This is a genomic window from Vibrio sp. 2132-1 (assembly GCF_033344315.1).
The window spans coordinates 1-57,671 of record NZ_JAWPON010000023.1; the positions used below are offsets into that span (position 1 = coordinate 1).

Below are 57,671 nucleotides of genomic sequence, written 5' to 3' on the forward strand. Positions count from 1 at the left end.
ATCGCACCAATCGCAATGGACGAAGGTCTACGTTTCGCGATCCGTGAAGGTGGCCGTACAGTAGGTGCTGGTGTTGTAGCTAAGATCTTCGACTAATTCATAACGAATTAAACGAAATCTTGCACTGTTCTTCTTTTTGAAGAAAGCGCATCGAAAAGGGAAGCTTAGGCTTCCCTTTTTCATTTCTAGATTACATTTAGTTATAAGTGTTGAAATAAAAGACGTCACTTTTTCGATTTAAAAACAGAGTTTTACCGGCTTTGTTTCTTAACGCTTTTACTCACCCCTCTTAACCCTTTGATCTTTTCCTGCAGCGGTAAAATCGTTATAACCAAATATTCTGAGCGGACACCATAATGCGACTGGTAACAAGAACTATTCTTGTTTATATTGTTTGTCACAGATTAGTTTTATAGGTTTTTTGAGTATGTACGTTTGTCTTTGCCATGGTGTCTCCGACAAAAAAATTAGGAAGTTGGCGATAGATGAAGGCGTAACAGATATTAAAGGAATCAAAAAGTGCACGGCATTGGGCAGCCAATGTGGTAAGTGCATCAGACAGGCCAAGGAAATTTTAGCGGAAACTAGTTACACGGAATTTAAACAAGCCAGCTAATTGCTGTAAGTATGCAGTAATTATTTGCCTTACATTTTGACACCTTCTCATTTGCTTCTACATTTAAATGAAGCCAAAGAGGAGGGTTTTGTCATGAAAGGCGATCCAATCATCATTCAACATCTCAATAAAGTGCTCGGTAACGAGCTCGTCGCTATTAATCAGTATTTTCTTCACGCCAGAATGTATAAAGACTGGGGCTTAAAGCACCTAGCAGACAAGGAATATCACGAATCTATCGATGAGATGAAGCATGCCGATCATCTAATTGAGCGTATTTTGTTCCTTGAAGGCCTACCGAACCTACAAGATTTAGGTAAGTTGATGATTGGTGAAGATACCAAGGAAATGCTCGAGTGTGACTTAAAGCTTGAAATGGCGGCTATTCCAGATTTAAAAGATGCGATTGCCTACGCTGAAGACATTCGAGATTATGTGTCTCGAGATCTCTTCCAAGATATTCTTGAAGATGAAGAAGAACATGTTGATTGGCTAGAGACGCAACTTGGCTTGATTGAAATGTCTGGTATTGAGAATTATCTCCAAGCGCAATACGTGGACGAAGAGTAACGATACTTTCTAATTTTGCATACTCCAATAATAGTAAGAAGAAAGAGCACCTGACTCGAAAATCGGGTGCTTAACCCCGTTATCTGGTCTAATCTCTTTTATTATCGGCTTTTTAAGGATATTGCTCGCAATCTTGCCTATGAAGTTTGATTTCTATCCGATAGAATTTATGCCCCCTTACCTAAAAATAAAAAAGAGAAACGTCCATGTCTGAAGACAACCACCAAGCAGCCACTCCAGAAGAAGAACATCGCCAAAAAGCATTGGATTACCATGCTTATCCAACTCCAGGAAAGATTGCTGTCGAACTGACAAAGCCTGCGGAAACGGCGGGTGATCTTGCCCTTGCATATAGCCCTGGTGTTGCAGAGCCAGTGCGTGAAATCGCACAAAACCCGGATAACGTGTACAAGTACACTGCAAAAGGGAACATGGTTGCTGTTATTTCTAACGGTACCGCTATTCTAGGTCTAGGTAACCTAGGTCCACTTGCATCTAAGCCAGTGATGGAAGGTAAAGCGTTACTGTTTAAGCGTTTTGCAGGTCTTGACTCTATTGATATTGAAGTTAAGCACCGCACGATCGATGAATTTGTTGATACTGTTGCGAGCATTGCAGACACTTTTGGCGGTATCAACCTTGAAGATATTAAAGCACCAGACTGTTTTGAGATTGAAAAGCGTCTGATTGAACGTTGTGATGTACCAGTATTCCACGATGATCAACATGGTACTGCTATTGTAACGGCAGCGGGTATGCTGAATGCAATCGAACTTCAAGGTAAGAAACTTGAAGATTCAACAATTGTTTGTCTTGGCGCTGGCGCTGCCGCTGTAGCGTGTATGGAGCTTCTGATCAAATGCGGCGCAATGCGCGAAAAAATCTACATGCTAGATCGCAAAGGTGTGATTCACACTCGTCGTGATGATCTTAATGAATATAAGCAGCTATTTGCGAACAATACAGATAAGCGCACACTAGAAGACGTGATTGAAGGTGCAGATCTGTTCCTAGGTGTATCTGGTCCAAACCTATTGCCAGCGGAAGCGTTGAAGTTGATGGCAGATAAGCCAATCGTATTCGCATGTTCTAACCCGGATCCTGAAATCAAGCCGGAACTTGCTCACGCAGTTCGTGATGACTTGATCATGGGTACTGGCCGTAGTGATTATCCTAACCAAGTTAACAACGTATTGTGTTTCCCATTCATTTTCCGCGGTGCTCTTGATGTGCGTGCAAGTGAAATCAATGATGAAATGAAACTTGCAGCCGTTGAGGCGATTCGTGAGCTAGCAAAAGAGCCTGTACCTGAAGCCGTATTGAAGGCTGCAGGTGTTGATAAGCTAGAGTTTGGTGCGGACTATATTATTCCAAAACCAATGGATTCACGTTTGCTACCACGTGTTGCAAAAGCGGTTGCTCAGGCGGCGGTTAATTCAGGTGTAGCTCGTATCGAGATGCCTGAAAGCTACATGGCAGAGTAATATATCTTTCAGATGTGATACACAAAAATGGGACGCTATTGCGTCCCATTTTTTATGTCATTCATTTGGCTCGAGGCAAGAGTTATTACCTGAAACCTCTTATCAGGCTTTTTTATTCTTCGTCGAATGACTCAAATTCGATGCCCATTTCCGTCATCAGCGCTTTTACTTCTGTTGGAATATCATCAGGACGGTCTTTACGAAGGTCTTCATCTGTCGGAAGTGGCTGACCTGTGTACGCGTGCAAAAATGCCTCGCATAGCAATTCGCTATTGGTTGCATGGCGTAAGTTATTGATCTGACGGCGAGTACGCTCATCAGTTAGCACCTTTAAAACTTTTAGCGGGATAGAGACGGTAATTTTTTTTACTTGTTCGCTTTTTTTGCCGTGCTCTGCATATGGGCTAATGTATTCGCCATTCCAGTCAGCCATTGCACACCTTCATTTATGTAATCGGTTAAAAATAATTTAGGTGCTGATTTTAGCTGCATTTACCGCCATAAGCAAAGACATATAGACGTCTAGAAGTGTTGACGTCTCATTTTTTGACGAGTAAAGTGAACATAACAGCAAAGGAAGCGTGTTGATCACTTTATGTTACTCATTAGATATAGCGCATTCCTATTTAGAAGTCATTACCCGTGAAAGGATACACCCATGAGCACTCGCAAACCTGCGACCATTGCAGTACGCACTGGTATTGAATCAGACAGCCAATATCATGCTGTCGTTCCACCTATTTATCTTTCCACTAACTATGGTTTTCCTGCTTTTGGTGAAGTGCCCAAGTATGATTACACACGATCTGGTAATCCAAACCGCGGACTGTTGGAAAGTGCGCTATCTGAACTCGAGTCTGGAAAAGGAGCGGTTGTTACTAACTGCGGTACGTCGGCATTAAATTTATGGGTTTCCGCTTTTCTCGGCCCAGATGATCTCATTATTGCTCCTCACGATTGTTATGGTGGTACCTATCGTCTTTTTAATACCCGAGCTAATAAAGGCGATTTTAAGGTTCAGTTTGTCGATCAATCAGACGAACAGGCTTTAGATGCTGCATTGGCACAAAAACCAAAACTCATTTTGCTAGAAACTCCGTCAAACCCTCTGGTTCGCGTAGTGGATATTGCAGCTACTTGTGAAAAAGCGAAACAAGTCGGCGCGTTAGTTGCGGTGGACAATACCTTTTTGACACCCGTGTACCAAAAACCTTTAGAGCTAGGTGCGGATTTTGTTATCCACTCCACAACAAAGTACATCAACGGTCATTCGGACGTAATTGGTGGGGTAATCATCACCAACACAGAAGCGCATGCAGAAGAGCTTGCATGGTGGGGCAATTGTATTGGTGCAACGGGCACACCTTTCGATAGTTACATGACACTGCGAGGTATTCGTACGCTTGGTGCTCGTATGAAAGTACATGAAGAGAGCTCACAGCAGGTACTGGCTTACCTACAGAAACAAGCGTTAGTTAAAACTATCTATCATCCAAGCCTGCCGGAACATCCAGGTCACGACATTGCTAAAAAGCAGCAAACGGGCTTTGGCTCTATGTTGAGTTTTGAGTTTGCTGGTTCGTTTGAGCAGTTAAAGGTGTTTGTGAAAGAGCTCCAACTGTTTTCATTAGCTGAATCATTAGGTGGTGTAGAAAGTTTGATTTGCCACCCGGCATCCATGACTCACCGTGCAATGGGTGAGGAGGCACTGGCGGAGGCTGGGGTCTCTCATCAACTATTGCGTTTGTCTGTCGGTTTGGAAGATGCACAAGACCTCATCACAGATTTAGAACAAGCGTTCGCTAAAGCTACCCAGTAATAGGAGACGATAACAATGACTGTACAACGTCAGCTGCATAAGTTTGGTGGCAGTAGCTTAGCAAACCCAGAATGCTACTTACGCGTTGTGGGTATTCTCAAAGAGTATTCGACAGAAAATGATCTTGTGGTCGTCTCTGCTGCAGGAAAAACCACTAATCGCTTGATTGAGTTTTTGGAAGGGTTAAATAAAGATGGCCGAATTGCGCATGAAGCGCTTCAAAGCTTAAGACAGTTCCAAACTGAGCTAATAGAAAGCTTGTTGGAGAGTGAAGCAAAAGAAGAGCTGTTAGCTTTATTACATGATGAGTTCAGTACTCTCTCGGAGCTGACTGCACCACTCACTAATGCGCAAAAAGCTGCGGTACTGGGACACGGAGAAGTATGGTCTGCTCGCCTATTGGCCGCGTTATTATCTCAACGTTCTATCCCTGCGGTTGCACAAGATGCACGAGCGTTTTTACGTGCAGAAGCGGGAACTCAACCAGAGGTTGATCGCGCTCGTTCATACCCTTTAATTAAAGAGATCCTCGCGCAGCATAACCATAAACGTGTGGTAATTACTGGCTTTATGGCTCAGAACGAGGCAGGAGAAACCATTCTACTTGGTCGTAACGGCTCTGACTATTCTGCAACGGTCATAGGCGCGCTTGCTGAAGTCAGTACTGTCACGATTTGGAGTGATGTTGCTGGTGTTTATAGTGCCGATCCACGTTTGGTGTCTGACGCTTGTTTATTACCGTTACTTCGATTGGATGAAGCCAGTGAACTTGCTCGCTTAGCTGCCCCAGTGCTACACAGTCGTACGCTTCAGCCTGTGGCGCAAAGTACCATGGACCTTAATCTCAAGTGTAGCTATCTGCCAGAGTCGGGTTCTACTCGTATTGAGCGTGTATTGGCATCTGGTCGTGGCGCTAAAATTATTACTTCACTGGATGATGTTTTATTGGTGCAGTTGTCTTTCATGCATGGGCACGACTTCGAAAAAACACAGAGTGATGTATTACAAGCGTTGCAGCGCGCGCAATTAGAGCCACTGGCATTTGAAGCTCAATCCGATCAGCACACGCTACGCTTGGCTTACACCGCAGAAATCGCCGGTGGTGCATTGAAACACTTGCAAGAGCTTGCGGTAGAGGCTGAAATTAAGCTAAAAGAAGGTTACTCGCTCTTAGCTGCGGTAGGTGCAGGCGTTACGAAAAACGCCAATCATTGCTTTGGCTTTTATCAGAAGCTAAAGCACTCTCCGGTAGAATTTATCTCTGAAACAGACTCAGGGCTGAGCCTAGTCGCTGTTTTGCGCCGTACTGATACTGAGGCGTTGGTTCAAACGATTCATAGCCAGTTGTTCCAAGCGCAAAAACGCGTGGCAGTGGCTTTATGTGGCAAGGGTAATATTGGTTCTAGTTGGTTAAATTTATTTGCGACGCAAAAAAGTGAGCTCGAAAAACGTCATGGTATGAGCTTTGATCTTGTCGCGGTTGTGGATAGCCAAACCTATTGGTTCGATGAGCAAGGTATTGAGGCGGCGAGTGTTGCTGAACGATTTGATGATGAAAGCATAGCAAACAATGGGGATTGGCTGGCACGTTTGGGAGCGCTTAAAAGCTACGATGAAGCCGTCGTGCTTGATGTTACCGCGAGTAAAGAGTTGGCTCAGCGCTACGTAGAAATCGCACAGCAAGGCATTCATTTGATTTCCGCTAACAAAGTTGCCGGTTCCGCAGATAGCCAGTACTACCATCAGGTTCAAGATGCATTCGCTAAAATTGGTCGTCATTGGCTATACAACGCAACGGTGGGTGCTGGGTTACCGATAAACCATACCGTGCGAGATCTTCGTGAAAGTGGGGATGAAATCGTCGCTCTATCGGGTATTTTCTCGGGGACGCTATCATGGCTGTTCCAACAGTTTGATGGTTCTGTGCCATTTAATGATTTAGTCGATCTTGCTTGGCAGCAAGGGTTAACCGAACCTGACCCTCGTTCTGATTTAGATGGCTCCGATGTAATGCGTAAGTTAGTCATCTTGGCTCGAGAGTCGGGCCTAGATATAGAACCAGACAGCGTTAAAGTTGAGTCTTTGGTTCCAGAAGAATTAAGAGAACTGAGCTTAGATGATTTCTTCGATAATGGAGCGTTGTTGAGTGAAATACTTCAAGAGCGTCTGACAAAAGCACAGAGAAACGATCAAGTGCTTCGCTATGTGGCGCGTTTAGAAAAAAATGGTAAAGCAACGGTGGGAGTCGAAGCGTTATCTCGTGAGCACGCGCTCGCCAACTTATTGCCATGCGATAACATTTTTGCCATAGAGAGCAAGTGGTACAAAGATAACCCTCTGGTCATTCGAGGACCAGGCGCAGGCAGAGAAGTGACAGCTGGCGCTATTCAATCCGACCTCAACCGATTGGCTGGTTTATTTTAAAGTTGCGATTGACCTAAAACCCTGGAATTAATCCAGGGTTTTTTATTCCCCTATCAGTGCCATACTGAAGTCATAACCCGTGCAAAATGGTGAGATGATGCTCAAGTAGAAACTTGAACTATCTTCATTATTAACGTGAGAAAAATTCATAATTACAAGGTTGACATTAAATCGTATTCAATACATTCTGTAGACATATAGACGTCTAAACGTCGATTTTAAGGATTTGTTTTCGTGGCGGAGTGCCGCAGGGAGAGTAAGATGGGATATACGCACGCAGGCCATATCGACGCCTTGAACCAGAATATTGCTGAGTTATCAGATAACATCAATGTATCGTTTGAGTTTTTTCCGCCAAGCAGCGCTAAGATGGAAGAAACACTTTGGAATTCAGTGCACCGTCTTAAAACGCTTCAACCTAAATTTGTTTCTGTGACTTACGGTGCGAACTCCGGCGAGCGTGACAGAACACACTCCATCATTAAAGAAATTAAAGCAACAACCGGATTGGTTGCCGCTCCCCATCTCACTTGTATTGATGCGACTCGTGAAGAGTTGATTAATATTGCCGATGATTATTGGAACAATGGTATTGAAAATATCGTCGCTTTGCGTGGTGATATTCCTCCAGGTGGCGGTGCGCCTGATATGTATGCCTCGGATTTGGTTGAGCTGCTGAAATCACGCCACGATTTCGATATCTCCGTTGCTGCATTCCCTGAGGTTCACCCTGAAGCTAAAAGCGCTCAGTCTGACTTATTGAACCTAAAACGTAAGGTAGATGCAGGTGCAAACCGTGCTATTACTCAGTTCTTTTTTGACGTTGAGTCTTACCTGCGATTCCGTGACCGTTGTGTCGCAGCAGGAATTGACGTAGAAATTGTGCCAGGAATTTTGCCTGTATCGAACTTTAAGCAAGCTTCTCGCTTTGCGGCACAGAACAATGTGAAAGTACCAGGATGGATGAGCAAACAATTCGATGGCTTGGATGATGATCCGGTGACTCGCCAGCTTGTAGGAGCTAGCCAAGCTATTGATATGGTGCGTGTACTGAGTCGTGAAGGGGTTAAGGATTTTCACTTCTACACACTAAACCGTGCAGAGATGACTTACGCGTTATGCCATACGTTGGGTGTTCGTCCTCGCGCAGTAGTCGGTGCGTAAACCTAGTTTCAAAAAGATAAAAGGCTTGCCAAGTGGCAAGCCTTTTTCGTTTTATCAAAGCAAAAGGAGTTTAACCAATCACTTCAAGTTCAGTTAGAACTTCTTCTGCCCAAGTGATCCAAGTTTCACGTAACAGTAGGTTACGGCGAAGCGTTAGACGTTCTAGGCGAGCTTGTTTATCTAAAGTTGACGGCGTTGCGTAGTAAGCCGCTTCAATTTCTTTGTAGTGAGAAACCAGTTTGCGAGACTCTTCAACTAGCTCGGCGAGTTGGTCACGGAATGGAGCAGCTGGTTGAACGGCACATGCCATCAATTTCGCTGAAAACTCATCACGAACTGTTGGGTGTGCAGTTGGTTGATCAAACCACTCTCCTAAAGCGCTGCGACCAGCGTCTGTAATGGAGTAAACCTTGCGGTCTGGTTTGCCTTCTTGGGGTTCTAATACGCAAGTAACCAGTTCTTTCTCAGCCATTTTGTTGAGTTCACGGTACACCTGTTGGTGGCTTGCTTTCCAGAAGTAACCGATGCTAGCAGAGAATTCTTTAGTGATATCGTAACCGGTTGCGTCGCGAGTGCTAAGAACAGTTAAGATTACGTGTGGTAATGACATGTCTTCAATCCAAATGGTCAATAAACTTGTAAACAAGCTACTTATACTTTCAGCTGCGCTCTTACTGGCACTTGAGTTTTTTAATGTATAAGTAGCACCAACAATGTTGGTCCTGTCACCTTAAAGCCGTTTATCACCTAGAGAGATGGGGAGTCCCATCAAGGCTGGAGCAGGTATGATTGGATTTATGAGCTCTCAGCAGGCAAGTAGTATATAAATAATAAGCATGAAGTGGAATAGTAGGACAAAATTACCCTAAAAAACTAACATAATAATCAATAGTGTTAACTTGTGGTTTTTTATTCTTTTATTTTGGTATTTTTTGGGTCTCTAGTGGTATATTTAACTGCCTTTGTTTTGGTGCGATTATCCTGTGATAAAAAAAAGCTGAGCATTTGCCCAGCTTTCTATTAAAAATGAAACGATTAGCCTGTGTTGCGCATACCTGCAGCAATACCAGCAATCGTCACCATCAACGCTTCTTCCAAGTTTGCAGAAGCTTCTTCGGTTTGACGCGTGCGGTATAGCAGCTCTGCTTGTAGCATATTCAATGGCTCAACGTAGATATTGCGTAAGCGAATAGACTCGAGTCCCCAAGGGTCATGCTGCATCAAGTTTTCATTGTTCTCTACATTCAGTACCGCTTTGATGTCTTCTTGAAGCTGAGCACGAAGCTTTTCACCGAGTGGACGGAGCGACTCATCCACCAATCGCTCATCGTAGTAGCGAGAGATATCAATATTACACTTAGAGTACACCATTTCCAGCATGCCGAGACGAGTTGAGAAAAATGGCCATTCGCGGCACATCTCTTCGAGCAATGCTTGGTGGCCTTTATCGATCGAGTATTGAATCGCTTCACCTGCGCCTAGCCATGCAGGAAGTACCAAACGGTTTTGACTCCATGAGAAGATCCACGGGATTGCACGTAAGCTTTCTACTCCGCCCTTAGGGTTGCGTTTTGCAGGACGAGAACCAAGTGGCAACTTGCCGAGTTCGAGTTCTGGTGTTGCTTGGCGGAAGTAAGGCACGAAATCTGGCTCGCCACGAACCACATTTCGGTAAGACTCACAGCTTACTTCTGATAGCACTTCCATCAAGTCGCGCCATTCTTGTTTTGGCTCCGGTGGCGGTAACAAGTTGGCTTCCAGAATCGCACTTGCATATAGGTTAAAGCTGTTTACTGCGACATCTGGGAGTCCCAGTTTAAAGCGGATCATTTCGCCTTGCTCTGTTACACGTAAACCGCCTTTCAAGCTTTTTGGTGGTTGCGACAAAAGCGCAGCATGCGCAGGTGCGCCACCGCGACCGACTGTGCCCCCACGACCATGGAATAGAGTTAGCTCAACGCCTTCTTCTTCAGCCACTTTAACTAACGATTCCATCGCATGATACTGAGCCCAACCAGCAGACATAACACCTGCATCTTTCGCTGAGTCAGAGTAACCAATCATGACCATCTGGTGGTTTTGGATAAAACCACGGTAAAGGTCAATCCCCATAAGCTGCTTGATGACCGATTCTGCGTTGTTCAAATCGTCTAGCGTTTCGAACAGAGGACACACATCCATGCGGTAAGGGCAACCTGCTTCTTGTAGCAGTAGATGAACGGCTAGTACATCAGAAGCGGTACGTGCCATTGAAATAACGTAAGCGCCAAACGCTTCACGCGGTTGTGCTGCAACAATCTTACAGGTATCCAAAACCTCTTTGACGGGTTCAGACGGTTCCCAATCACGAGGGAGAAGCGGACGTTTAGATGCCAGCTCGTTAGTTAGAAAAGCAATCTTATCTTGCTCACTCCATTGTTCGTAATCACCAATACCTAAGTAGCGAGTTAGTTCAGACAAGACGTTTGAGTGACGCGTGCTCTCTTGGCGGATATCAAGACGTACAAGATGGATACCAAATGCTTTTACGCGGCGTAGTGTATCCAGTAGTGAGCCGTTGGCTATTACACCCATGCCACATTCGTTTAGTGACTGGTAGCAGGCATACAGCGGTTCCCAAAGTTGCTCGACTTTTTGCAGTGGGGCTTTAACGGCCAGTTTTTGACCGTGGATCTTAGCATCGAGAATATCTTTGGTTTCATTGAGCAGAGTGCGTAATTGCTTCAGGATCGCACGGTATGGTTCGTGCTGATCTTCGCCAGCAAGTTCACGGACTTGATCGTTTGAAACTGTCATAGACAGCTCGCTGATCAACTCGTTGATGTCATTGAGATAAAGATCGGCGGCTTTCCAACGAGACAATAGTAAGACTTCACGCGTAACGTTGTGAGTAACAAACGGGTTACCGTCACGGTCACCGCCCATCCAAGAGGAGAAGTGCACTGGGCGAGCATCAATGGGTAAACCTTCTCCAAGGTAAGATTTTAGACGGTCATTCATCTCACGTAGGAAGTCCGGTACTGCTTCCCATAGCGAGTTTTCAACGACCGCAAAGCCCCATTTTGCTTCATCCAACGGAGTTGGGCGTTGTTGTCGAATCACGTCTGAATGCCAGCCTTGGGCAATCAGTTGCTCTAGGCGGCGTTCGGTTTTTCTGCGCTCTTTAGAAGAAAGATCGCTTAGCTCCAACTTTGATAAGCACTCGTTTATCTTGACCAGTTTGTTGATCATCGTGCGGCGCGTAATTTCTGTTGGGTGAGCCGTCAATACCAATTCAATATTTAGATCACGAACCGCTTGGGCAGTGTCCAGTTTGCTCACATCGTTTTGTACCAGTTTAGAAAACAGCGAGTTAATCGCGTCTGGTTCGCAAATGTGCTCTTCACAATGGCGTGAAATCGTGTGGTATTGCTCAGCGATATTGGTGAGGTTTAGAAATTGGTTAAACGCGCGAGTAACGGGCGTTAGCTGCTCATCAGGTAGATGTTTGATTTCTTCGATCAAGCTGTCCCTGTCTGCTTGATTCCCTGCTTGAGCTGATTTGGATAATTTACGAATGGTTTCCACTTTCTCGAAGATTTCTTCGCCATGGGCATCGCGAATGGTGTTACCCAATAAGTGGCCTAACATGCGCACATTACTTTTGAGTGCGGCGTATTTCTCGTTCATTGTCGTCCTGCCTCGTAAAAAAACTACATCCATTGTCCTTGTTAAGACTCCAATCTAGCGAAAAGCACCAGTTATAGTCAAATAAAGCAGACTAAGTTTGCAATTATTCCGCTGTCTCCTGATTTAGAGCAAATTTACGGCAGCCATAGAGTAAGAAGTGAAAATTAATTACAAAATAACAAGTTAAATAAGTGTTAAGACTAGCGCTAAATTGTGAAGATAAAAAGATGCAGCTCAATCGAGCTGCACAGACTTTCGAGCTTAAACGCGTATTAACAGCAGTACTTGACCATCGCCTTTGAAAGCACATCAATTGTGGGGTCGATAAAGTCGAAGGATAGAAACTCATCCGGTTGATGGGCTTGGTCGATTGACCCAGGGCCGAGCACCAAGGTTGGACACAACTGCTGTAGAAATGGTGCTTCAGTACAGTAGTTCACGGTTTCTGAACTAGTTTGGCAAATCTCTTCAACACCACCAATAAATGGGTGGTCATGTTGGCATTCGTAACCCGGAATAGGCTCATGCAATGGAATAATCTCCAGTCTCCCTGGCCATTTCGCTTCGACTTCTTTTAATGCTCCGCGCAACATGTTCTCTAAACCATCAAGGCTAATGCCAGGAAGAGGACGCACGTCGTAATGCAGCTCACAGCAACCACAAATACGGTTAGCGCTGTCACCACCGTGAATGTGTCCAAGGTTTAGGGTAGGGCTTGGAATGGCAAAACCCGGATGGTGATATTCTTTAATCAATTTGTCACGCAGTTGCATCATGGCGAACATGACTTCATGCATGATCTCAATAGCGTTAACGCCAAGCGCTGGGTCCGATGAGTGACCGGACTTGCCTGTTACGCGAATGGCATTTGCCACATGCCCTTTATGACCTCGAATTGGCACAAGGCTGGTGGGTTCACCAATGATGCAGTAATCCGGCTTAAATGGGGCGTTTGCTGTGAAATGTCGCGCGCCCAGCATGGTGGTCTCTTCGTCACAAGTGGCTAATACGTAAAGTGGTTTGCTCTGCTTGCTCCAATCGACTTTCTTCACTGCTTCATAAATAAAGGCGAAAAAGCCTTTCATGTCTGCTGTGCCTAAACCGTAGAAGCGGTTGTCTTTTTCCGTCAGTTTATGCGGATCAAAATTCCATCGCCCTTGATCGAATGGCACGGTATCGCTATGGCCAGCAAGTAAAAGGCCACCTTCACCCTCACCCATACGTGCGATCATATTGTGCTTGCCTGGCTCGACTTCGATCACTTCAACGCTAAAACCCAGATCTTTAAACCAAGATGCGAGTTTTTCGATGACTTTTGCATTGCCCTGATCCCAGCTCGGATCCGTGGAGCTGATAGAAGAGGTGCTGATGAGTCCTTCATAGACCTCTAGAAAAGTTGGTAATTGCATGGATTCTTCAAATCTCCTGTTGACAGACAGACCACAAAAATGTAAAACACATATTAAATCATATTTAATGAATAAAAAATCAAAATAAAGCAAAAATTAAATATGAATAGTCATTTGAGCCTTTAAGTATATGGATGTTACACAATGCTAAAAACCACGATTATTGGAGCCAGCGGTTACACCGGCGCAGAGTTAGCGTTAATGGTTAATAAACACCCACAACTCACGCTATCAGGTTTATACGTTTCCGCCAACAGTGTTGATGCGGGAAAGAGCATCGCGCAGCTGCACGGTAAGCTAGCGGGCATCATTGATATGCCAGTTTTACCACTAACGGATCCACTGCAAATCGCTCAAGAATCGGACGTGGTGTTTTTGGCAACGGCTCACGAAGTCAGCCATGATTTAGCCCCAACTTTCTTGGAGGCAGGCTGTCAGGTATTCGATTTATCGGGTGCATTCCGTGTGAAAAGTGAAGGCTTTTACGACACTTTTTATGGCTTCGAACATCAACATAACAACTGGCTAGATAAAGCAGCATACGGCTTAGCAGAGTGGAACCAAGAATCAATAAAAACCACTCCTTTGATTGCAGTAGCAGGTTGCTACCCAACCGCTTCTCAGCTTGCAATCAAACCTTTATTAGAACATGCGTTGCTCGATACCAACCAATGGCCAGTGATCAACGCAACCAGTGGTGTATCAGGTGCAGGGCGTAAAGCCTCCATGGTTAACAGCTTCTGTGAAGTGAGCTTGCAACCTTATGGTGTATTTAACCATCGTCACCAGCCAGAGATTGCTCAGCACTTGGGTTGCGATGTGATTTTTACTCCGCACCTCGGTAACTTTAAACGCGGCATTCTTGCCACTATCACCATGAAGCTTGCGCAAGGTGTGACAGAAGCACAAGTGGCACAGGCGTTTGAACAAGCTTATCAAGGCAAGCCTGCGGTGCGTCTTAAAGGCGACGGTATTCCACGTATTCAGGATGTCGAAAATACCCCTTTCTGTGATATCGGCTGGAAGGTACAAGGCGAACACATCATTGTGATTTCAGCTATCGACAACCTACTTAAAGGTGCATCGAGTCAAGCGATGCAATGTCTCAATATTCATTACGGTTACCCAGAACTGACAGCGTTGCTGTAGTCGTTGAAAGAGGGAAATGCGATGACGCAAACCAATCAAGCTCCTTTAGTCATTAAGCTAGGTGGTGCAGCTCTATCATGCACTCAAACCTTAAGCCAACTTTTTGGTGCCATTGCGGCTTACCAAAAATCGGCACAGCGACAAATCGCCATCGTTCATGGCGGTGGCTACCTAGTTGATGAGTTGATGGCAAAGCTTCAGCTTGAAACCGTTAAGAAAAACGGTTTACGCGTAACGCCTTACGATCAAATTCCTGTGATTGCAGGCGCGCTTGCAGGCACTGCGAATAAGTTACTTCAAGGTCAAGCGATTGCGGACGGTCTTAACGCTGTGGGCCTTAGCCTTGCGGATGGTGGTTTGTGTCTTGTTGAAGAACTTGACCCAGAACTCGGCGCGGTAGGCAAAGCATCACCGGGTGACTCAGCACTATTACAAGCGGTGCTAAACACAGGTGCACTGCCGATCATCAGTTCAATTGGTTTAACCAAAGATGGCCAGATGATGAATGTGAATGCTGATCAAGCAGCAGTCGCGGTTGCGGGCGCATTAGATGCGGAGTTAGTCCTGTTATCAGACGTGAGTGGTGTATTAGATGGAAAAGGCCATTTGATCAAAACCCTGTCAGAGCAGCAAGCTAACTCGTTGATCGATGGACATGTGATCACCGATGGCATGATCGTCAAAGTTAAAGCTGCTTTGGAGGCCGCCAATGATCTTGGCCGTCCAATTGAAGTCGCGACCTGGCGTTACCCAGAAAAATTAGCACAGTTATTCGCTGGTGAAAGTATTGGTACTCAATTCTTGCCTCAATAAGCATCAGCAAAAGAATTCAATATTAGGAAGTCGCAGTTGGCACTGACCGCCGAGCGCAGCGCCAGTTAAGTTTGGAGAAAAAACATGAGCAAAGTGAACGTAAATAAAGTGGTAGTCGCATACTCAGGCGGTCTAGATACTTCAGTAATTATCCCGTGGCTAAAAGAGAACTACGACTGTGAAGTAGTGGCTTTCGTTGCCGATGTTGGTCAAGGTGCCGAAGAGCTAGAAGGCATTGAAGCTAAAGCAAAAGCCTCTGGTGCTTCTGAGTGCTACATCGCTGACTTGAAAGAAGAAATGGTCGCAGACTACATTTACCCAACGCTAAAAACCGGCGCGTACTACGAAGGTAAGTACCTGCTAGGTACATCAATGGCGCGTCCAATCATTGCCAAAGCGCAGGTTGAAGTGGCACGTAAAGTGGGCGCGGACGCTCTGTGTCATGGCTGTACAGGTAAAGGTAACGACCAAGTACGTTTTGAAGGCGCATTCGCAGCACTAGCACCGGACTTACAAGTGATTGCACCTTGGCGTGAGTGGGACCTAGTGAGCCGTGAAGAGTGTTTGGATTACCTAGCTGAGCGTAATATTCCTTGCTCTGCGTCTCTTACTAAGATCTATTCACGTGATGCAAACGCATGGCACATTTCGACGGAAGGCGGCGTTTTAGAAGATACGTGGAACGCACCAAACGAAGACTGCTGGGTGTGGACTGTCGACCCAGAGCAAGCGCCAAATGAAGCGGAATACGTCACGCTGAAAGTAGAAAAAGGTGAAGTGGTCGAAGTTGATGGTGAAGTGATGACACCATACAACGCACTGGTTTACCTAAACGAGAAGGGCGCTAAGCACGGTGTTGGCCGTATCGATATCGTGGAAAACCGTCTTGTTGGGATGAAGTCTCGTGGTTGTTATGAAACACCGGGAGGCACCATCATGATGGAAGCGCTGCGTGCTGTAGAGCAGCTTGTGCTAGACAAATCATCATTCGAATTCCGTGAGGAGCTAGGTCTAAAAGCGTCTCACCTTGTATACGATGGCCGTTGGTTTACGCCACTATGTAAATCGATCCTTGCCGCTTCAGAAGAGCTAGCGCAAGACGTTAACGGTGAAGTGGTTGTTAAGCTCTACAAAGGTCAAGCGACAGTGACGCAAAAACGTTCTGACAACAGCTTGTATTCAGAAGAGTTCGCGACTTTTGGTGAAGATGAAGTTTACGACCAAAGCCATGCAGGTGGGTTTATCCGTCTTTACTCGCTATCAAGCCGTATTCGTGCATTGAACAGCCAGAAGAAATAATCCCTTAACATCCATCTCGGATTGAATAAAGACCCGCCATTTATAGGCGGGTCTTTTGGTTTCTAAAAGCGGGTATCTAAATTTGGCTTGAATATATATGTAAAAATATTGAATTTATACTTTATTTTTTATCGAAATTGCCGTAACGTTGACCCATAAGAAAAAGTGAGTAAATGACCATCAAATTGGTTACTACTCATTCGAGAACGTTAGAGTAAGCAATAGTCATCAGGAGAGACGCAATGGCATTATGGGGCGGAAGATTTACCCAAGCGGCAGACACCAGATTTAAAGAGTTCAATGATTCGTTGCGTTTTGACTACCGATTGGCTGAGCAAGACATCGTAGGTTCAATCGCATGGTCTAAAGCTCTGCTTTCTGTTGATGTGCTATCGGCAGAAGAACAGCAAAAACTGGAACTTGCTTTAAATGAGCTGAAGTTAGAAGTGATGGAAGACCCTCACCAAATTCTTCGCTCTGATGCAGAAGATATCCACTCTTGGGTTGAACAGCAGCTAATCAGTAAAGTGGGAGATTTAGGTAAAAAACTCCACACTGGGCGTTCTCGGAATGACCAAGTCGCCACAGACTTGAAACTTTGGTGTCGTCAGCAAGGTCAGCAATTATTGATTGCTTTAGATCGCCTACAAGCACAAATGGTCCACGTTGCTAAACAGCACCAAGGCACCGTATTGCCAGGCTATACTCATCTTCAGCGTGCTCAACCTGTAACCTTTGCTCACTGGTGCTTGGCTTATGTTGAAATGTTCGAGCGTGACTACTCTCGTCTGAATGATGCCTTACAGCGTCTCGACACTTGTCCACTTGGCTCGGGTGCTTTAGCGGGAACGGCTTATCCGATTGATCGCGAACAATTAGCACATAATCTCGGTTTCCACCGTGCTACGCGTAATTCACTCGATTCGGTTTCAGATCGTGATCATGTGATGGAACTGATGTCGGTGGCGTCGATTTCTATGCTTCACCTTTCTCGTCTTGCAGAAGATATGATCTTCTACAATTCAGGCGAGTCAAACTTCATTGAGTTAGCGGATACGGTGACATCTGGTTCGTCATTAATGCCACAGAAGAAAAACCCAGATGCACTTGAGTTGATCCGTGGTAAGACAGGGCGTGTCTATGGCGCATTATCGAGCATGATGATGACAGTTAAAGCCTTGCCATTGGCGTACAACAAAGACATGCAGGAAGATAAAGAAGGGTTGTTTGACGCTTTAGATACATGGAACGACTGCATGGAAATGGCAGCTCTGTGTTTTGACGGTATTAAAGTGAATGGCGAGCGCACACTAGAAGCGGCGAAACAAGGTTACGCAAACTCGACGGAGTTAGCTGATTACCTAGTGGCGAAAGGCATCCCATTCCGTGAAGCTCACCACATCGTCGGTGTCGCGGTCGTTGGTGCTATTGCTAAAGGTTGTGCGCTAGAAGAACTGTCTATCGAAGAGTTAAAAGCCTTCTCAGAGGTCATTGAAGCGGATGTGTATGACATCCTGACTATCGATTCGTGTTTGGAAAAGCGTTGTGCTTTGGGTGGTGTTTCGCCTCACCAGGTCGCTTACGCGGTAGAACAAGCGGATAAGCGCCTGAGCCAGCGTGACAGCTCGGCGGTGAAAGTGCGTCCTGCACGTTTGACGGACATTGAAACGTTGGAAGGTATGGTTGCTTACTGGGCGAACCTTGGTGAGAATCTTCCGCGCTCTCGTAATGAGCTCGTGAGAGATATTGGCTCTTTCGCGGTGGCTGAGCATCATGGTGAAGTGACGGGTTGCGCTTCTCTATATGTGTATGACTCAGGGTTGGCTGAAATACGCTCTCTTGGTATCGAAGCGGGCTGGCAAGGCCAAGGGCAGGGCAGTGCGATTGTGAACTATTTGGTTGAGAAAGCGCGCCAGATGGCGATCAAGAAAGTCTTTGTTCTAACGCGAACGCCTGAGTTCTTTATGAAGCAAAGCTTTTTACCGACATCGAAGTCATTACTGCCGGAGAAAGTTCTGAAAGATTGCGATCAGTGCCCACGTCAACATGCATGTGATGAGGTAGCGCTTGAGATCAATTTAATGGAGCAAGTGATCCAAAAAACGCATGTGGCATGAACTGAAGTTGTGGAGTGATTTTATTAGCATTCAATGACATAGTCATTTTCCTGCTTACTTACATCAGTATTCGCTAAAAAAATCGAAAAAATTTGGAACCTTTGAGAGGAAGCCCGGTCTATTAAAGTACCACTGCTTTTTCTTAGAAGAATCTAAGAGAGCCCCAGAACTGACATTGGTTTTGGGGCTTTTTTCTATCTGTCACTTTTCTCTTTTTTATTCGTCTTTTTTTGTCCCCGTCGACGCTGCCAAGGCAAGATGACAAAACGCATCCATAAGTGTAAAAACAACAAAACGTTGAAAGCGAAGCCGGCAAAGATCAAAGCGATCGACTCGATGCTTTGTGGATCATCTTTGAGCGTAAACCACCATACAATCCAACACAGTACAGAAAGTACCGTCAATTGATCCAAGCATCGTTGGCAACGTCCAAGTTTTTTCCAAAACCAATGTTCTTCGCAGCGGCGACAAGTCATAGTGTTTTCCAAACCATTAGTGTTGCTTCAGATTATATATCTAACTATATGGTGGAAAGCGTTTCTTGTACCGGACTTAGAGCGCTATGACACAACCAAAAATGGAAAGTTAGCTTTGTAAAAGCTTTGTGGCACGTAATTGATGTATGGTGCTCTGTCAGTCTTTAACAGGAAATATAATGATGTCGACAGAGTTGAAACTTGCGCTGAGTATCGCTGGTGGGTTCTTTATGATCGGTGTTGTCGCGATTTGTATGGTCAGCCGCTATGCAATGATGGCAGCGTAAGAGAGATTTCATTGCGCCGAAGTAGTAAAGCAAAGCCTCGTTGATGACGAGGCTTTGCTTTATATTTAGATAGAAGCCTGAAAGCGTTAGCAGCCAGGGCCGCAGTCAAGACAATGTTTCACCATTTCTGGCCCTAAGTGTAGTTTTGCATTCAAATCACGTAGAGCGGTGCGGACGCCTTCTTCAATCACTGGGTGATAGAAGGGCATATCTAACATCTCAGAAATCGTCATCCTATTTTGGTGCGCCCATGCTAAAAGGTGAGCAAGATGCTCTGCATTCGGGCCCATCATTTCTGCACCTAAAAAACGTCCAGTGCCTTGCTCTCCGTAGACATGCAGAATGCCTTTATTACGAAGCATGACGCGCGAACGTCCTTGATTTTCAAACGAGACTTCACCGGTTGCGAAACATCCACATGTGCCTAGACGTGTTTCTAGTTGTTTATATGTTTCGCCAACCATAGCAATTTGAGGGTCGGAGAACACGGCTGAAATTGGTGAGCGACGCAGACCCGCACGAATATCTGGGAAACGGCCTGCGTTGTCTCCAGCAATACGGCCTTGGTCAGCGGCTTCGTGCAGCAGTGGAATTTGGTTACTTGCATCACCTGCGATGAAGATGCTCTCTACCGAAGTTTGCAATGTATAGTGATCCGCCGTTGGTACGCCACGTTCATCGAGCGCCACATTGGTGTTCTCGATCGTCAGCTTATCTACGTTTGGACGACGACCCGTTGCAGCCAATACGTAATCGACAACGAAAGTTTCTAATTCGCCATCATGGTTGATGAATTGGATTTCGACCTTGTCTTCGCCGTCATTGTCTGACGAAGCAATGCGTTTCATGCTTTCGACTTTTACATCTGCATCAAGGTAGAACTCTTCCTTAAAGGCTTTATCTGCATACGCCATCACCTCTGGGTCTGTCAGTGGGCCCACTTGTCCTCCAATGCCAAAGAGCTTCACGTTTACTCCTAGGCGGTGTAAAGCCTGACCCAATTCAAGGCCGATGACTCCTGGGCCAAATACTGCCACGGACTCTGGTAAGTCATCCCAGTCAAATACATCATCGTTAATCACTAGGCGATCACCCAGTTCATTCCAAGCTGCCGGATATGCTGGACGAGATCCTGTCGCAATAACAATGCGCTGTGCGGTGACCTGAGTATGATCATCTATGATGAGAGTGTGGTCATCGGCAAACTTCGCGTAGCCCGATAGTTTGTCTTCAGCGGGAATATCATCGACACTTTCAAGCACAAAGCCAACAAAACGATCGCGTTCGCGCTTTACACGATCCATCACTTCTCGTCCGTTAATTCGTACTTCACCTTGCGGGTGTATCCCAAATCCAGGTGCTTTTTCGATTTGATGAACACTTTCTGCTGCCGCAATTAACAGCTTAGACGGCATGCATCCGACACGAGCACAGGTTGTTCCGTAGGGACCGCCCTCAATCATTACCACGCTGTTGGTATGAGCTTTTGCTGCTCGATAAGCACCAAGACCAGCCGTCCCGCCACCAATAACCGCTACGTCGACATTAACTTGTTTCATCGTGAACTCTCGCTTTTGTTTTAAGCCAAGCTAGCTACATTGAGCTTGGAGAGTGAATTGGATAGTTGAATCTGGATAAGTAGTCACCTTATTGGTAGATGACTACTTATCTAGACTAGTAGAAGAAGTGGTTTAGGGTTGGCCTCCGAGCCAAAAGGCACCGGAGACCGAGGGTGTAGGCTATGGACAGCTTAGCCTAGATACGCTTCTAGCTCTTCGCTACCGCCGATGTGCTTGCCACCGATAAAGACTTGTGGAACAGTCGTGCGACCAGATATAGCTCGTAGACTAACTGTTGTTGCGTCTTTACCCAGAATCACTTCTTCATATTGAAGACCGTGGTCAATCAGATTTTGTTTCGCTTTCATACAGAAAGGGCAGCCTGGTTTAGTGAACACAGTGATGGATTCTTGCGTTTTGTAGTCAGGCGCTATGTAGTTCAGCATCGTATCTGCGTCTGACACCTTGAATGGGTCGCCTGGTTCGTTTGGCTCAATGAACATTTTTTCCACTACGCCATCTTTTACTAGCATACTGTAACGCCATGAACGTTTGCCAAAGCCGATGTCGTTTTTATCCACTAACATACCCATGCCATCGGTGAATTCACCATTACCATCCGGGATGAAGGTAATGTTTTCTGCTTCTTGGTCTTGTTTCCATGCATTCATCACGAACGTATCATTGACCGAGACACAAATAATCTCATCCACTCCGTGCTCTTTAAATACAGGGAACAATTCGTTGTAACGAGGTAGATGGCTTGATGAACAGGTTGGAGTAAATGCACCCGGTAAGCTAAATACGATAACGGTCTTACCTTTAAATAGCTCATCGGTCGTTACATTCACCCAAGAGTCACCTTGACGAACTGGAAAAGTAACTTGAGGGACTTGTTGACCTTCTTTAGATACAAACATAATGATTTCCTTTAACTATTTTAAATTATGCGTATAGAGCTTAGCGTTTTTCGTCGCTCTGTTTCGTTTTGTTGAGCCCATTATTGTAAAAATCCTTTGATAGCTCTAATCGTTTGGTGTTATGGTTTTGATAGGTATTAGCTATTGTTAAAGAAGCGAAGCGTGAATTATGAATATTCGAGATTTTGAGTACTTAGTTGCACTTGCGGAACATAAGCACTTTCGCAAAGCGGCAGAGGCATGTTTTGTTAGTCAGCCAACACTGAGTGGGCAAATTCGTAAACTAGAGGATGAACTCGGGACCACGCTTTTAGAGCGAAGCAGCCGACGTGTTTTGTTTACCGATTCAGGGTTACAGCTGGTGGAGCAGGCTAAACGCATCTTAAGTGAAGTGAAAACCTTCAGAGATATGGCAAGCGGTCAAAGCGGAGCCATGACTGGACCGATGCATATTGGTTTCATCCCGACGGTTGGGCCTTATCTATTACCCAAAATTCTGCCGCAGATAAAAGAAGCATTTCCTGAGCTGGAGCTATTTCTGCACGAAGCTCAGACACATCAATTAGTGCGTCAATTGGAAGAAGGTAAACTAGATTGCTTAGTTTTAGCTTCGGTTGATGAAACTGCGCCATTTAAAGAGATCGAAGTGTATCAAGAGCCATTAAGTGTCGCAGTGCCATGTGACCACGAGTGGGCCTCTCTCGACCATGTTGATATGTTGGAGCTGAATGGTAAAACCGTTTTAGCGTTGGGAGACGGCCACTGTCTGCGAGATCAAGCGTTAGGTTTTTGTTTTGCCGCTGGTGCAAAAGACGATGAGCGTTTTAAAGCCACCAGCTTGGAGACGTTACGCAACATGGTTGCTGCCGGTGCGGGGATTACGTTATTGCCTCAGCTTTCTATCCCTAATGAGAAGCAAAAAGATGGCGTATGCTACGTACCAGCTGTTAACCCAACCCCCTCGCGTAATATCGTTCTCGTATACCGTCCGGGCTCACCATTACGAGCTAGGTTTGAAGCTTTAGCAGCGAAGATTAAAGAGGTGTTGGTTTCTTATCCATCATTGAATGCTGCAGCATAAGAAGCAGACATAAAAAAGGGAGAGCTTGATGCTCTCCCTTGTGCTTTTGTGATTTAGAACAGTTCTTCTGCGCCAGAGCCTGAAGAATAAATACTATCTTCTAAACGGTCGCCAGCGTATTCGGTAGGCTCCGTGCCTTTTTCAAAGTATTCGAACATTGATGTGCTATCTACCTTGTGCGTTAGCATACCGCTGTTGCGATCAATACGAACTCGAATAATATCCTCTGGAATATTTTTACCTTGCTCCGGCGTCCCTTCTAGCGCAACACGCATGAAGTCAATCCAAGCAGGCTCTGCGGTTTTCGCACCCGACTCGGCACCAGAAATTTGGCCTTGCCCTAGGTTGCTGTTAACAGTGGTGCGGCCAAGTGCACGTGAGTGATCATCAAAGCCAACCCAAGCTATCGCAACGACACCAGGTCCATAGCCATTGTACCAAGCATCCTTGGAATCATTCGTTGTACCCGTTTTACCCCCGATATCACGACGACCAAGTTTTTGCGCGCGCCAGCCTGTACCATTCCAACCTGTGCCTTCACGCCAGTTACCGCCACCCCAAATGTTGCTGTACATCATCTCACGCATTAAGAATGCATTCTGTTCAGAGATAACTTGCGGTGCATATTGAGGTTCATCATTTTCAAGGGCATTGTCTGTTGCAAGGCCGTCAATTGCGACGTCTTGTTCGCCAAATTCATCAGCGTAGCGATTTTCTGGCTGCTCGCTCATTTGTGGACAATCCTTATGACAAACACTCTTTGGATTGGCTTTAAACAGTACTTCACCGAATGCATCTTCCACGCGTTCTACATAGAATGGTTCAACGTAATAACCACCGTTCGCAAATACAGAGTAACCTTGTGCCACTTTCATTGGTGTTAAGCTGCCAGCTCCGAGTGCGATGGTCTCTGAGCGCGGTACTTGGTTAATATCAAAACCGAAACGAGTAAGGTACTGACGTGTCTCCTCGAGGCCAACTTCACGGAGTGTACGCACTGCCATGACGTTTTTTGATTGAGCTAAGCCGAGGCGAAGACGCGTTGGACCACCATAAGTCGGTGGTGAGTTTTTTGGTCGCCAAGCTGAACCAGAACCTGCATCCCACTTGTTGATCGGCGCATCGTTAATCAAAGTGGCTAGAGTCAGCCCTTTGTCAATTGCTGCCGAGTAGATGAAAGGCTTGATACTTGAACCAACCTGACGCACTGACATGGTTGCACGGTTAAACTTGCTGTGAACAAAGTTGAAACCACCAACCAGCGACAATATCGCGCCATTTTCTGGGTTCATCGCAACAAACGCGGTGTTTGCTGTCGGCACTTGGCTCAGTTTCCAGCTCAGTGTTGTGTTGTCATCTTCATCGGTTTCACTTACTTCGCGAACCCAAACTTGTTGACCTGTCGCTAGCACATCATGCGCTGACTTTGGTGTTGAGCCTTGGCGGTTATCAGTAATGTACTTACGCGCCCAGTGCATTCCAGTCCAAGGGATGGTTTGCTCTTCATGGTTCTTAACCCATACTTGTGCCGTCTTATCATCGACTTTCGTCACAACCGCAGGGTAAAGGTCACCATAAGTTGGCTGTTTCTTCAGGTGCTTTTCTATTTGCTCATTGTCCCAGGCCGCTTCCCCTTCTTTCCAAAGCACACTTTCTGCACCACGGTAGCCATGACGTTCATCGTATGACAAGAGGTTATTTACCGCAGACGTATTTGCAGCATCTTGCAGTTTAGAATCCACAGTCATGTAGATATTCAAGCCAGAGGTATAAGCTTCTTCTTCACCGTATTCTTTTACTGCCCATGCACGAGCCAACTCTGCTACGTAAGGTGCGGAAAGCTCAATCTCAGCGCTATGATAACGCGCCACAATAGGCTCATTGCGTGCTTCGTCATACTGCTCTTGTGTAATGTATTTCTCATCAAGCATTCGCATTAATACAACGTTACGGCGTTTTGTTGCGCGCTCAAGAGAGTAAATTGGGTTCATGGTTGATGGCGCTTTTGGCATACCAGCGAGTGTTGCAATCTCACTTAACGTCAATTCATCAAGGCTCTTGCCAAAATACACTTGAGCGGCAGCACCAAAGCCATATGAGCGGTAACCAAGGAAGATTTTATTGACATAAAGCTCCATGATTTCTTGCTTACTTAAAAGCTGCTCAATATGGATAGCAATAAAAATCTCTTTAATCTTACGCATGATCTTCTTCTCATTAGATAAGAAGAAGTTACGAGCTAGCTGTTGCGTAATCGTACTTGCACCCTGTTTAGCCGAGCCTGAAACCGCAACAACAACCGCTGCACGAGTGATGCCGATAGGGTCGATACCAGGATGCTCATAGAAACGACTATCTTCGGTTGCGATGAGCGCGTGAATTAAGTCTTGAGGAATTTCGTCATAAGTAACAGGAATACGACGCTTTTCACCGAACTGTGCGATCAGCTTCCCGTCTTGACTAAACACCTTCATAGGTGTTTGTAATTCAACGTCTTTTAGAGTTGCAACATCTGGCAATTCAGGCTTCACGTACTGATAGAAGCCAAATATTGTGGTGACTCCAAGAATTATGCAAATCAATGTTAAAAATAATAAACGCTTTATGAACTTCACCGGAGAATCCCTGATTGGTTGAGGCTGTGTAACGGCAAACCCTTGTACTCTTAGGTCAAAAATTTAGCACATAAGAGATATTAACTCTTATTTGGATGCTAATAACAACCTTTGCACGAAGAAATTTCGGAGCGAGAGTAAGAGATGGATAAGCTAATCGTTACCGGCATCGATATAGGCCATAACAGCCTCAAAGCCGTAGTACTTAAACCCACAGGCAACAATTACGCTCTGTTGGGTTACAAAGAAATATTACTAAAGGAAGGTATTGTCGCTGAAAATAACACCATAAATCATCAAGAAATTGTAAAGACCCTCAAGCAGATAAAAAAAGAACTGCCTTTTGGCGCTAAAAAAGTTGCGATCTCAGTTCCTGATAACTCGGTAATTAGCAAGAAACTGCAAATAGAACAAAATCTTGAAGAGAGTGAAGTTGAGTTTGCAGTGATACAAGCCTTTTCTCATCAATCGCCATTCCCTGTCGAAGAGCTGAGTTTAGACTTCGTTCGTCTTCGCGCTGAGGGCGGGCAGAGTGGCAGTGATAGCTATCAAGTGTTTGCGACAAGAAAAGATGTGGTAGAAGGCCGAGTCGATGCATTACAAAAGTCCGGACTAAAACCTGTTTTAGTGGACGTGCATTCGCAAAGCCTTGGTCATATCTGGAAGCTCACCGCCGATCGCTTTCCTGACAAAAACAAATACTGCTTACTCGATATTGGCACCTTATCGAGCTCCTTCACCATGTTTACCGAACAAGGTGAACTGTTTCACAAAGAGTTTGCTTACGGCACACGCGGAGTAAACTGCGCTTCTCCAGTCGATTTTCTGTCCGATGATGCTCAGGAGAAAACAGAGCTGTTTAACCGTCAAATCGTAGAGCGAGTAAAGCGCCAGATGCAGCTCTATACCTCAATCAATGGCTCACAAAACATCAAGGGTATCTGGTTATCAGGGGAAGGGGCCTCCACTCCCATGCTCGCAGAGGGGTTGTCTCAACAATTGTCGTTAGAGTGTGAATTGCTAAATCCGCTAGGGCTATTTGAGATGAAGGTGTCTAAGCGTAAGCGTCGTGCTGTGGATTGGCAGCATTTCTCAACAGCAGCCGGACTGGCCGTTCGTGGCATTCATTGGCTGGGAGGCGCCCGTGCTTTATCGCATTAATTTACTTCCTTGGCGAGAGAGTCAAAGAGAAGAGCACCGACGTCGTTTCATCAGTTTGGTCGCATTAGGCATGTTGGTCGCTGTTGGCATCCAGTGGGGTATTGGAAAGTTTTTTGAGTACCAACAAGATCAACAACAGGAGCGGCTCGATTACCTCACTCACTACATTGCCGAACTCGACCTGCGTATTGAAGCAATGAAAATTGCAGAGCAAGAGCATAGCAAAATCCTCGAACGCCTAAAGGTAGTTGAAGGTTTACAAAACGGACGAAACAAAACGACCGAGTTCATGAACTTAATGCCTGCCGTTATCCCTGAAGGTGTATATGTCGACAAGATCAAAATGAATGATCTGGAAATTGAGATCTCTGGGATCTCAGATAGCACTCCAAAACTTGCCACGATGCTGGACAACATGGAGCGCTCGGCCAAGTTGAACGACGTAGAAATGCATTCCATCGTTCACGGCAAAGCCCGTTTTGGGAAAGAGTTTCAAACATTCAAAGTGTCTTTCATGTTCAAAGTAACGGAGAAGAAATTGGAGGCTCAACGTGGTTGATTGGCAGGATCTCGAAATCGATGAAATGGCCGAGTGGCCATTGTTGCCCCAGATTATAGTAATCGCGCTTCTGATCATGGTGATTCAAGGCTTAGGTTATTGGTTTTACCTTAAACCGAAAGACGAACAGTTGAATCACTTGATCCAGCAGGAGCAGACACTCAAGGTGGCATTGAAGATCAAAGCGAACAAAGTGGCAGCGTTGCCTCAGCTTCAATCTCAATTGGATGAACTTACCACCCGTTACGAGTTATTACTGCAGCAACTGCCTGCGCAAAAAGAGCTGGCTACAATGCTCGCTTCAGTGAATGAACTTGGCATCGACAATAAGCTGACTTTCACCCGAATCGACTGGGGCGAAAAACAATCAGAGCACTTCCTTTATCGTCTCCCTTTAAACATAGAGTTAACGGGCGACTTTCATGACATCGGCCATTTTTCTCAGGCGATAGCGACGCTACCTCGAATCATCACGTTTAAAGATGTGACTTGGCAACGTGTCAGCCAAGAGAGCGAAACCCTGCACTTTCGGGTGCGCGCTAACACCTATCAGTTTAAGCCGGAGGAGACGAAAAATGACAAGTAAGTCTTTGTTGCTGGTACTGATGGGTTCTCTATTGATGGGTTGCCAGGCGAATGATGAATCATTGACGGATTTTATTCGAGGAGTGGAAACACAGGCGCGTCGAGAGGTCGAGAAGCTTAAGCCCGTAGACAAGTATGTTGCAGTCACGTACGCACCGGAAGTACAGCGTGCACCCTTTGAATTACCCAAAGAAGCCACCATCGCGACTCAGCCAGTTGCAAGAAAAGATTGTTGGCAACCGCCCTCAAGAAGGCGAACTGGAAAATTAGAAAGATTCCCATTAAGCCAATTACGTTTGAAAGGGGTCATGGGCATGGATAACACGGTTTCTGGCCTCGTTCAGGCTCCCAATGGCACCGTCTATAAAGTTAAGCCGGGTCAATACCTTGGACGCAATAATGGCAAAGTGACCCATGTCAGCCACTCCTATTTGTTGATTAATGAAACGTTGCCCGACGGCTTGGGATGTTGGCAAAAACGTAAAGTTAAGTTGGCTTTGAGATAGCCCCATTTATTTTTGATATTGAGTAATGAAAATGAGACAAGGATTAACACGTACACCAAGGATACTTACTGGGCTCTTCTCCTTATGGTTGTTTGTATTTTTAGCCCCTTTAGCTGCAGCAGAAGAAGTTTCGTCCAATGCCCTAAAAAGTATCGACTTTCGAACTAATAAAGATAAAGACGCCGTGATTGTCGTCGAATTGGCGTCACCGGCCGCGATTGTAGATATCAAGCGTGTACAGGAAGGGTTAAGTATCGATTTGCTTAACACTTCAGTAAAAGACGAGCAATTGTATCTCCTAGACGTGAAAGACTTTTCGACTGTGGTTGAGAGCGTAGAAGTGTTTCGCGACACCTCGACGACGCGCTTGGTTGCGCACATCAATGAAGAATACATGCATGATTACCGTTTAACGGGGCGTTTTTTGGAAATCAAAGTAGCGAAGATCAAACCCAATGAGAAAGCCCCAGATAAAAGCATTTTAGAAAGAGAAGGTAAGCTTATTTCGATTAACTTCCAAGATATTCCTGTGCGAAACGTCTTGCAGCTTATTGCTGATTACAACCAATTCAATTTGGTTGTCTCCGACTCTGTAGAAGGCAACCTCACGCTTCGTCTTGATGGTGTCCCTTGGCAGCAAGTGCTGGATATTATTTTGCAAGTTAAGGGGTTAGATAAGCGTGTTGATGGCAACGTGATTTTAGTTGCTCCGACTGATGAGCTGGACTTGCGTGAGAAGCAGCAGTTAGAAAAACAAAAACTGACGGAAGAAATGGGAGAGCTTTCATCTGAAATCATCAAAGTTAATTTTGCTAAAGCATCAGACATTGCGGAGATGATCAATGGAGAAGGAAATATCAGCATGCTGTCAGAGCGCGGCAGTATGACCATTGATGAGCGAACTAACTCGTTATTGATTAGAGAGTTACCTGAAAACATCGAGGTGATTCGAGAAATTATTGAGTCTTTGGATATTCCAGTTAAACAGGTTCAAATTGAGGCGCGTATTGTGACCATCAATGAAGGTAACATGGACGAGCTAGGTATTCGTTGGGGTTTTACGTCTATTAATGGCAGTAATACAGTGGGCGGTTCTATTGAGAACAACCTTGCCACGATCGGTCTCTATAATGGAGAAGGGGGTGATGACGGTGGTGACGGTGATGGAGTAGGGATCGATGACTTCCTAAATGTAAACTTAGCTGCAACCAGTCCGAATGCGACCAGTCTTGCTTTCCAAGTTGCGAAGTTAGGTTCAGACACCTTGTTGGATCTTGAGCTTTCTGCTCTGCAACAAGAGTCTAAAGCTGAGATTATCTCGAGCCCACGTTTGATCACTACCAATAAGAAGCCTGCCTATATTGAACAAGGTACAGAGATTCCTTATCTTGAGTCATCATCAAGTGGTGCAACGACGGTGACGTTCAAAAAGGCGGTATTAAGTTTGAAAGTGACCCCGCAAATCACACCGGATAACCGCTTAGTGTTGGATTTAAGTGTCACGCAAGATAGACCTGGACAAGTCGTGAAGACAGGCACTGGTGAAGCTGTTGCGATTGATACTCAACGTATCGGGACGCAAGTGTTAGTGAATAACGGTGAAACGGTCGTTCTTGGTGGTATTTTTCAGCACAGCATTACTAACTCGGTGGACAAAGTACCTTTGTTGGGCGACCTGCCGCTATTAGGTGCTCTTTTTCGTCGAAGTTATGAGAATGTTGGCAAAAGTGAGCTGTTAATTTTCGTCACGCCTAAGGTGGTGATTCAGTAGTTCTGTCTCGGGAAAAACTGATTAAATCAAAAATAAAGTTGCAATAGTGGCACCATGCTTGGATAATTTCGGGTCTTATCACGAATTATCTGTGAGGAACTGGTGCCACAAGCCTTGTAGAACAGCAGTTTAGCTGTGTTTTCTTGTGGCGATCTTATTGAATCAATGTTGTAAATTACTGCTAAACATGGCTGAGAAACGTAATATTTTCCTTGTTGGCCCAATGGGCGCCGGCAAAAGTACAATTGGTAGACATCTAGCACAGCAACTGCATATGGAGTTTGTTGACTCCGATACAGTGATCGAAGAACGCACTGGTGCAGACATCTCTTGGGTTTTTGATGTAGAAGGTGAAGAAGGCTTCCGCAAGCGTGAAGAAGCGGTACTTGAAGACCTAACACAAGAGCAAGGCATCGTGCTTGCGACTGGCGGTGGCTCTGTTAAGAGCAAAGAAAACCGCAATCGTCTTTCGGCACGTGGTGTTGTTGTTTACTTAGAAACGACGATTGAAAAGCAACTTGCGCGTACAAACCGCGACAAGAAGCGTCCTTTACTTCAAACGGATAACCCTCGCGAAGTACTGGAGCAATTAGCTGAAGAACGTAATCCTTTATATGAAGAAGTAGCGGATTACACTGTTCGCACTGACGATCAAAGTGCAAAAGTGGTAGCCAACCAGATCGTAAAAATGCTAGAAGAGAGATAAGTCTTTATCTTTTTTTTAATTGGAGCAAACCGATGGAACGGATTACGGTCAACCTAGCTGAGCGTAGCTACCCAATCTCTATTGGCGCCGGGTTATTTGAGGACCCGGCGTACCTCTCTCAAGTTCTCTCAAACAAAAATGCAAAACAAAAAGTTGTTGTGATCAGTAATGTCACAGTGGCGCCTTTGTATGCAGACAAAATTTTAAAGCAACTCGAGCAGCTCGGTTGTAGTGCATCCTTGTTAGAATTGCCTGACGGTGAACAGTACAAAAACTTGGATGTATTTAATCAAGTAATGAACTTCTTACTGGAAGGGAGTTATGCTCGTGATGTTGTGATCATCGCGTTAGGTGGTGGTGTTATTGGCGACCTTGTGGGTTTTGCGTCTGCCTGTTACCAGCGTGGGGTCGATTTTATTCAAATACCGACCACATTACTATCCCAAGTGGACTCTTCGGTTGGTGGAAAAACCGCGGTTAACCATCCGTTGGGTAAGAACATGATAGGTGCGTTTTACCAACCTAAAGCCGTGATCATTGATACCAACTGCCTGTCGACGTTGCCTGAACGTGAGTTCGCTGCGGGTATCGCCGAAGTCATTAAGTACGGCATTATTTACGATGCAGATTTTTTTGTATGGTTAGAAGACAATCTTGAGCGCTTGTATGCGTTGGATGAAGAAGCACTAACTTATGCGATCGCACGTTGCTGTGAAATAAAAGCGGAAGTGGTGGCTCAGGATGAGAAAGAATCGGGCATCCGTGCTTTGCTTAACTTAGGTCACACCTTTGGTCATGCGATTGAAGCGGAACTTGGCTATGGCAATTGGCTGCATGGTGAAGCGGTATCTTCCGGCACTGTTATGGCGGCCAAAACGTCGCATCTACGCGGTCTGATCTCGGAAGAGCAATTTGAGCGTATTGTTGCGATTTTGCGTCGTGCAAAACTGCCTGTGCATACTCCAGACAGTATGAATTTCGATGACTTCATCAAGCACATGATGCGAGATAAGAAAGTCCTCTCTGGTCAATTACGATTGGTTTTGCCTACAGGCATTGGCACTGCCGAGGTAATTGCTGATACGACGCAAGACGTACTCAAGCAGGCAATAGACTTCGGTCGCGATATTTAACCTTGTAATGGCGCCTTTGGGCGTCATTCTTGTAGTGTATTAAGGTTATTAGATGAGTGTTGCTCACGTACTGGAATTAGATTCTCAAATCGAGTTGCTTGATAGATTAGGTCTACTGACTAACTTTGGTTCCAATCTCATTGCGATTAATGGTCATGATGGGTACGGGAAATCTTGGTTAGCGCAGCGATACCTTGAAGTGGGTGCCAGTAACAAGAATCAATGTTTGTTACTTTGTCATTCTAATCAAGACGATGTGCAGCATCGCGTCCTTATTTTGAGTCAACTAGTTTCGGACGCATTGTTTAATCAGCAAGAGCCTTTACTTGATAGCCTTGAAAGGCTTTTAGGTGATGAGCCGTGTGACATTGCAATTGTTGTAGATGATGCGCATTTATTGAGTGAGACACTTATCTCTGAGCTTTGGATGCTGGTCTTAGAGGCGCACCATAAGCCAAATTGGACCATCAATGTCTTACTGTTTACACAGTCTGGACGTTTAGAAGGTTTGCTAGCACGTCTCAGTTATGGACAAGAGATAAAGCCTGTTGAGCTTGATATTGATATGTTGTCCGAAGTGGAAGCTCGTCGTTTCTTTGAGTCACTTGTTGCGCGCTACGTCGATGATGAGTCTGAGAAACGGGTTCGAGATGCATTTAAAAAAGTCGACCCAGTACCGGGTGACATCATGGCGTTAGGAGAGATGAAAGTGGAAAAAAGGATCATTATCCGCTCGATTGTCGGTTCACCCCTGAATATTGCGTTGGTGGTATTAGTATTACTGTTGCTTGCTGCTGGTGGCTATTGGTGGATGCTTAGTCAACCAAGTCCTGATGATAAGGCGCAGCAAATTGCTGGCAGTTTAGAGCAAACGGCTATTCCAACTTTTGAAGAGTCAGGAATCAGTGCAGCGCAGTCTTCACTGCAACCTGTAACCGATGGTTCTAGCAGTCCTGATAAGTCTGGTGCGGTTGATGATTCTGATTCATTACCGCCAGCAGTGACAGAAGAAGTAGCGAGCGTAGGCAGTGATGACAATCAACAAAGAGTGGTGATTGAGTCGAATGTGGTCGATGCATTGCTTGAAGGTAAAACTGATTCAGCAGACACAAAAGCGATTGATGACGTCGTAGGTATAGAGAAGACAGAAACCGCCGATGAAACTAGCTCTCCTTTGATTAAAGTCGTAAAACCGAATCAAGATATGGCGCAAGCACCTGCTCAGTCAGAAGAGGGTGACGTAAACCAACCTGTTGTGAAGTTTTCATTTGCCCGTGAAGAACTAAAAGCGCTATCGCCAAGAGCTTATACTTTACAACTCGCAGCTATGACCTCAATGGAAGATGTACAATCCTTTCTCAATGAGCATCAACTGAATAATCAAGTGCGAATTTATCCTACCGTTCGTAATGACACCGAGTGGTATATCATCACATATCAAGATTATCCGACAATTCAAATGGCTCGTGATGCCGTCGCAAGCTTGCCAGATTCGGTTAAGTCGGTGAGTCCTTGGGCAAAATCACTCCGTCAGGTTCACCGTGAAATTGAACGAGTGAAATAAACCTGAGCTTCCCTGAAAAATATGTTACATTCCGCAGCCTTAATTTTTGGTCGATAGATAGAGCAGTAGATGAAAAAGCAACGAGCCTTTCTTAAATGGGCAGGAGGAAAATACGGACTGGTTGAAGACATCCAACGTCATTTGCCGCCGGCTCGAAAGCTAGTTGAACCTTTTGTTGGTGCGGGCTCAGTGTTTCTGAATACCGATTATGACCATTATCTACTTGCAGATATCAATCCAGATTTGATCAATCTGTACAACCTGCTGAAAGAACGCCCTGAAGAGTATATCTCTGAAGCGAAGCGTTGGTTTGTCGCTGAGAACAACCGCAAAGAAGCCTACCTACACATTCGCGCTGAATTTAATAAAACCGATGACGTGATGTACCGCTCTTTAGCGTTTTTGTATATGAACCGCTTTGGTTTTAATGGCCTATGCCGTTACAACAAAAAAGGTGGCTTCAATGTACCGTTTGGCTCTTACAAAAAGCCGTATTTCCCTGAGGCGGAACTGGAGTTTTTTGCAGAAAAAGCCAAAAAAGCTACGTTCGTTTGTGAAGGTTATCCTGAAACATTTCGTCGTGCGCGCAAAGGGAGCGTCGTGTATTGCGATCCACCTTATGCGCCGCTTTCAAATACGGCAAATTTCACCTCATACGCAGGTAATGGTTTCACGTTGGACGACCAAGCTGCATTAGCCGACATTGCTGAAAGAACAGCGACTGAACGTGGCATTCCTGTGTTGATTTCTAACCACGACACTACCTTGACACGTCGGTTGTATCACGGTGCGGATCTTAATGTGGTAAAAGTAAAGCGTACCATTAGCCGTAATGGTAACGGTCGTAATAAAGTTGATGAGCTACTTGCGCTTTTTCATGCCCCAGACATGGATAAATCAAACTCTTAATTCTCACACTATTATATCTAAATAGTGGATCTCCCCACTGGCTTCGGTAGAATTGCGCGCAGATTGTTTGCTCATTACTACTGAGGTCAGGTATGAAAGATTTTCTTATTGCTCCATCCATTTTATCGGCAGATTTTGCTCGTCTCGGTGAAGATGTAGAAAAAGTACTCGCAGCGGGTGCGGATGTGGTGCATTTCGACGTTATGGATAACCACTATGTACCAAACCTGACTTTTGGTGCGCCTGTGTGTAAAGCACTACGCGATTATGGCATCACAGCGCCAATCGATGTTCACCTAATGGTGAAACCCGTTGACCGTATTATTCCTGATTTCGCAAAAGCGGGTGCGTCGATGATTACGTTCCATGTAGAAGCTTCTGATCATGTAGACCGTACACTGCAGTTAATTAAAGAGCACGGCTGTCAGGCTGGTGTGGTACTAAACCCAGCAACGCCACTTGCAAGTCTTGAATTTATTATGGATAAAGTCGACATGATTCTACTGATGTCGGTAAACCCTGGTTTTGGTGGTCAATCATTCATTCCTCATACACTAGATAAACTGCGTGCCGTTCGTAAGATGATTGACGAGTCTGGTCGTGATATCCGCTTAGAAATCGATGGCGGTGTGAAGGTTGACAACATTCGTGAAATTGCAGAAGCGGGCGCAGACATGTTTGTTGCAGGCTCGGCGATTTTCGGTGAGCCAGATTACAAACAAGTGATCGATCAAATGCGCGCTGAACTGGCTGAAGTTAAATAAGCACCGATAAGCCAGCGCAATAACACGCTGATTTTAAAGGCTGCCAGCTTGTTGGCAGCCTTTGTGTTTTCTAGTATTAGAAGAAATTAAATATCCACTGCGCTGAGCAAATAATCACTTGCCTATTTTACGCCCTTTCTGTACTATTCGTGCTCCTTAAACTCAGTCAATTATCTTTAGTTCCTTGCTTCCTCTGGACGACTGAGCCATTTGTGGAAGCTGAATAATCCGTAAGGAGCAACCAATGCGTCATTACGAAATCGTATTCATGGTGCACCCAGATCAAAGCGAGCAAGTTGCTGGCATGATCGAGCGTTACACTGGTTCAATCACTGAAGCTGGCGGTAAAATCCACCGTCTAGAAGACTGGGGCCGTCGTCAACTGGCTTACCCAATCAACAAGCTTCACAAAGCTCACTACGTTCTTATGAACGTTGAAGCTGACCAAGCTGTAATTGATGAGCTAGAAACTGCTTTCCGTTTCAACGATGCAGTTCTACGTAACATGATCATGCGTACTAAAGCAGCGATCACTGAGCAATCTATCATGCTTAAGCAAAAAGAAGAGCGTGCTCCACGTCGTGAAGAGCGTTCTGAAGCTAAGCCTGAAGCTAAGTCAGAAGCTGCTGAGTAAGTTTTCTTATGGCCAATCGAATGGAGCTGAGCGGCACCATTGCCAAACCGCCCATTCGTAGTAAAAGCCCTGGTGGCATTGAACACTGTCGGTTTTGGCTGGAGCATCGCTCTACTATTATCGAAGCTGACTTACCTCGACAAGTTTATTGTCGTATGCCGGTAGTCGTCAGCGGGCTTGGGTCACAAGCACTAACTCAGAATTTAGTTCAAGGCAGTAACATTAAGGTAAGTGGTTTTGTCACTTATCAAACCGGCCGAAATGGCGTGGGAAAATTAGTGTTACACGCCGACAACATTACTCAAATTTAAGATCAGGAGATAGCCCATGGCTCGTTTCTTCCGTCGTCGTAAATTCTGCCGTTTCACTGCAGAAGGCGTACAAGAGATTGATTACAAAGACGTAGCAACTCTTAAAAACTACATCACTGAAGCTGGTAAAATCGTACCTAGCCGTATCACTGGTACAAGCGCTAAGTACCAGCGTCAACTAGCACGTGCTATCAAGCGTTCACGCTACCTAGCTCTACTACCGTACACTGACAAGCATCAGTAATCGGTTCATTTTATTAAGAAAGAGGATTAAGCAATGCAAGTTATTCTACTTGATAAAATTGGTAACCTAGGTGGTCTTGGCGATACTGCAAACGTTAAATCTGGCTACGCTCGTAACTTCCTTATCCCACAAGGTAAAGCAGTTATGGCAACTAAAGCTAACGTTGAAATGTTTGAAGCTCGTCGTGCTGAACTAGAAGCTAAAGTTGCTGAGCAACTAGCTGCTGCAGAAGCTCGCGCAGAGAAAGTTAACGCTCTAGAAGCGGTAGTTATCGCTTCTAAAGCTGGTGACGAAGGCAAACTATTCGGTTCTATCGGTACTCGTGACATCGCTGACGCTATCACAGCTGCAGGCGTTGAAGTTGCTAAGAGCGAAGTTCGCCTTCCTGAAGGTGCTCTACGTAACACTGGTGAGTTCGAGATCAGCGTTCAACTTCACTCTGAAGTTTTCGCGACAGTTAACCTACAAGTTGTTGCTGCTGAGTAATTCAGTATCAAGACGAAATACTAAAAAGCACCTCCTCGGAGGTGCTTTTTTTATTTCTAAAACTGAGAGAAAAAGGGTTAAAAAGCGAAAAGTAAATTAACGGAAAATACGCTGTCCGCTTTGCTTAAGCCTTCAGGCACTTTATCGTGATACTGACGAGAGTGCGCCAGTTTCAGTGCGATATCTTCAGTAATATCATTGGTTACACTGAGTTCACTATCAGTACGTGTGTTACTTCTACCTGTTACCAACGTAATATCAGCTGCGAAACTTAAATTATCCAACGCATGCCAAGTTGTGTTGATATTTCCTCGAAAAATGCCTTCTCTAACGATATCGGGAAAGACAATATCGTCATCATCTATTTCGTCTAAGTTTGGCTCTTGATAGCGAAAACCAGGGCCTACTTCTACCTCTAAAATGAAGTTCTCAGTGTAGGAGAACTGGTAACCCAAACCACCTGACAACGTATAGTCTTTAAAATAAGCACTGTAGCGAGAATCCACCCCTTTAAAGCTGCCATACAAATATGTCTTAGGGCCTAACTTGTAGTCACTCTGTAGGGAGTAGGTGGATGAGCGTTTGTCTTCTTCACCGTCTTTGTACAAGTTGTAGTACTTCCATTCACCATTAGAACGGTGTCGACCTGACGTATATTCAGCACTCAAACGAGCATTCAGGGAACGAGAGTCCGTGTTACCTGTGTGAGCTTGATAGCCGAACTCCACCTCGGTTTTTAGTGGGTCGGGTACATCAATATTTTGCTCTGGCTGTACTGATTCGTCAGCATACGATGCACTAGCGCACAGTAGGCTAAAGCTAAGTAACCAGTATCGGGACACATCAACCTCGAACGTAATCAAAAAGGAGGGGCATGATACTGATACAGATATTTGGTTGGGTCAATGGTAGGTTAATTTTTATTAGAGCTAGGCGGAAGAACCAGGCTATTACCTGGGTGGTTCACATGATGATTTCTTAACAAGTAATTGTCGCTTCGGGGAAGCATCTCAGTTAGGTTAAGGTTATAATCGTGGGTCAATAGTAGTTATCGAGCAAAGTCATGGCGGAAAACAGAAATCGCAAACCTTCAGACAGTCAGGTCGACGCAATCAAAGTGCCACCTCACTCACTAGAAGCCGAGCAATCAGTAATTGGTGGTCTTTTACTGGATAATGAACGTTGGGACACCGTTGCCGAACGTGTTGTGAGCAGTGATTTCTATAGTCGTCCACACCGCCTGATTTTTGAAGGTGTAAAAACCATTCTTGAAGCGGGTAAACCTCTCGATCTTATTACTTTATCGGAATATCTAGAGCGTCACGAGTTGTTAGAAGATGTAGGCGGTTTTGCTTACCTCGCTGACTTGGCGAAGAATACGCCAAGTGCAGCTAACATCAATGCGTATGCTGATATTGTCGCTGAGCGTGCGATTGTTCGTGGCCTTATTGGTGTCGCGAATGAAATTGCGGACGCGGGCTATGACCCTCAAGGTCGCAGTTCTGAAGATTTAATAGACATGGCGGAGAGTAAAGTTTTTGCTATCGCCGAGTCTCGAACTAGTGAAAACGAAGGACCACAAAACGTCGACAACATCCTCGAAAAGACGTTAGAACGTATCGAGTTGTTGTATAAAACGCCACAAGATGGTGTTACGGGGGTCGATACCGGTTTCACCGATCTCAATAAGAAAACCGCAGGTTTGCAAGGCTCTGATTTGGTGATTGTCGCAGCGCGTCCATCGATGGGTAAAACGACCTTTGCGATGAACTTGTGTGAAAATGCGGCCATGCAACAAGAAAAGCCCGTACTTATTTTCTCGTTAGAGATGCCAGCTGAACAGTTGATGATGCGTATGTTGGCCTCTTTGTCTCGTGTTGACCAAACCAAGATCCGTACGGGTCAGCTAGATGACGAAGATTGGGCGCGTATTTCTTCTACTATGGGTATCCTGATGCAGAAGAAAAATATGTACATTGATGATAGCTCTGGACTAACTCCGACCGAAGTGCGTTCGCGCGCTCGCCGTATCGCTCGTGAACATGGCGGTCTATCGATGATCATGGTCGACTACCTTCAGTTGATGCGCGTGCCTTCGTTAACCGACAACCGTACTCTTGAGATTGCTGAGATCTCTCGCTCTCTTAAGGCGCTGGCAAAAGAGCTAAATGTGCCTGTTGTGGCACTGTCGCAGCTAAACCGTTCCCTAGAGCAACGTGCGGATAAACGACCAGTAAACTCGGACTTGCGTGAATCCGGTTCCATCGAGCAGGATGCCGACTTGATCATGTTCATCTACCGTGATGAGGTTTATCACCCAGATAGTCCGTACAAAGGTACGGCCGAAATCATTATTGGTAAACAGCGTAACGGTCCTATCGGCTCTGTTCGCCTCACTTTCCAAGGTCAACATTCGCGTTTCGACAACTACGCGGGTCCTGCATTCGATATTGATGATGAGTAATCCCATGAGCTATATGAAAGCGGCCAAGGCGTGCATTGATTTGTCTGCGTTGCAGCACAACTTACAGCGCGTAAAAGCTCAAGCGCCACAAAGTAAAGTGATGGCTGTCGTCAAGGCCAATGGTTATGGTCACGGATTACGTCATGTCGCAAAACATGCTAACCATGCGGATGCGTTTGGTGTGGCTCGTATTGAAGAAGCATTGCAACTGCGCGCTTGTGGAGTAGTAAAGCCGATTCTATTGCTAGAAGGTTTTTACTCTCCTGGTGACTTACCTGTTCTTGTGACGAACAACATCCAAACCGTGGTGCACTGTGAAGAGCAGCTTATCGCCTTGGAGCAAGCAGACCTTGAAACTCCGGTTGTCGTGTGGCTGAAGATTGACAGTGGCATGCACCGCCTTGGGGTTCGTCCTGAACAATATGACGAGTTTGTAACGCGGCTGAAGGAGTGTCCAAATGTAGCGAAACCGTTGCGTTACATGAGCCACTTTGGCTGTGCAGATGAGCTGGATAGCGATATTACCCCACAACAGATTGAGCTGTTTAAATCGTTGACTTCTGGTTGCCAAGGGGAACGTTCACTGGCGGCATCTGCGGGGTTATTGGCATGGCCTCAAAGCCATTTAGATTGGGTTCGTCCGGGTATTATCATGTATGGTGTGTCGCCATTCGATGACAAAACGGCGCAAGATCTTGGGTATCAACCTGTTATGACACTTAAATCCCACCTTATTGCGGTACGTGAAGTCAAGAAGGGTGAAAGTGTTGGCTACGGTGGTATTTGGACCAGTGAGCGAGATACAAAAGTTGGTGTCATCGCTGTAGGGTATGGCGACGGTTACCCAAGAAGTGCTCCAAACGGTACGCCGGTGTGGGTTAATGGCCGTAAAGTACCTATTGCAGGTCGAGTTTCCATGGATATGCTGACGGTCGATTTGGGACCAGACGCAACGGATAAAGTCAGCGACGAAGCGATTCTTTGGGGGAAAGAGCTCCCAGTAGAAGAAGTGGCGGGTCACATTGGTACGATTGCGTATGAACTCGTGACTAAGCTAACGCCTCGCGTCGAGATGGAATACTCAAAATAAACAACGAAAGGCTAACCCAAGGTTAGCCTTTGTTTTACCTACTCACCGTTAATCGTAGCAATAACGCGGCGGCCGCCACCAAAGTCTCGATGCTCACCCAAGTAAATACCTTGCCATGTTCCTAAAGCTAATCGACCATTTTGGATTGGTACCGTCACACTACTGCCCAGCAGTGATGCTTTAATATGTGCCGGCATGTCCTTTATACGGTTGAGATGGACATTATGTGGACACCGTTGCTTCCCATAATTACTAGACTTCATAGATTTCACCCCGTCCATATTGAATATCTTATATATGGACATTGTAAAGCTCCAATGTCCATATTTCTGTTACTCTCCACATAGCGTAATCACAATGGTTCGGCTTCCACCATGGTTCCTGTGTTCACCGAGATAGATACCTTGCCATGTACCTAAATTTAACTTTCCATTTGTAATAGGTATTTGAATACTTGAACCAAGGATGCTGCTTTTAAAATGTGCAGGAGCGTCGTCACTCCCTTCAAAAATATGCTGATAGTACGGCTCATTCTCTGGTGCTACGTGGTTAAAGTATTGCTCAAAATCAGCACGAACAGTTGGATCAGCATTTTCGTTTATTGTCAGAGAGGCTGAGGTGTGCTTTATAAATATATTCAATAAACCAGCTCTTATTTGACGGATTTCTCTAATTGAGCTTTCAACTTCCTCAGTTATTAGATGAAACCCTCTTTCTCTAGGTCTTAAATTGATCTCTTTTTGTATCCACATATTTACCTCTTAAATGGCGATACTTTCTTCAGGTTCTCAATCTCTTTCTCGAGTTGAGCTATCCTTTCTATTAGCATAAGCTCACGATTCAATGCTTGATGGTATCGCTCTCGATAACTGTTTTTTGCGTATTTTTCAGCTTTTAACTTCTCAGCTGTTGAGGGTGTATGAGGCCCGTTGTCGGCTTCTTCTGCGATCGCATCAATGAGAGCAGAAAATGACGGTCTTGATTTTTTTATAGAGCCACGTTTCCTACCTGCTTCAATGGCAACTGTATCATTGTTAATAGAGCTTCCTTTTGGCACTCTTATGGGTTCATTTGTGCTTAAACGTTCTAGAGCTTCCCAGTATTCATTTAATGAACTCATCACTAGTTTTCCTTACTAACTATATGTTCTTTAAATTTGAGCAATGTATCCAGTTCATCTTTTTCGGTGCGGTATTCGATACTGCTGGGTGATGACACGGATAGTTCTTCTACAAACATCTTTTGTCTCATGATTACTCGATCAAGGCGACTTGCTTTGATGACAGCCCTTGAGCAGGTTAGGCAAGATGTAATGGAACGAAGTAGTTTTTTGTCACAAGGCGATATTGTTGTGCATGCACCTAGAGGTGTTTCAGAGTAGGCTATTTCCCCTTTTTTGAATTGCTTGATAATTGTTTTTCGATCACTGGAGAACAGAATGCCCTCTTCGGTGGTTAGCCTTTTTCTTTCGATAAAGGTGCCATGAGCGCCATACAATGTTTCTTCTGCATTTAATACATTACTAATGTAAGCGGAAGCGTCAGCTTCAGGTTTCTCTTGTTTGATTAGCCTTGCTATGTGATTTGTATCATTAAATTCTTTACCTAATTCAGCCGACTGACAGTAATACACAGTCATTTCACGGTTAATCTGTTTTAACTGACGCTTAAGTGAAGGTAATGAGACTAAAGCTGATTGCGCCACATAGAAGGCTAGAGAGCGTCGGAATTGATGTGTTGTGAAACGCCAGGTACTGCCGACTGCAAACGCTTTTTCACATTCCCAAGCTCTAAACGGGTTGTTTCTCTCGAGTTCATTTAAGTCCTCTGTAGTGACAGCAAATGCTTCACTATCCAAAAGATTGTAGATTTCATTTTGTTTGTTGGAAGCACTGGCCATGGCTAAATGAACTCCGTCGAATATGACTGAATTACCAAGGGATAGATAACTGGTTGAGACAAAAAGGGGTATGTCTTTTTCATTCATATTCAGCACCTTGGCAACTAGCTTGGCAAACATTTCTACAATGTCATAGGCATTAGAAACTTCTTTGCTTGTTATCCAACTAGTTTCTTTTTTCTGTCCGACAAATTTGCTTGTAGTTCCGGTTAACTTGTATACACCGTTGGTGATGCTTAGGGCACCAGTTGGTAAGCTTAGTGACTCAGCACTTCTCATGCCTGTAAAGGCATGCAGCATGATTCTTGAACCATGCTGAACCTGAGCGATGAATGACGATAAAGAGGGCATATTGCTTACCTTATATCGTGAAAAGTACTCCCAAAGTCCATGCTCTTGAGCAGCTTCTTTAAAGTAAGGTTTAAAGTCCTTTGATGCATACCCAATTTTTTTCTGTAATGAAGGTGAACGGCCATATCGGTCACAACTCAATACCGCTGTTATAAACCGATAAAATTGGTCTTTTACATCGTAAAATTCAGATATAAAGTCTTCTAGCTGCCTTATAAGTTCTGCATAAATTCTATTAGGGATGATAGGGTGTTGATTGTCGTCCCCCAATTTATTCAAGTAGAGTCGTAATACATCAAACTTCAGACCTGACGACACTTTATACCCACTAATATCACTCGATATCGAAATTAAGTGAGATAATGTAGAAGATAATCCACGAAGAATGTTTTTGCTTTTTACGGTGCCGAGAAAACCTATCATCAACTCTTCTTTTTGAAGGGCTTCACCAACTAAAACACCTTTATCCTCACAATAATTTGCGAGACTTCTTATTGTTTTGAAGTAGCTCATGCATGTGCTGATGCTGATACCAGTAGCTTTGCCTGAATCAACAATAAAAAGAAAGATGAACATCAACCATTTGACATCTCTTTTTGTAGAGTCGCCAAATATGGAAAAGTTGAAACGAGCGTTTCCAGTGTTGCCGCTTAGTCGATATGGTCGAAAGTCCCACAAGTCATCTGAATACCGTGAAAGAACTTCTCCGTTAAGTGTCCTAGACACTATAAAATTTGGTTCAGGGTATTTTATTCCTGGTTTTGATATAAAAGGATCTGGTGTTGTATGGCTATTTTCCGTTAGAGGGACGAAATTAGGGTAATAAACTGTAGCTTCCATCAAATCATCTCCAAATCATCCATCATTTGTAATTTATGGGCCCAGTAGTCGGATAACTGTTCCTCTTCGTCAATTGACTGTCGTATAAATTCAAGAGTCTTTTGTGGGAGATGTCCCGATAGCTCTATTTGCTCCACAATAGAATCAATTCTTTTTATTAACGGCGTAATGGTATTTATATAGTGTGATGAATTGCTAGCCAGGTGCCTGGATTGGGAAAGAATATACCGGAGACTTAGCAGCTTTTTGTAATCCTCAGCATCTGCATGTACACGGAAATGAATACAAAAAAGGCATCCCTCCGGAGTTTTGCAGTCTGGCTCAACCACATGTATGGAGTCGGCCTTCGGTGAAAAAACATCTAGGCACTGGCCTGTAGAAATAGGAGTTGATTTATTCTTGTTATCAATAACTATACTTTTCTTAAATGTTAAAAAGAAATTAGATAGTTCTTTACTGGCTTCAATGTCAGAACCTTCAGAATAGTGCTTGATAACTGTCTCAGGCGTGTTCTGTAAAAGCATAGCAGTTGTTGGGAGATCTGAATTCTGTAACAGCCAGTTGCTTTTATGTGCCCGCCACATACGTGTTGTTACTTTATTTTTATAATCAAAGCATATCTCTAGTCTCCGGTGGAAATCTGTCGATAGGTTCATGCCCACGGGATAGACAACCTTTCCATTGAACGAAAAGAACAGGTATTTGAAGCTTTTCAGTTCAACTCCGCTTAGCAAGTAATCTCTTAACTTTAATGCCTTTTTAAAAACGGCAACAAACTTTGATTCTATATAGAACTCCACATGCTTTCCGTTAGCGCGATACTTGATTGACTTAAAACCTTGCCGGTCGTGATCTATATGATAATCGCCAGCCCACTCCAAAGAAGCCATTTGACCAAGACTCATGCCCGTCGTGGCTGAAAATAGCATCATAAATGCTTGAAAAGCCATTGATGCTGCTTTCATTCTGTGAATGTCATATTTGTTCTTATTGGAATAATTAATTTTATTTAACGCGCTTTTCCTGGCAAGAATGGCATTGCTTTCAATTTTTACTTTTTGTTTAATATCTTCGAGTGAGTTAACTTTGCCATTGATGTAATCGTAAGCTCTGTAACTTTTACCGCGTTTTGTTTTTACATCAACATTAGACGGTCCTGCAAAAGGCATCTGTGTAGGAAAAAACCAAAAGTATCCATGTTCAAAATCCAACCTTTTTGGGAATTTCTCAAAGTTTAAAGTGAAATCTGCTAATTGATGAAAAACGAGCGAGTACATTTTTAACGCAGATTTAACTTGATGTTCCTCCGGTGTTTGAGTGACTTTCACTGCTTTGGTTGAACGACTTATCTTCCTAATACCTCTGAACAAATCTCCATACGGGTCTGAGTAGATATAGCGTCCTGTTGTATATAAAACCAGTTGTAAAGTGGCCGCCGTATTAATGCTAATCAGGCTTTTTCTGATTAGGTCGATCAGATACTCGGTGAATAAACCTACTGCTTTGACATAGTTTCGTTTCGAATCCAGTCCCTCCACGTAGTTATCATCGCACCAGCTAACGAATCTTTGAAATTGACCAACGGATGTTTTCAGTGTTCCTGCTGATCTTCCAAGTTGTAAATGATGATATAGATAATGTAGGTATTGGCTGATGAATGCTTTTCTAGAGGATCTAAAGCTTTTTTGAACCACTAAATTCAGGGTGCTATTAGTATCTGTGTTGTCAGTACTTTTTCTGCGACGCTCTGAATAGCACCATGATCCAATATCCACAGGGAATTTGTACCCGGGGATATATACACGTACTAAGTGAGGTGCTATCAAAGTTAGTTTACCGCCCAGATCAAAAGGGAGATTCTCAAGGCTGTAAGTGGTTGTTCTTCTATCTATCCAGCCCATTTATTCCCCACTGATCAAGTTTTTTAAGAATGCTTCAAACTCATTTTGAATGTGGCTCGCGACTTTGAATTTCTTACGGTAATTGAGATAGCCTTCAGTAGTAGTAAGGCTATTGTGTCCCATTCGTTCTCGTACATACATCAAGGCTTGAAAGAACTCGGGTTGTCGTTCATCCGGAGCGTCTTTTAGCTTGAAACTTTCAAGAAGACTTTCGACTAAGTTCATTCCGAAGCTAGCTCGTAGATCATGAAATCGAATAATGAAATCATGACCTTGTTGGTTAAGCTCAGGAAGTAACTGTTGATGGATAAACTGGGTGACGGCATTTCCCCGTGGAGGTGTCCGATAGAGAAACTCGAATGGGTCATTTGTTGCCATGTAATACGGTTTACCAGCCCGAGTTAAGAATAAATACTGATCTTCTGATTTTGGGTAGACGTGTGGACTTCTAGCTATGCGCCCCATACGACGAGGTGAGCGACTATAAATTTGCAGTTGGTTATAGAGCCATATTGGTACTAATAGAACCATTTGCTTACCATACTTGGTATTTACTGGAGTTCCATATCCAACCTTTATCCGCTTCGCCGTTGTGCCATCACGAGGTATATCTGCTATTTGTTGCTCTCTAAAAGTAAACACTGTTTGCAGTCGTGCACCTGTGGTCAGTGCAAGCAGAAACGCCAAGGTCATTTCGGTATTTCCTATGCACTGGAGCGCTTCAACTAGTGCTATTTGCTGATCTTTTGGGAGTGGCCTTAATTTGCCTCCATCATCAAGGTATTCGTCATAATCACTGCTCTGCCGTTTGGCTCGAAAGGAACGAGTGAGGTCAGTACTTTTTACTTGTTTTCGGTACTGTAGACCTCGTGAATCCTTGAAACTGAGATGAGAGTCGCTTTCTATCCAGAGTGCGTACGGAAATTCCACTCCATCAAACTCTAACCAGCGATAAAAGTTCTGAACGGTACTCATTCGTCGTTTTGCAGTATTAGGCCTAATCGTTTGAAAGCGAACAAGATCATGGAGATAAGCACAATATCGGTAAGTAGGCCGCGCACGCATCCTTTTGGGGATGGTGAGGAAATCGACCTCCTCATCTAACATCCATCGACGAAAACACGCCAAATCGTTGGCAATAGATTCTAAAGTGCGATGGCTAGGTGGTGTTACTTGGGATACGCGACTCAGCAAATATCTGTTGGCCTGACTCCAAAGACTACCATCTGGGTCCAACACCATTGGATAGTGATAGTTGACATCATTAAATAGACTCGATGATCTCTTTGTCCCAAACCCTAGGCCGTCATGACCCTTGAGCACAGTGACTTCACCATCATCATAGGTCGTGGTGGGTTGATAGCATTCAAGTTTGCGAATTACTTCGACGCGCACTTGCGCTTTTAATCGATTCATCCCTGACACCTCTCTCTTTTTTTGCATCACAAGCAATGATTCAAAATGTAGCTTGACAGATAAGCAATATCAAATCATTATTTTGCATCATAGCCAATGAAACGGAAATTGAATATGAAACTAAGCGCATTAGCAACTGTCAATGCAGGTTATCCGTTTCGGGGTAAGATCCCCGAACTGGTTGGTTCCGCTTCAGTTGTGGTTCAGATGAAGGATGTTTCGTTAACCGAGGGTATTTGTTGGACCGATTGCCTTGAAACAGAGCTAACTGGTAAGCGTGCTCCCGATTACCTGACAACTGGTGATATTTTAGTGGCCTCCAGAGGTAGCCACAATTACGCCGTACTAGTAGACCAGGCATTGTCCTTCACGGGAAAAAAAGCCGTTGCCGCACCGCACTTTTTTCTCGTTCGCTTAAAAAGAGAAGCCCTCAAAAAAGGCATTTTGCCGGACTTCATGGTGTGGTTACTGAACCAGTCAACAGCTCAGCGTCACTTTGAGCAGAATGCTGAAGGGACTCTAACGAAGAGCATTCGCCGTAGAGTGTTAGAAGAAGTCCCTGTAGTTGTGCCACCTATAGAGAAACAACGGACAATTATTGCTATGGCCAACACTTTGGGTGAAGAAAAAAGGCTAATACAGAAACTGATTAACAATGGCGAGAGCATGATGAGTGCAATTGCCAGCGATTTATACCTAGCTCAGAGTGACTAATATACCTTCACTGAGAAATGATGAATTGAACAGGGGCAGTAGAGCTTTGGCCCTTTTGAAAGGAAATAATAGATGAACGATACAGCTATGAGCGATAACGATAAGATTAATCAAGATAGCATTAATAAAGCTTTGTGGGCGGCTTGCGACACTTTCCGCGGCACCATCAGTGCCGATACTTATAAAGACTTCATCCTGACCATGCTTTTCCTCAAATACATATCTGACGTATGGCAGGATCACTACGATGGCTACAAGGCCGAGTACGGCGATGAGCCGGAACTCATCGAAGAGATGATGAAAAACGAGCGCTTTGTATTGCCTGAAGTCGAAATCAGAGACAACGACGGAAACCTAAAAGACGTATTTAAAGCCAATTTTTATGTATTGCATGAGCGTCGTCATGAGCCGGGCAACGGTGAACGCATCGACTTAACTTTACATGCCATTGAAGAAGCCAACGGCACCAAACTGAAAGACGCCGGTAAAAGTGTATTCCAGGACATCAGCTTTAACACTGACAAACTGGGTGAAGAAAAGCAAAAGAACACCATCCTGCGTCATCTGCTGGAAGACTTTGCCAAGCCAGAACTGAACCTTAAGCCAAGCCGTGTCGGCACGCTAGATGTGATCGGTAACGCCTATGAATACCTGATCAAAAACTTCGCGGCCAGTGGTGGGCAGAAAGCCGGTGAGTTTTATACACCGCCAGAAGTCAGCGACCTGATCGCCGAGTTGTTAAACCCGCAACCAGGCAACAGCATCTGTGACCCAGCCTGTGGCTCCGCCTCATTATTGATGAAGTGTGGCAGTAAAGTACGTAAAAACTTTGATAGTAAAAACTATGCGCTCTATGGTCAGGAAGCCATTGGTTCAACTTGGTCGTTAGCCAAAATGAACATGTTTCTACACGGTGAGGACAACCACAAAATAGAATGGGGAGATACCATTCGTAACCCTAAGCTACTCGATAAAAATGGCGACTTAATGCTGTTTGATATCGTGACTGCTAACCCACCATTTTCTTTGGATAAATGGGGCCATGACGAAGCCGAGCACGACAAGTTCAGTCGTTTCCGCCGAGGTGTACCACCTAAAACTAAAGGTGACTATGCCTTTATTTTGCATATGATTGAAACGCTTAAACCTAAGACAGGTCGCATGGGCGTTGTTGTACCACACGGTGTACTTTTTCGTGGCTCAAGCGAAGGCAAAATTCGCCAAAAACTGATTGATGAAAATCTGTTGGATGCTGTTATTGGCCTACCTGAGAAGCTGTTTTATGGTACAGGTATTCCCGCTGCGATTCTGATTTTCAAAAAAGAAAAGGTGGATGACAACGTCCTATTTATAGATGCATCACGCGAGTTTAAATCCGGTAAAAATCAGAACCAACTCAGTGAAGAGAATATTGCCAAGATCGTTGCTACCTACAAATCGGGAGAAAACGTCGATAAATATGCGTACCTTGCTAGCCTGAAAGAGATCCAAGAAAACGATTACAACCTAAATATCCCACGCTATGTCGATACCTTTGAAGAAGAGGAAGAAATTGACCTACTGGCCGTACGTGCTGAGCGTGAGCAGTTGAAAGCACAACTAACAGAGCTGGAAACCGAGATGGCTAAGTATTTGAAGGAGTTGGGATATGGTGCCTAATGGTTGGAAGCTCAGTACTATTGAGGAAATATCAAGTGTTTCTTCTGGCGGTACTCCTAGTAGAAAAAATAGCTCCTATTGGAATGGTAATATCCCATGGGTAACTACTGCCGAGGTTCAATTTAAAATTATTGAAGATACTGCCGAAAAGATCACTGAAGAAGGTCTTGCAAATTCTTCTGCCAAGTTATTTCCGGTCGATACTATCCTCATGGCTATGTATGGCCAAGGTAAAACAAGAGGTCAAGTTGCCAAACTAGGTATTGAGGCCTCTACGAATCAGGCATGTGCCGCAATAATCCTAAAATCAGAGTATTATGTAGATTATTACTACCAGTTTCTCATTAGTCAGTATAAAAATATTCGAGAAATGTCAAATAGCGGTGGTCAAGAAAATCTCAGTGGTGGGATCGTTAAGTCTATTCAAGTTCCGGTTCCACCCTTGTCAGAACAAAAGAAAATTGCCCAAATTCTTTCTACTTGGGATAAGGCCATCACCACCACCGAACAACTGCTCGCCAACAGCCAGCAGCAGAAAAAAGCCCTGATGCAACAACTGCTCACCGGCAAAAAACGCCTATTGGATAAGAATGGAGTTAGGTTTAGTGGGAAGTGGAAGTTTCAGACCATTAGTCAAATTTCCAAACGAATCCAGCGTAAATCTGACGGTGAAGATCATCCCATTCTGACGATCTCCTCACTATCAGGATTTGTTAGACAGGATGAGCGTTATAGCAGATATATGGCTGGCGAGAGTGTTAAAAAATACATCCTATTGAAACAAGGAGAGTTTGCCTACAATAAAGGTAACTCCAAGACCTACGAATTTGGCTGCATTTTTGATCTTGATTGTTATGATACAGGTTTAGTTCCTCACGTTTATGTCTGCTTCAAACTAAATCAGGGGCTCAGCCATCGCTATTTCAAGTATCTGTTTGAGGCAGATTATCTCAAGCCTCAGCTTGGGGCGTTAGTTAATACAGGCGTTCGAAATAATGGACTCCTTAATATTAAACCTTCTGAGTTTATGAATACAAAGGTTCCAGTGCCATGTTTCGATGAGCAAGAACAGATTGCTGATGTTCTGCATGCATCAAGCGAAACTATCAATAAGCTGCAAAAGAAGCTAGATGCCTTAAAGCAAGAGAAGAAAGCCCTGATGCAACAGTTGTTGATGGGGAAACGACGGGTAAAGATTGATGATAAGGAAGTTGCATAATGTCAAAAGGTAAGAATCAACACGTAGTTAAACATCCTGATGGGTGGGCTGTAAAAGGCGCCGGCAACTCAAAAGCGACCAAGATCACCAGAACACAGAAAGAGGCCATCGAAATCGCTGAAGAGATCGCTCGTCATCAGCAATCCGATACCAAGATTCACGGTACTGACGGAAAAATCCGAGCTGGTAATAGCTACGGGAATGACCCTCACCCACCGACAGATAAGAAGTGAGGCAACAATGGCATTGAAGTTTTCTGGTACGTTCACAGATCTATCCTCTAAGTTAACAACACTTCATGGTGAGTGGGATGAATCGCAACCAAACAAAAAGGTGCTCCGGCTAAATGGTGGGGTGATGAACTGGTTCGAATCAACCGGCTCTATCAATTTCCAAGGTAAAGATCCTGGTAAAACCACCTTGGAAGTCGAAGTTCCAAAGCTGCTTTATCCTGCTGAAGCCGAGTCGATTGTAGTAACAAAAGTTACAACCGCCACTGCAGAGCCTAGCTCATCAGTAACCACTCCTACTAAATGTGATTCAATTGAGCGGAGATACCTGACAACAGGAATCAACGAGGGAGAATTAGTTATCGGGATAGTGAGTGCGGTTGGTACAGAATACAAACGCGTAACAGAACCACTTATAGATCGACTCAAAGGGTTCGGATATTCAGTCCAAGAAATACGAGTTTCAGGATGTTTGCCGAGTTTTTCAGGAACGGATGAGTACGAACGGATCAAGCACTATATGCAGGCTGGCGATGCACTGCGAGAAAACAGTGAAAACAATGCCATTTTAGCTGCTGGCGTGGCGAAAAATATATCCTCATCAAGGAGTGCTTCGAGTACCAAGCGTGCTTTTATTGTCAACTCTTTAAAACACCCGAGAGAAGTTGAGTTTCTCCGGAAAATTTACGGTGATGGATTCTATTTAGTTGGTATTCATGCTGATGAAAAAAGACGTCATCAGCATCTAACCGATGACAAAGGCATGACTCAAGCTCAGGCAAATGAGCTGATTCGAATTGATGAAGACGAAAGTTTTGATCATGGTCAGAAGACCAGAGACACCTATCATCTTGCCGATTTCTTTTTGAATCTTGGCAGTAATAACGATCAGGTTAAGAACCGCTTACAGCGATTTCTGGAGCTAATTTTTTCTCATCCCTATAAAAATCCTACTTTTGATGAATTTGCGATGTTTATGGCATTTAACAGCTCTGTGCGCTCTGGTGATTTATCTCGCCAGGTTGGAGCCGTGATTAGTCGAGAAAAACAGATTATTGCGACTGGTGCAAATGACGTTCCGAAATCTGGCGGAGGGCTCTACTGGGCTGAGGTTGATGAAACGACAGGCAAGGTCGAAGATGACCTGGATGGAAAAGACTACACCAGAGATGGTGATTCGAATAAACAAGCGCAAGCCGAAATTATTCAGGAGATTGCTAAGAACCTTCTCGGTAAAGGCCTAGTAGATGGGCAAAACGAGGTTGAACTGCATAAAGTCTTGAAAGAAAGCAAAATCTCAGACCTGACAGAGTTTGGTCGTGTCGTGCATGCTGAAATGGATGCTCTTTTATCCTGCAATCGTGCTGGTATACCAACAACCGGTTCAACACTCTATTGTACAACGTTTCCCTGCCATAACTGTGCAAAGCACATTATCGCAAGCGGTATCAATCGCGTAGTGTATGTCGAACCTTATCCGAAAAGCCGCGCACTCGACTTTCATTCTGAATCCATACAGCTTAAGTCTGAACTGGAAAAAGCTCCTGATGAGGCAAGTGAACTAGTAAGCTTTGAACCATTTATTGGTGTAGGCCCCAGACGTTTCTTGGACCTGTTCTCAATGAGCCTTGGTGGCGGTTCAAAACTTCGCCGAAAAGATAAGAAAGGAAATACCTTAGATTGGGATAAATCTAACGCGCCAATCAGGACACCTTTGATAGAGAAGTCATACCTAGACATTGAGCGTGCAGCAGTCGAGATGTGGAACGAATATTCACATAGCGATAGCCCATTTTAAAAAGCGCACCTCGGTTTCAGGGGAGGAAGAGATTTAACGAATGACACAATACACACCCAAATTTCAGGAAGAATACAGTGCCAAGTTACCGGCGCTGGCGCTGTTGACCAACCTAGGGTGGTCGTTCCTCTCTCCTGAACTCGCGTTATCCGCTCGCGGTGGCAAAGCCGATGAAGTGGTTTTACGCCACGTGCTGCGCAGCGAACTTCAGAAGCGTACTTTTACCTTTGCAGGGAAAAGCTATCCGCTGTCTGAAAAGGCTATCGACAACCTGATTGCCGAGGCGTGCAGTCCTGCGCTTAACGAAGGTCTGTTAACTGCCAATGAGCGCCTGTACAACCACCTGCTGTATGGCATCTCGGTTACTGAGTTTGTGGATGGAAAAAAGGCCAGCCCAACGGTTGCGCTGATTGACTGGCAGAACCCAGCTAATAACAGCTTTGTATTTACCGAAGAATTTACCGTGACCCGCTCTAGCGGAGTCGAAAGTCGCAGACCCGACATCGTGTGCTTTGTAAACGGTATTCCCCTAGTGGTAATTGAAGCCAAGCGCCCAGATGGCAATGCGAAAAAAGGTCCAACAATTGACGAAGGCATTTCGCAAAGCCTACGTAACCAGCGCCATGATGAAATCCCGCTATTGTTCGCCTATAGCCAGATGCTGCTTTCCATAAACGGTAACGAAGGCCGTTATGGTACCTGTGGTACACCCGCTAAATTCTGGGCTGTCTGGCGTGAGGAGGACATCTCCGATACTGAGATGTACGCCATCAAAAACAAAAAGCTCAAAGACGATCAACTAGCAAGATTGTTTAATCATCGACCTTCAAAAGACCTAGATTGGTATCAAAGCTTGACCGCAGCTGGCGAGTTGGCTGTAACTGGTCAGGATCAACTCCTTATTAGCTTGTTAAGCCCAACTCGACTGTTGGAGATGACTCGTTACTTTGTCTTGTTCGATAAAAAGGCCGGTAAGGTTGTCGCCCGCTACCAACAAGTGTTTGGCATCAAGCGGCTGATTGAACGCATCAATACACGGAGCAGCAAAGGCGGACGTGAAGGAGGTGTGATCTGGCATACCACAGGTTCGGGTAAATCATTCACTATGGTGTTTTTAAGTAAGGCGATGATTCTGCATGAAAGCCTGAAACAATGCCGTATTGTAGTGGTCACCGACCGGTTAGACTTAGAAAACCAGCTAAGCAAAACCTTTGCGTCTGGCGGCGAGCTAGCAGGTAAAAAAGACAAAGAAGCAGCAATAGCAACTTCAGGAAGACGCTTAGCTGAACAAATTGGCAAGGGAACTGAGCGAATTATTTTCTCCTTGATTCAGAAGTTTAATACTGCCACCAAGATGCCGGAGTGCGTGAACAACAGTTCTGACATCATAGTTTTGATTGACGAAGGCCATCGTAGCCATGGTGGTGAAAATAATATTCGAATGAAGCAGGCATTGCCAAATGCAGCATTTGTGGCGTTTACTGGTACACCACTTTTAAAAGACGATAAGACCACCAACAAGTTTGGTCCAATTGTGCATGCTTATACAATGCAACGAGCTGTGGAAGACCAAACTGTTACACCGTTGCTCTATGAAGAGCGTATTCCGGACTTGGATGTGAATGAACGCGCCATCGACAGCTGGTTTGAACGCATTACCGAAGGGCTTTCGGATGATCAGAAGGCCGACCTGAAGCGTAAGTTTGCTAAAAAAGGCCAGGTGTACGGTTCGGATGACCGTATTCGTTTGATTGCTTTAGATATTGCCAACCACTTTGTCAAAAACATCGACGAAGGCTTAAAAGGCCAGTTAGCCTGCGACAGCAAAGCCTCTGCTATTAAGTACAAAAAGTACCTGGACGAGGCTGGCTTGTTTGAATCTGCTGTAGTGATGAGCCCACCGGATAGCCGTGAAGGCAATACCGCTGTAGATGAGGCCACCACACCAGAAGTTACCCAGTGGTGGAAAGACAATGTTGGCAGCTTGGATGAACAGGCTTACACCAAGCACTTGATCGAACGCTTCGACAACGATGATTCACTGAAGATACTGATCGTGGTTGATAAGTTGCTAACTGGCTTTGATGAGCCTAAGAATTCAGTATTGTACATCGACAAGCCACTGAAAGAGCATAACCTGATCCAGGCGATCGCACGGGTAAACCGTTTACATCCGAAGAAAAAATTTGGCTTACTCATAGATTATCGTGGCATTTTGGCTGAATTGGATACCACTATTCAGAAATATCAGGATCTAGCTTCCCGTACGCAGGGTGGTTATGACATTAATGATATTGCTGGTCTTTACAACCAGATGAGTACTGAATACAAACGTTTACCACAGCTCTATAAGCAGTTATGGGCCATTTTCGATGGCGTGAATAATAAAAATGACATCGAGCAGTTGCGTCAGGTTCTGGTTCCGAAAATTGAAGAACGCGAGGGTGAGCTGGTCGATGTGCATTTGAAAGTGCGTGAAGACTTTTATGAAGCACTGACGGCCTTCGCCAGTTGTCTAAAGGTCGCATTACAATCGGCCACGTTCTTTGAAGATAAAAGCTTCAGTGAACAAGATCGCCGCCACTACAAAGAAACGGTGAAGCAATTCTCAAGCCTGCGCCAACTGGTACAGCAAGATGCAGGTGAGAAGATAGACTACGACGAATATGCTGAACAGGTGAAAAAGCTGTTGGATAAGCATGTAGTCGGTGTAGAGGTTAAAGAACCCGGTGGCGTATATGAAGTGGGTAAAATGGGTCAAAAGCAACAGCCGGAAGACTGGGGTGAAGACAAAACTCGCAACGAAACTGACATTATTAAAACTCGTGTAACACGCATGATTGAACAAGAATTACGGGATGACCCTTATGCTCAGGAAGCGTTTTCAAAGCTGCTACGTCAGGCTATTGAAGAAGCCGAAAAACTGTTCGACCACCCTCTGAAACAATACATGTTGTTCCGTGAGTTTGAGGAGCAAGTACAAGAACGACGCTTGAACGATATACCCGATGCGTTTGCAGATAATCGCCATGCACAGGCCTACTTTGGTGTATTCAAGAAAGTGCTGCCGGAAGCCTTAGCAGTGTTGGATCAGCAGGTACAGGATAAGTGGATAAAAGTAGCTTTCGAAATTGACCAAGAGGTAGAAACGTCCGTAGCGGAGAACTCAATCAATCCACAGAACATCGAAGCAGACATTCGTAAGAAGCTACTGCCACGCATGTTCAAGGAATGCAAAGCTATTGGAGGGGGGATGGATCAGGCCAAGAAGATTGTTGAGATGATTGTTCAGATCACCAGAGTCGGATTGAGCGGGCTATAAACCAGATGAACGTGCCGATTAAATCTAAGAACCAAACCATGAGCTTCCGTTATGGTGATGAACTTATTTCTTTTGAGCGAATTAAGCGTCCGCAAGCTACTGGTAAGGTGTTGATCAAAGTTCATCCTGACTGTCGAGTAGTCGCATCCGTCCCGGAAGGTACTAACTGCGAAGATTTACTTTCAGCAGTTAAAAAGCGCGGTCGTTGGATATATGAGCAACTAAGGGATTTTCGTACACAGCTTGAGTTCACTACACCACGGCAGTACATCAGCGGTGAAAGCCATTACTATCTGGGCAAGCAGTACCTGCTTAAAGTGGTAGAAGCACCTGAACAGATTCAGGGCGTAAAGCTGCTTCGTGGGAAGCTGGAGGTCTCAGTGCGAACTAAGAGCAAAGAAAAGGTTAAAGAGCTGCTGACTGAATGGTACAAGGGGCGCGCAAAGGAAACCTTCGCCAAGCGCCTTGATGCCATGCTGGAGCAGGCGCTATGGGTCAATGAAAGGCCACCGTTACGCATACTCACAATGCAAACTCAGTGGGGCAGTTGTTCTCCTAATGGCCGAATCACACTGAATCCGCACTTGGTCAAAGCTCCTAGGGCGTGCATCGACTATGTGATTCTCCACGAGCTTTGTCACATTGCTGAGCATAACCACAGCGAGAGGTTCTATCGCCTGATGAGCCAGGTAATGCCTAATTGGGAAAAGACAAAAGCGCAACTAGACAATATGGTGTCACGTATACTTATATAGTGTGAGGTCTGGGAGAGAAGTAAAGATTCATACTAAAATGGCAGCGTTCACATCTGTACGCTGCCATTTCTAAAACGTTTATACCCCAAAGTGTGCCAGCTTCGGTAGAAAGAAATACTTTCTCAAAACATAATTGCATGACGGAAACTAGTGGGCGGGAAAAAGGAAATGCCACACTATCTATACAAAATCGGTGCTTATCCTACTCGTATTGAACAGCATGTTCGGCATTAAACTTTGCTCTTGATAACTGATTTAGTACTGCTCCAATATTCATTTTTGGAGCAATACTAAAACTATCTGATATTGCAGCATTACTACGTCCCTAATCCTAACTATCAAATATTAAGCTTATAATAGGACAATAGCTTCAGGTACGTATCCTCCTGCGTTCGCAATTTTCTTTTTAAGCTTGTATAAATTGTCGCTAGGCATACCGACCCATTTTCTGAGTTCCTCGACTTGTCGGTACAATTCTAAAGAGTTAATGTTGGCTATAATTGCGATCCTATCATTTGGTTGAACGATTGGTTCACGATCATTTAATTCAGTCGGATACTCCAAAATGTTTTGATCTTCAAATTCCATAATGTCTGCTGTCATATGTATTAAAAAGTGGTAATTCATGTTTTCACTTAAATACACTTCGCACCTGATATCACCCCATCGATCTGGTTTAGGCTCTTGTTTCTTGGGAGACAAGATAGGCTGGTCTCCGAAAGGACTATTGCGTGAGTGGATCTCTTTGTAACTGTGAGCACTTCCTAGAATGTTTGTTATTTCTTTGTTTATTGGATAGCTAACCGATGATTCGGATTGCAATGTTAGTATGCGATCCCCAGTCATTACGAGAGAAACTAGATCTTTAGTCGGGTTGATGTTGACTAATCGTTCGCTACCAAACTCGTACTCGATTATGTGTTGTTTCAAGCACCACGCTAAGTACAGACTATGAAAGATTAGTTCATCCGAGATTGTTATATTTTCGATTATCAGTTTATCTTTTGAGTTCCAACTATGTTTTTCAGTATTTGCCCACTTAAATGTCCATGATAGACCTGAATCTAAAAGGTGCTTTTTATAGTCTAGGCAAATACTTTGAAATTCTTTATTGGTTATAAGGCTATTAATATTATCAATAGTTTGCTCGCGGCTAAGAGGTGTTTCCAAGTCATCACTCTCTTTTGAGCTACAGTGGCTGATTATCGC

At 44.6% G+C, this 57,671-nt stretch carries 49 protein-coding genes and 2 pseudogenes (1 of these 51 running past the window's edge); 35 read left to right on the top strand and 16 right to left on the bottom strand.

What is annotated here, in order from left to right:
- The 4 genes and pseudogenes from R8N47_RS20735 to R8N47_RS20750 form a co-directional block, all read left to right on the top strand.
- Positions 1–96, top strand: a pseudogene (locus tag R8N47_RS20735) (elongation factor Tu); the annotation flags it as partial.
- 331 nt (positions 97–427) lie between these two features.
- Positions 428–616 carry a (2Fe-2S)-binding protein gene (locus R8N47_RS20740; RefSeq protein WP_005381360.1) on the top strand — a complete coding sequence of 63 codons (189 nt, stop codon included), beginning with the start codon at positions 428–430 and terminating at the stop codon, positions 614–616.
- A gap of 93 nt (positions 617–709) precedes the next feature.
- The gene (bfr, locus tag R8N47_RS20745) at positions 710–1,186 is read left to right on the top strand and encodes a bacterioferritin (RefSeq protein ID WP_005381359.1); all 477 of its coding nucleotides are present in this window, start codon (positions 710–712) and stop codon (positions 1,184–1,186) included.
- Between the two features lie 206 nt (positions 1,187–1,392).
- Complete coding sequence (locus R8N47_RS20750) at positions 1,393–2,670, top strand: malic enzyme-like NAD(P)-binding protein (protein WP_213896543.1); 1,278 nt, start codon at positions 1,393–1,395, stop codon at positions 2,668–2,670.
- 112 nt (positions 2,671–2,782) lie between these two features.
- On the opposite strand, the gene metJ is transcribed toward R8N47_RS20750, so the two are convergent.
- A complete protein-coding gene (metJ, locus tag R8N47_RS20755; protein WP_005381353.1) occupies positions 2,783–3,103 on the bottom strand; it encodes a met regulon transcriptional regulator MetJ in 321 nt (106 codons plus the stop codon).
- A gap of 225 nt (positions 3,104–3,328) precedes the next feature.
- On the opposite strand from metJ, the gene R8N47_RS20760 reads away from it, so the two are divergent.
- The 3 genes from R8N47_RS20760 to metF all read left to right on the top strand — a co-directional run bounded on the left by R8N47_RS20760 (position 3,329) and on the right by metF (position 8,077).
- Positions 3,329–4,489 (top strand): O-succinylhomoserine (thiol)-lyase, encoded by a 1,161-nt coding sequence (locus tag R8N47_RS20760; protein ID WP_005381350.1) that lies wholly within the window; start codon positions 3,329–3,331, stop codon positions 4,487–4,489.
- Between the two features lie 15 nt (positions 4,490–4,504).
- A complete protein-coding gene (locus R8N47_RS20765; RefSeq protein ID WP_017633523.1) occupies positions 4,505–6,913 on the top strand; it encodes a bifunctional aspartate kinase/homoserine dehydrogenase II in 2,409 nt (802 codons plus the stop codon).
- Positions 6,914–7,174: 261 nt separating this feature from the next.
- Positions 7,175–8,077: a methylenetetrahydrofolate reductase gene (gene metF, locus R8N47_RS20770; protein ID WP_005381345.1), complete on the top strand. Its 903-nt coding sequence runs from the start codon at positions 7,175–7,177 to the stop codon at positions 8,075–8,077.
- 70 nt (positions 8,078–8,147) lie between these two features.
- On the opposite strand, the gene R8N47_RS20775 is transcribed toward metF, so the two are convergent.
- The 3 genes from R8N47_RS20775 to argE all read right to left on the bottom strand — a co-directional run bounded on the left by R8N47_RS20775 (position 8,148) and on the right by argE (position 13,155).
- The gene (locus tag R8N47_RS20775; protein WP_005382791.1) at positions 8,148–8,687 is read right to left on the bottom strand and encodes a PadR family transcriptional regulator; all 540 of its coding nucleotides are present in this window, start codon (positions 8,685–8,687) and stop codon (positions 8,148–8,150) included.
- Positions 8,688–9,112: 425 nt separating this feature from the next.
- Positions 9,113–11,746, bottom strand: a complete 2,634-nt coding sequence (gene ppc, locus R8N47_RS20780; protein ID WP_053307549.1) for a phosphoenolpyruvate carboxylase — start codon at positions 11,744–11,746, stop codon at positions 9,113–9,115.
- Positions 11,747–12,018: 272 nt separating this feature from the next.
- Positions 12,019–13,155: an acetylornithine deacetylase gene (gene argE, locus R8N47_RS20785; RefSeq protein WP_005381335.1), complete on the bottom strand. Its 1,137-nt coding sequence runs from the start codon at positions 13,153–13,155 to the stop codon at positions 12,019–12,021.
- 144 nt (positions 13,156–13,299) lie between these two features.
- Between argE and argC the strand changes: the two genes are divergently transcribed.
- The 4 genes from argC to argH all read left to right on the top strand — a co-directional run bounded on the left by argC (position 13,300) and on the right by argH (position 18,533).
- Positions 13,300–14,304: an N-acetyl-gamma-glutamyl-phosphate reductase gene (argC, locus tag R8N47_RS20790; RefSeq protein WP_005382790.1), complete on the top strand. Its 1,005-nt coding sequence runs from the start codon at positions 13,300–13,302 to the stop codon at positions 14,302–14,304.
- Between the two features lie 21 nt (positions 14,305–14,325).
- Entirely contained in the window at positions 14,326–15,117 is a 792-nt protein-coding gene (gene argB, locus R8N47_RS20795; RefSeq protein WP_005381333.1) for an acetylglutamate kinase, read from the top strand.
- Between the two features lie 84 nt (positions 15,118–15,201).
- Positions 15,202–16,416, top strand: coding sequence for an argininosuccinate synthase (locus R8N47_RS20800; RefSeq protein ID WP_005381332.1), 1,215 nt, complete (start codon positions 15,202–15,204; stop codon positions 16,414–16,416).
- 242 nt (positions 16,417–16,658) lie between these two features.
- Positions 16,659–18,533 carry an argininosuccinate lyase gene (gene argH, locus R8N47_RS20805; RefSeq protein WP_005381331.1) on the top strand — a complete coding sequence of 625 codons (1,875 nt, stop codon included), beginning with the start codon at positions 16,659–16,661 and terminating at the stop codon, positions 18,531–18,533.
- Between the two features lie 194 nt (positions 18,534–18,727).
- On the opposite strand, the gene R8N47_RS20810 is transcribed toward argH, so the two are convergent.
- The 3 genes from R8N47_RS20810 to R8N47_RS20820 form a co-directional block, all read right to left on the bottom strand.
- Positions 18,728–19,009, bottom strand: coding sequence for a DUF3624 domain-containing protein (locus R8N47_RS20810; protein ID WP_017821737.1), 282 nt, complete (start codon positions 19,007–19,009; stop codon positions 18,728–18,730).
- A gap of 373 nt (positions 19,010–19,382) precedes the next feature.
- Entirely contained in the window at positions 19,383–20,855 is a 1,473-nt protein-coding gene (locus R8N47_RS20815) for a dihydrolipoyl dehydrogenase (RefSeq protein ID WP_005382783.1), read from the bottom strand.
- A gap of 191 nt (positions 20,856–21,046) precedes the next feature.
- Positions 21,047–21,775, bottom strand: a complete 729-nt coding sequence (locus R8N47_RS20820) for a redoxin family protein (protein ID WP_005382781.1) — start codon at positions 21,773–21,775, stop codon at positions 21,047–21,049.
- A gap of 169 nt (positions 21,776–21,944) precedes the next feature.
- Between R8N47_RS20820 and oxyR the strand changes: the two genes are divergently transcribed.
- Positions 21,945–22,856 carry a DNA-binding transcriptional regulator OxyR gene (gene oxyR, locus R8N47_RS20825; RefSeq protein ID WP_064354360.1) on the top strand — a complete coding sequence of 304 codons (912 nt, stop codon included), beginning with the start codon at positions 21,945–21,947 and terminating at the stop codon, positions 22,854–22,856.
- A gap of 53 nt (positions 22,857–22,909) precedes the next feature.
- Here the strand turns inward: oxyR and R8N47_RS20830 are convergent, their stop codons facing one another.
- The gene (locus R8N47_RS20830; RefSeq protein WP_005381325.1) at positions 22,910–25,471 is read right to left on the bottom strand and encodes a penicillin-binding protein 1A; all 2,562 of its coding nucleotides are present in this window, start codon (positions 25,469–25,471) and stop codon (positions 22,910–22,912) included.
- Between the two features lie 144 nt (positions 25,472–25,615).
- Here R8N47_RS20830 and pilM point away from each other — a divergent pair, with 144 nt between their 5' ends.
- The 14 genes from pilM to rplI all read left to right on the top strand — a co-directional run bounded on the left by pilM (position 25,616) and on the right by rplI (position 36,804).
- Positions 25,616–26,632, top strand: coding sequence for a type IV pilus biogenesis protein PilM (gene pilM, locus R8N47_RS20835; protein ID WP_064354359.1), 1,017 nt, complete (start codon positions 25,616–25,618; stop codon positions 26,630–26,632).
- Positions 26,616–27,191, top strand: coding sequence for a PilN domain-containing protein (locus tag R8N47_RS20840; RefSeq protein WP_064354358.1), 576 nt, complete (start codon positions 26,616–26,618; stop codon positions 27,189–27,191). Before pilM ends, R8N47_RS20840 begins: the two co-directional genes overlap by 17 nt.
- Positions 27,184–27,777: a type 4a pilus biogenesis protein PilO gene (locus R8N47_RS20845; protein WP_064354357.1), complete on the top strand. Its 594-nt coding sequence runs from the start codon at positions 27,184–27,186 to the stop codon at positions 27,775–27,777. Before R8N47_RS20840 ends, R8N47_RS20845 begins: the two co-directional genes overlap by 8 nt.
- The gene (locus R8N47_RS20850; RefSeq protein ID WP_005381321.1) at positions 27,767–28,282 is read left to right on the top strand and encodes a pilus assembly protein PilP; all 516 of its coding nucleotides are present in this window, start codon (positions 27,767–27,769) and stop codon (positions 28,280–28,282) included. The genes R8N47_RS20845 and R8N47_RS20850 overlap by 11 nt, the downstream gene beginning before the upstream one ends.
- Positions 28,283–28,307: 25 nt before the next feature.
- Positions 28,308–30,053 carry a type IV pilus secretin PilQ gene (locus tag R8N47_RS20855; RefSeq protein WP_031779065.1) on the top strand — a complete coding sequence of 582 codons (1,746 nt, stop codon included), beginning with the start codon at positions 28,308–28,310 and terminating at the stop codon, positions 30,051–30,053.
- A gap of 187 nt (positions 30,054–30,240) precedes the next feature.
- Positions 30,241–30,759, top strand: coding sequence for a shikimate kinase AroK (gene aroK / locus R8N47_RS20860; RefSeq protein ID WP_005381319.1), 519 nt, complete (start codon positions 30,241–30,243; stop codon positions 30,757–30,759).
- 32 nt (positions 30,760–30,791) lie between these two features.
- Complete coding sequence (gene aroB / locus R8N47_RS20865; protein WP_005381318.1) at positions 30,792–31,892, top strand: 3-dehydroquinate synthase; 1,101 nt, start codon at positions 30,792–30,794, stop codon at positions 31,890–31,892.
- Between the two features lie 52 nt (positions 31,893–31,944).
- Positions 31,945–33,456 carry an SPOR domain-containing protein gene (locus R8N47_RS20870; RefSeq protein WP_064354356.1) on the top strand — a complete coding sequence of 504 codons (1,512 nt, stop codon included), beginning with the start codon at positions 31,945–31,947 and terminating at the stop codon, positions 33,454–33,456.
- A 69-nt stretch (positions 33,457–33,525) separates the two neighbouring features.
- Positions 33,526–34,365, top strand: coding sequence for a Dam family site-specific DNA-(adenine-N6)-methyltransferase (locus tag R8N47_RS20875; RefSeq protein ID WP_005381301.1), 840 nt, complete (start codon positions 33,526–33,528; stop codon positions 34,363–34,365).
- A 92-nt stretch (positions 34,366–34,457) separates the two neighbouring features.
- Positions 34,458–35,129, top strand: coding sequence for a ribulose-phosphate 3-epimerase (gene rpe, locus R8N47_RS20880; protein WP_005381300.1), 672 nt, complete (start codon positions 34,458–34,460; stop codon positions 35,127–35,129).
- Positions 35,130–35,373: 244 nt separating this feature from the next.
- A complete protein-coding gene (gene rpsF / locus R8N47_RS20885; protein WP_005381299.1) occupies positions 35,374–35,763 on the top strand; it encodes a 30S ribosomal protein S6 in 390 nt (129 codons plus the stop codon).
- An 8-nt stretch (positions 35,764–35,771) separates the two neighbouring features.
- On the top strand, positions 35,772–36,074 hold the full coding sequence (priB, locus tag R8N47_RS20890) for a primosomal replication protein N (protein ID WP_005381298.1): 303 nt from the start codon (positions 35,772–35,774) through the stop codon (positions 36,072–36,074).
- Between the two features lie 16 nt (positions 36,075–36,090).
- Complete coding sequence (gene rpsR, locus R8N47_RS20895) at positions 36,091–36,318, top strand: 30S ribosomal protein S18 (protein WP_000090472.1); 228 nt, start codon at positions 36,091–36,093, stop codon at positions 36,316–36,318.
- A gap of 33 nt (positions 36,319–36,351) precedes the next feature.
- Positions 36,352–36,804 (top strand): 50S ribosomal protein L9, encoded by a 453-nt coding sequence (gene rplI, locus R8N47_RS20900; protein ID WP_005382760.1) that lies wholly within the window; start codon positions 36,352–36,354, stop codon positions 36,802–36,804.
- A 77-nt stretch (positions 36,805–36,881) separates the two neighbouring features.
- On the opposite strand, the gene R8N47_RS20905 is transcribed toward rplI, so the two are convergent.
- Positions 36,882–37,646, bottom strand: coding sequence for a DUF481 domain-containing protein (locus R8N47_RS20905; protein WP_005381276.1), 765 nt, complete (start codon positions 37,644–37,646; stop codon positions 36,882–36,884).
- A 221-nt stretch (positions 37,647–37,867) separates the two neighbouring features.
- Between R8N47_RS20905 and R8N47_RS20910 the strand changes: the two genes are divergently transcribed.
- Both R8N47_RS20910 and alr read left to right on the top strand, forming a co-directional pair.
- On the top strand, positions 37,868–39,268 hold the full coding sequence (locus R8N47_RS20910) for a replicative DNA helicase (protein WP_005382759.1): 1,401 nt from the start codon (positions 37,868–37,870) through the stop codon (positions 39,266–39,268).
- A 13-nt stretch (positions 39,269–39,281) separates the two neighbouring features.
- Positions 39,282–40,358 carry an alanine racemase gene (alr, locus tag R8N47_RS20915; RefSeq protein WP_031777284.1) on the top strand — a complete coding sequence of 359 codons (1,077 nt, stop codon included), beginning with the start codon at positions 39,282–39,284 and terminating at the stop codon, positions 40,356–40,358.
- 38 nt (positions 40,359–40,396) lie between these two features.
- Here alr and R8N47_RS20920 read toward each other — a convergent pair.
- From R8N47_RS20920 to R8N47_RS20945, 6 genes and pseudogenes are all read right to left on the bottom strand, one after another.
- A pseudogene (locus tag R8N47_RS20920) lies at positions 40,397–40,630 on the bottom strand (secondary thiamine-phosphate synthase enzyme YjbQ); the annotation flags it as partial.
- Between the two features lie 60 nt (positions 40,631–40,690).
- The gene (locus R8N47_RS20925; RefSeq protein WP_045626104.1) at positions 40,691–41,110 is read right to left on the bottom strand and encodes a secondary thiamine-phosphate synthase enzyme YjbQ; all 420 of its coding nucleotides are present in this window, start codon (positions 41,108–41,110) and stop codon (positions 40,691–40,693) included.
- A gap of 2 nt (positions 41,111–41,112) precedes the next feature.
- Positions 41,113–41,481, bottom strand: a complete 369-nt coding sequence (locus tag R8N47_RS20930) for a hypothetical protein (protein WP_318124387.1) — start codon at positions 41,479–41,481, stop codon at positions 41,113–41,115.
- A complete protein-coding gene (locus R8N47_RS20935; RefSeq protein WP_318070386.1) occupies positions 41,481–43,448 on the bottom strand; it encodes a hypothetical protein in 1,968 nt (655 codons plus the stop codon). Before R8N47_RS20935 ends, R8N47_RS20930 begins: the two co-directional genes overlap by 1 nt.
- The gene (locus R8N47_RS20940; RefSeq protein ID WP_318070387.1) at positions 43,448–45,349 is read right to left on the bottom strand and encodes a hypothetical protein; all 1,902 of its coding nucleotides are present in this window, start codon (positions 45,347–45,349) and stop codon (positions 43,448–43,450) included. Before R8N47_RS20940 ends, R8N47_RS20935 begins: the two co-directional genes overlap by 1 nt.
- Positions 45,350–46,765: a hypothetical protein gene (locus R8N47_RS20945; RefSeq protein ID WP_318070388.1), complete on the bottom strand. Its 1,416-nt coding sequence runs from the start codon at positions 46,763–46,765 to the stop codon at positions 45,350–45,352.
- A 114-nt stretch (positions 46,766–46,879) separates the two neighbouring features.
- Between R8N47_RS20945 and R8N47_RS20950 the strand changes: the two genes are divergently transcribed.
- The 7 genes from R8N47_RS20950 to R8N47_RS20980 all read left to right on the top strand — a co-directional run bounded on the left by R8N47_RS20950 (position 46,880) and on the right by R8N47_RS20980 (position 56,462).
- The gene (locus R8N47_RS20950) at positions 46,880–47,479 is read left to right on the top strand and encodes a restriction endonuclease subunit S (RefSeq protein WP_318070389.1); all 600 of its coding nucleotides are present in this window, start codon (positions 46,880–46,882) and stop codon (positions 47,477–47,479) included.
- A gap of 72 nt (positions 47,480–47,551) precedes the next feature.
- On the top strand, positions 47,552–49,138 hold the full coding sequence (locus R8N47_RS20955; protein WP_318070390.1) for a type I restriction-modification system subunit M: 1,587 nt from the start codon (positions 47,552–47,554) through the stop codon (positions 49,136–49,138).
- Entirely contained in the window at positions 49,128–50,357 is a 1,230-nt protein-coding gene (locus R8N47_RS20960) for a restriction endonuclease subunit S (RefSeq protein ID WP_318070391.1), read from the top strand. The genes R8N47_RS20955 and R8N47_RS20960 overlap by 11 nt, the downstream gene beginning before the upstream one ends.
- Positions 50,357–50,590, top strand: a complete 234-nt coding sequence (locus R8N47_RS20965) for a DUF2188 domain-containing protein (RefSeq protein WP_318070392.1) — start codon at positions 50,357–50,359, stop codon at positions 50,588–50,590. The genes R8N47_RS20960 and R8N47_RS20965 overlap by 1 nt, the downstream gene beginning before the upstream one ends.
- Positions 50,591–50,597: 7 nt before the next feature.
- A complete protein-coding gene (locus R8N47_RS20970; protein WP_318070393.1) occupies positions 50,598–52,385 on the top strand; it encodes an anti-phage dCTP deaminase in 1,788 nt (595 codons plus the stop codon).
- Between the two features lie 40 nt (positions 52,386–52,425).
- A complete protein-coding gene (locus R8N47_RS20975; protein ID WP_318070394.1) occupies positions 52,426–55,707 on the top strand; it encodes a type I restriction endonuclease subunit R in 3,282 nt (1,093 codons plus the stop codon).
- 5 nt (positions 55,708–55,712) lie between these two features.
- Positions 55,713–56,462, top strand: coding sequence for a SprT family zinc-dependent metalloprotease (locus R8N47_RS20980; RefSeq protein WP_318070395.1), 750 nt, complete (start codon positions 55,713–55,715; stop codon positions 56,460–56,462).
- A gap of 351 nt (positions 56,463–56,813) precedes the next feature.
- Here R8N47_RS20980 and R8N47_RS20985 read toward each other — a convergent pair whose 3' ends face one another.
- A protein-coding gene (locus R8N47_RS20985) for a helix-turn-helix transcriptional regulator (RefSeq protein WP_318070396.1) crosses the window boundary here: on the bottom strand, positions 56,814–57,671 show its 3' portion. It continues 336 nt past the right edge of the window; the window shows 858 of its 1,194 coding nt (coding positions 337–1,194); its start codon lies off the right edge, out of view — the gene reads right to left on this strand; it ends in the stop codon at positions 56,814–56,816.

Excerpts from the sequence above, each read along its gene's own strand:
- aroK (WP_005381319.1), top strand. The coding sequence starts at position 30,241 with ATGGCTGAGAAACGTAATATTTTCCTTGTTGGCCCAATGGGCGCCGGC.
- R8N47_RS20940 (WP_318070387.1), bottom strand. The coding sequence starts at position 45,349 with ATGGGCTGGATAGATAGAAGAACAACCACTTACAGCCTTGAGAATCTC.
- R8N47_RS20955 (WP_318070390.1), top strand. The coding sequence starts at position 47,552 with ATGAACGATACAGCTATGAGCGATAACGATAAGATTAATCAAGATAGC.
- priB (WP_005381298.1), top strand. The coding sequence starts at position 35,772 with ATGGCCAATCGAATGGAGCTGAGCGGCACCATTGCCAAACCGCCCATT.
- pilM (WP_064354359.1), top strand. The coding sequence starts at position 25,616 with ATGGATAAGCTAATCGTTACCGGCATCGATATAGGCCATAACAGCCTC.
- R8N47_RS20970 (WP_318070393.1), top strand. The coding sequence starts at position 50,598 with ATGGCATTGAAGTTTTCTGGTACGTTCACAGATCTATCCTCTAAGTTA.
- bfr (WP_005381359.1), top strand. The coding sequence starts at position 710 with ATGAAAGGCGATCCAATCATCATTCAACATCTCAATAAAGTGCTCGGT.
- metJ (WP_005381353.1), bottom strand. The coding sequence starts at position 3,103 with ATGGCTGACTGGAATGGCGAATACATTAGCCCATATGCAGAGCACGGC.
- alr (WP_031777284.1), top strand. The coding sequence starts at position 39,282 with ATGAAAGCGGCCAAGGCGTGCATTGATTTGTCTGCGTTGCAGCACAAC.
- R8N47_RS20765 (WP_017633523.1), top strand. The coding sequence starts at position 4,505 with ATGACTGTACAACGTCAGCTGCATAAGTTTGGTGGCAGTAGCTTAGCA.
- R8N47_RS20980 (WP_318070395.1), top strand. The coding sequence starts at position 55,713 with ATGAACGTGCCGATTAAATCTAAGAACCAAACCATGAGCTTCCGTTAT.
- R8N47_RS20740 (WP_005381360.1), top strand. The coding sequence starts at position 428 with ATGTACGTTTGTCTTTGCCATGGTGTCTCCGACAAAAAAATTAGGAAG.
- R8N47_RS20870 (WP_064354356.1), top strand. The coding sequence starts at position 31,945 with ATGAGTGTTGCTCACGTACTGGAATTAGATTCTCAAATCGAGTTGCTT.
- R8N47_RS20775 (WP_005382791.1), bottom strand. The coding sequence starts at position 8,687 with ATGTCATTACCACACGTAATCTTAACTGTTCTTAGCACTCGCGACGCA.
- argE (WP_005381335.1), bottom strand. The coding sequence starts at position 13,155 with ATGCAATTACCAACTTTTCTAGAGGTCTATGAAGGACTCATCAGCACC.
- metF (WP_005381345.1), top strand. The coding sequence starts at position 7,175 with ATGGGATATACGCACGCAGGCCATATCGACGCCTTGAACCAGAATATT.
- argH (WP_005381331.1), top strand. The coding sequence starts at position 16,659 with ATGGCATTATGGGGCGGAAGATTTACCCAAGCGGCAGACACCAGATTT.
- R8N47_RS20800 (WP_005381332.1), top strand. The coding sequence starts at position 15,202 with ATGAGCAAAGTGAACGTAAATAAAGTGGTAGTCGCATACTCAGGCGGT.
- rpsR (WP_000090472.1), top strand. The coding sequence starts at position 36,091 with ATGGCTCGTTTCTTCCGTCGTCGTAAATTCTGCCGTTTCACTGCAGAA.
- oxyR (WP_064354360.1), top strand. The coding sequence starts at position 21,945 with ATGAATATTCGAGATTTTGAGTACTTAGTTGCACTTGCGGAACATAAG.
- R8N47_RS20950 (WP_318070389.1), top strand. The coding sequence starts at position 46,880 with ATGAAACTAAGCGCATTAGCAACTGTCAATGCAGGTTATCCGTTTCGG.
- rpsF (WP_005381299.1), top strand. The coding sequence starts at position 35,374 with ATGCGTCATTACGAAATCGTATTCATGGTGCACCCAGATCAAAGCGAG.
- R8N47_RS20960 (WP_318070391.1), top strand. The coding sequence starts at position 49,128 with ATGGTGCCTAATGGTTGGAAGCTCAGTACTATTGAGGAAATATCAAGT.
- R8N47_RS20925 (WP_045626104.1), bottom strand. The coding sequence starts at position 41,110 with ATGTGGATACAAAAAGAGATCAATTTAAGACCTAGAGAAAGAGGGTTT.
- rplI (WP_005382760.1), top strand. The coding sequence starts at position 36,352 with ATGCAAGTTATTCTACTTGATAAAATTGGTAACCTAGGTGGTCTTGGC.
- rpe (WP_005381300.1), top strand. The coding sequence starts at position 34,458 with ATGAAAGATTTTCTTATTGCTCCATCCATTTTATCGGCAGATTTTGCT.
- R8N47_RS20875 (WP_005381301.1), top strand. The coding sequence starts at position 33,526 with ATGAAAAAGCAACGAGCCTTTCTTAAATGGGCAGGAGGAAAATACGGA.
- R8N47_RS20975 (WP_318070394.1), top strand. The coding sequence starts at position 52,426 with ATGACACAATACACACCCAAATTTCAGGAAGAATACAGTGCCAAGTTA.
- aroB (WP_005381318.1), top strand. The coding sequence starts at position 30,792 with ATGGAACGGATTACGGTCAACCTAGCTGAGCGTAGCTACCCAATCTCT.
- R8N47_RS20810 (WP_017821737.1), bottom strand. The coding sequence starts at position 19,009 with ATGACTTGTCGCCGCTGCGAAGAACATTGGTTTTGGAAAAAACTTGGA.
- argB (WP_005381333.1), top strand. The coding sequence starts at position 14,326 with ATGACGCAAACCAATCAAGCTCCTTTAGTCATTAAGCTAGGTGGTGCA.
- R8N47_RS20750 (WP_213896543.1), top strand. The coding sequence starts at position 1,393 with ATGTCTGAAGACAACCACCAAGCAGCCACTCCAGAAGAAGAACATCGC.
- R8N47_RS20820 (WP_005382781.1), bottom strand. The coding sequence starts at position 21,775 with ATGTTTGTATCTAAAGAAGGTCAACAAGTCCCTCAAGTTACTTTTCCA.
- ppc (WP_053307549.1), bottom strand. The coding sequence starts at position 11,746 with ATGAACGAGAAATACGCCGCACTCAAAAGTAATGTGCGCATGTTAGGC.
- R8N47_RS20850 (WP_005381321.1), top strand. The coding sequence starts at position 27,767 with ATGACAAGTAAGTCTTTGTTGCTGGTACTGATGGGTTCTCTATTGATG.
- R8N47_RS20945 (WP_318070388.1), bottom strand. The coding sequence starts at position 46,765 with ATGAATCGATTAAAAGCGCAAGTGCGCGTCGAAGTAATTCGCAAACTT.
- argC (WP_005382790.1), top strand. The coding sequence starts at position 13,300 with ATGCTAAAAACCACGATTATTGGAGCCAGCGGTTACACCGGCGCAGAG.
- R8N47_RS20910 (WP_005382759.1), top strand. The coding sequence starts at position 37,868 with ATGGCGGAAAACAGAAATCGCAAACCTTCAGACAGTCAGGTCGACGCA.
- R8N47_RS20965 (WP_318070392.1), top strand. The coding sequence starts at position 50,357 with ATGTCAAAAGGTAAGAATCAACACGTAGTTAAACATCCTGATGGGTGG.
- R8N47_RS20935 (WP_318070386.1), bottom strand. The coding sequence starts at position 43,448 with ATGGAAGCTACAGTTTATTACCCTAATTTCGTCCCTCTAACGGAAAAT.
- R8N47_RS20855 (WP_031779065.1), top strand. The coding sequence starts at position 28,308 with ATGAAAATGAGACAAGGATTAACACGTACACCAAGGATACTTACTGGG.
- R8N47_RS20760 (WP_005381350.1), top strand. The coding sequence starts at position 3,329 with ATGAGCACTCGCAAACCTGCGACCATTGCAGTACGCACTGGTATTGAA.
- R8N47_RS20815 (WP_005382783.1), bottom strand. The coding sequence starts at position 20,855 with ATGAAACAAGTTAATGTCGACGTAGCGGTTATTGGTGGCGGGACGGCT.